Genomic DNA, 57671 nt, shown 5'->3' with positions numbered 1-57671 from the left:
GTGCCGCCCAGGGCGGCAGCACCAGCGCCGCCGATTTCCGCAATCAGCTTGGCACCGGCCGCAAAGTGGCCGTGCAGATTCTGGAATTTTTTGACCGCAGCGGCTTTACCCGCCGGCGCGGTAACGATCATCTGCTGCGCGACGAACGGCTTTTCACCGCGACCGCCCGCTGAAAGCGGCAATAAAAAAGGGGCGAATCATCGCCCCTTGTTGATGTCGCAGACCGCTTACTGCAGCAGGGAAATATCCGCCACCTGCAGGAACAGCTGACGCAGCTGCGCCAGCAGGGTCAGGCGGTTGATACGCACGGCTTCGTCATCCGCATTCACCATCACGTTGTCGAAGAAGTTGTCCACCGCTTCGCGCAGCTGAGCCAGTTCCACCAGCGCGTCCTGATAACGACCTTCCGCAAAATACGGCTGCAGTTTGTCACCGAGAGCCGTGACAAAGGTCGCCAGCTGGATTTCGGCATTCTCTTTCAGCAGCGAAGCCTGCACGCTGTCATTCAGCGGTTCACTGGCTTTCGCCAGGATGTTAGAGACGCGCTTGTTCGCTGCCGCCAGTGCCGCCGCTGCGTCCAGCGTCCGGAAGTGCGATACCGCTTTCATGCGGGCATCGAAATCCGCCGGACGGGTTGGACGACGCGCCAGCACGGCCTGAATGGTATCGACGCTGTGGCCCTCTTCCTGATACCAGGCGCGGAAACGCCCCAGCATAAAGTCGATGACATCGTCCACCACGCTGGCGTTGCTCAGTTTGCTGCCGTAGAGACGCACCGCTTCTTCGGTCAGCGTTTGCAGATCCAGCGGCAGGTTCTTCTCAACGATAATGCGCAGCACGCCCAGCGCCGCACGCCGCAGCGCGAACGGGTCTTTATCCCCTTTCGGATGCTGGCCAATGCCGAAGATGCCCGCGAGGGTATCCATTTTGTCCGCAATGGCTACCGCACAGGCCACCGGGCTGGAAGGCAGATCGTCACCGGCAAAACGCGGCTGATACTGCTCATTCAGCGCAACCGCGACGTCTTCTGCTTCGCCATCATGACGGGCATAGTGCATCCCCATCACGCCCTGCGTGTCGGTGAACTCGAACACCATGTTGGTCATCAGGTCACATTTGGACAGCAGACCGGCACGGGTGGCGTGATTCACGTCGGCGCCAATCTGCGCGGCGATCCAGCCTGCCAGCGCCTGAATGCGGTCGGTTTTGTCACGCAGCGTGCCCAGCTCTTTCTGGAACAGCACTGTCTCCAGCCGCGGCAGGTTATCTTCCAGGCGCTTTTTGCGGTCGGTGTTGAAGAAGAACTCGGCATCCGCCAGACGCGGACGCACCACCTTCTCGTTACCGGCGATGATCTGCTGCGGATCGCGGGATTCAATGTTGGTGACAAAAATGAAGTGCGGCAGCAGCTTGCCGTCAGCGCCATAGACCGGGAAGTACTTCTGATCACCTTTCATGGTGTAAACCAGCGCTTCAGCCGGCACGGCAAGGAACTTCTCTTCGAATCTGGCGGTGAGCACCACCGGCCACTCGACCAGCGAAGCCACTTCTTCCAGCAGGCTGTCACTCAGATCGGCGGTGCCGCCGAGCTGCCGGGCTGCCGCTTCCGCGTCAGCTTTGATTTTGGCTTTACGCGTGGCGAAATCCGCCACCACTTTGCCGCGCTCCTGCAGCAGCTGCGGATACTGATCGGCATTATCCAGCGACAGCGTCTGCTCGCCCATAAAGCGGTGACCGCGAATCACGCGATCGGACTGCACGCCCAGCAGGGTGGCAGGAATCAGCTCGTCGCCCAGCAGCAGCGTGACGGTGTGGACCGGACGCACGAACTGCACGTCGCTGGCTCCCCAGCGCATCAGTTTAGGGATCGGCAGCTTGCTCAGCGCCGTCGCGACCATGGCCGGCAGCAGCGCCTGCGCGCTTTCACCTTTGACCAGCGCACGATGCACCAGCCATTCGCCTTTGTCCGTGCTCAGGCGTTCAGCCTGATCCACGGTAATGCCGTTGCCGCGCGCCCAGCCTTCGGCAGCTTTGGTCGCATTACCGTCCGCGTCAAACGCTGCGGCAATCGCCGGGCCACGTTTTTCTACTTCGCGATCCGGCTGGGCGGCCGCCATTGCTGCCACTTTCAGCGCCAGACGACGCGGTGCAGCAAACCAGCTGACTTCGCCGTGCGCCAGGCCGGCGCTGTCCAGCTCAGCGGTGAAGTGCGCCGCAAAGGCTTCCGCCAGCGTGCGCAGGGCTTTCGGAGGCAACTCTTCGGTGCCAATTTCCACCAGGAAAGTTTTATCGGTCATGGCTGCCTCTTACTTATTACGGTTGCACATAGGGAAGCCGAGCGCCTCGCGGGAGGCGTAATAGGCTTCGGCCACGGCTTTCGTCAGGGTGCGGATACGCAGGATGTAACGCTGGCGCTCGGTCACGGAGATCGCCTTGCGGGCATCCAGCAGGTTAAAGCTGTGTGCCGCCTTCAGGATGCGCTCATACGCCGGCAGCGGCAGCGGTTTTTCCAGCGCCAGCAGCTGCTGGGCTTCTTTTTCATACTGCTCAAAGCAGCTGAACAGGAAATCCACGTCCGCGTATTCGAAGTTATAGGTCGACTGTTCCACTTCGTTCTGGTGGAACACATCGCCATAGGTGGTTTTGCCGAACGGACCGTCGCTCCAGGTCAGATCGTAAACGCTGTCGACGCCCTGGATGTACATCGCCAGACGCTCCAGACCGTAGGTGATTTCGCCGGTAACCGGCTTACACTCCAGGCCGCCCACCTGCTGGAAGTAGGTGAACTGCGTCACTTCCATGCCGTTCAGCCACACTTCCCAGCCAAGACCCCAGGCACCCAGCGTCGGGTTTTCCCAGTTGTCTTCTACGAAGCGGATGTCGTGCACGGTAGGATCGATACCCAGCTCTTTCAGCGAACCCAGGTACAGCTCCTGCAGGTTGTCCGGGTTTGGCTTGATCACTACCTGGAACTGGTAGTAATGCTGTAAACGGTTCGGGTTTTCGCCGTAGCGGCCATCGGTTGGACGGCGTGACGGCTGCACATACGCGCTCGCCATCGGCTCAGGCCCGATAGCACGCAGACAAGTCATAGGGTGTGAAGTGCCAGCGCCCACTTCCATGTCCAGCGGTTGGACAATGGTGCAGCCCTGACGCGCCCAGTAATCCTGCAAGGTCAGGATCAGGCCCTGAAAGGTCTTGGTATCAAACTTTTGCATGTTGAATTCGCACGCGATACGGGTGGATTTAAAAAGAGTCCGACAGTATACCCTTTGACCGCGCATTGTGCAGCCGGAAATCCTGCCGCGCCGCGCGCGGGTGAGGGTTGGTTTAACAGAGTGATCTGAATTACCGCCGCGCGGGTTGTTGACGTGCAGCGCAGTGGCTACTCTTGCTGCGCACGCCGGACCCATGAGGAAGAGATGTCACAAAAGATTAGCTGGATAGATAACTTACGTGCGGTCGCCTGCCTGATGGTGATCGTCATTCACACCACCACCTGGTATATCACTGGCCCGACCGCTGTCACCGGCCTTAGCTGGGATGTCGCTAATGTGCTCAATGCCGCATCGCGCGTCTGCGTGCCGCTGTTTTTTATGATTTCAGGCTACCTGTTCTTTGGTGAACGCAGCGCGCAGGGACGGCATTTGCTGCGCATCGTGCTGTGCCTGCTGTTCTACAGCGCCGTGGCGCTGGCCTATATCACCTGGCTGACGCCGATCAGCGAAGGCCGCTCGCTGCTGAAACTGCTGCAAAAACCGGTGTTCTACCACCTGTGGTTTTTCTTCGCCATTATCGGTATCTACCTGCTTTCCCCGCTGATTCAGGTAAAAAGCGTCCGGCCGCGCTATGTGGTGATGCTGGTGATGGTGCTGGCGGTGATTGCAAATCCCAATACTGTCAGCCAGTCACTGGGGCCGTTCCACTGGCTGCCGGTTAACCTCTATGTCAGCGGCGACAGCATCTACTACCTGCTGTATGCGCTGCTGGGCCGGGCGATCGGCTGTATGGAGACGCAAAAACGTGGCGTCAGCTGGCTGGCCGGGCTGGGTTTTATCGCCTGCGTGGCAGGCATTGCGCTGGGCACCCGGCAGCTGCTGAAGATCAATGGCGCGTTCAATGACACCTGGTATCTGTATAACGGGCCGCTGGTGTTTATCGCCGCCATCAGCCTGCTGGTGCTGTTTAAAAATGTGCTAAACAGCCGCCCGCTGCCGCTGCTGGCCACGGTGTCCCGCTATTCGCTGCCGGTTTACGGCTTCCACGCGCTGTTTATCCACTATCTGCGCACCCATCACTACGATGACATGTCGCGTCCGTGGCTGGATCTGCCGTGGATCTTCGGCGCGACGCTGGCCGGCAGCCTGCTGCTGGCCATGCTGTTACAGCGCCTGGATAAACGTCATCTGGTGAGCTGATCGTCCCAGCGCTGTCGCGCCCGCCGCAGCTGACGTGCCGAGGAGAATCCGGCCGCCAGCGCGGCTTTTTCCGCCGCCTCGCCCTGTTGCTGACGCTGCCGCGCAATCCCCAGACGCAGCTGTTCATGGTATTCGCGCACGCTAATCCCGAGATGCTGACGAAACAGCCGCGTCAGGTGCCGAGCGCTGACATGCGCCCGCTGCGCCAGCGCGTCCAGCGACCAGTCATGTTCAGGATGGGCAATCAGCGCGTCCTGCGCCCGGTGAAGCGCCGGATGCAAATGATGGCGATAGCGCAGCCACGGCGACAGCTGCGGATCGTCGCCGGCGCGGCGGAACCACACCACCATTTCCCGCGCCACCGCCAGCGCCTGCGGCGCGCCGCACAGACGATTAATCAAGTGCAGCGCCAGATCGATACCGGCGGTAATGCCGGCGCTGGTCCAGATGCCCTGATGCTCAACGAACACCCGATTCTCTTTTACCCGCGCCGCCGGTGCGGCGGCCCTTAGTCGTGACAGCACATCATGATGGGTGGTGCAGGCCACACCATCAAGCAATCCCGCCTGCGCTGCCAGCAGCGCCCCGGAACAGATGCAGACCAGCGTGATGCGCTGGCTGTGGATGGCGCTGTGCTGCTGACGCAGCCAGTGACGCGCGGCGGTTGCCGCTGGCGTATCCAGCCAGACGCGGGAATCGCACACGCCGGGCACCAGCAGCAGACTGTTGTCCGGCAACTGCGCGGGCAGCGGTGCAATGTCCGCCAGCGTCATGCCGGTGGAACAGCGTACAGCGGGCTGCGGGCCGATGTAGTGCAGGGAAAAATGTCCGCCGGCCAGCTGCAGGGTTTCCGCCGGGCCGGTGAGGTCAAGCGCCATCACGCCAGGCAAAACAAGGAAATAGACGGGCTGTGGCATAGCGGCTCCTGAGTGATAAGCGGTGTGCGGCTTTTCGCCGGCGGGCGGAGTATCGCTGCCCGATCCGGCCATAGGTTATGCCGCACTGCCCCTCATCATACTCAGGTAAGCTGCACTTTCACGCCCTTTCCCGGCCATCAGGCGGTCAAATCAGGACATCAGCGGCAGCAGCTGCTGATACAGGCGGGCAAACAGCGCACGACGCGGCTGGTATGCCTGACAGCGCGCGGCGTCGGGCTGATGCCGCTGCGCCAGTTGCGGCACCGGCAAAGGCGTGTCCGGATCGAGCGCCTGCTGTGCCAGCCGCGCCGCGCCCAGCGCCGGCCCCACTTCGCCACCGTGGCAGTAGTCCAGCGTCAGCCCGCTGATGTCCGCCAGCATCTGTCGCCAGTACGCGCTGCGCGCACCGCCGCCAATCAGCATCACCGTCTGCGGCCGGACACCACACTCATGCACCGCGTCCATGCCTTCCGCCAGCGCAAAGCCTACGCCCTCCAGTACCGCGCGAGCCAGCTCCGGCCGGCCGTGCTGATGCGTCAGGCCAAAGAAGGTCCCCTGCGCCTGCGGATTGTTATGGGGCGTTCGCTCACCGGAGAGGTACGGCAGAAAGAGAGGCAGCGGCGTAGCGTCACGGGCGCTTTCCGCTTCTGCCAGCAGATGCGGCACGTCGTCACAACCGGTCAGCGCGGCTGCCCAGTCAAGACAGGCGGCCGCGCTCAGCATGACGGACATCAGATGCCAGCGCTGCGGCAGTGCGTGACAGAAGCTGTGCACGGCACGCTGCGGGTTACTGAGGTAGCCCTCGCTGACGAGAAAATAGACACCGGAGGTGCCGAGCGACAGCATTCCCTGCCCCGGCGCCACCATGCCCACGCCCACGGCGCCGGCGGCATTGTCGCCACCGCCCGCCACCAGCGGCACCGGTGCCATTCCCCAGCGCGCAGCGATATCCGGCAGCAGGGTGCCGGTGATCTGATTGCCTTCGCAGAGCTGCGGCATATGGCGGCGATCCAGCCCGCAGGCATCCAGCATTACGTCGCTCCAGTCGCGCTGCGCCACATCCAGCCACAGCGTGCCCGCCGCATCCGACATGTCGGTGGCAAAGTCGCCGCTCATCCGCCAGCGCAGATAGTCTTTCGGCAGCAGCACTTTGGCCACCCGGGCAAAGATCTCCGGCTCGTGCTGCTGCACCCACAACACTTTGGGCGCGGTGAAGCCGGGCATCATCAGGTTACCGGTGATCTGACGCGCAGCGGCCACCCGCTGCTCCAGTTCATGGCACTGCGCGGCGCTGCGCCCGTCGTTCCATAGCATGGCCGGGCGCAGCACGCGATGGCTGGCGTCCAGCAGCGTGGCGCCGTGCATCTGGCCGCTGAAACCGATGGCCGCTACGGCGCTGAGATCGTGCTGCTGCGCCAGCGCCTGCATGGCCCGATCGGTGGCCTGCCACCAGCTCTCCGGGTCCTGCTCGCTCCACAGCGGATGCGGGCGCGACACCTGCAGCGGGGCACTGGCACTTGCCTGCACCTGCCCCGCGGCATCCAGCAGCACCACTTTGACGCCAGACGTCCCTAAATCAATGCCGATAACCATGCCATGCTCCTGAAGGGTCAGAAATCATAAAGATAGCGGTTTACCAGGTTTTCCAGCTGCTCCTGGCGTCCGCTGCGATGCTGCGGATTCAGCTGCTGTTGCTGAGCATGCGCGGCCAGCGCGGCAAGTGAAAACTCGCCTTTCAGAATTTGCTGGCCGAACTCGCCATTCCAGCCGCTGTAGCGCTGCGCAACGCGTTTATCCAGCTCACCGTCGCTGACAATACGCGCCGCCACTTTCAGTGCCAGGGCCATCGTGTCCATCGCGCCAATGTGACCATAAAACAGATCGTATTTATCCGTGCTCTGGCGGCGCACTTTGGCGTCAAAATTCAGGCCGCCGGTGGTAAAGCCCCCGGCCTTGAGGATCTCATACATCACCAGCGTATTCTCTTCCACGCTGTTGGGGAACTGGTCGGTATCCCAGCCGCACTGGCTGTCGCCGCGGTTCGCGTCAATCGAGCCAAAGATACCCAGCGCAATCGCCGTCGCGATTTCATGATGGAACGAATGGCCGGCCAGCGTGGCGTGGTTGGCTTCCACGTTCACCTTGATCTCTTTCTCCAGACCAAACTGTTTCAGGAAGCCGTACACCGTGGCCACGTCATAATCGTACTGATGTTTGGTGGGTTCCTGCGGTTTCGGTTCAATCAGCAGCATGCCCTGGAAGCCGATTTTGTGCTTGTGCTCCACCACCATCTGCATGAAGCGGCCAATCTGCTCACGCTCCTGGCGCAGATCGGTGTTCAGCAGGGTCTCGTAGCCTTCACGGCCGCCCCACAGCACGTAGTTTTCCCCGCCCAGCGTTTGCGTCGCCTGCATGGCGCTGCAGACCTGGCTGGCGGCCCAGGCAAAAATTTCCGGATCCGGGCTGGTTGCCGCCCCGGCCGCATAGCGCGGGTGGGTAAAGCAGTTGGCGGTGCCCCACAGCAATCTGACACCGGTTTCCTGCTGTTTTTCCAGCAATTTATCGGTCATCTGTGCCAGATTTTCGCGGTAGCTGTGCAGCGAATCACCTTCCGGTGCCACGTCCACATCGTGGAAGCAGTAGTAAGGCACGTTCAGCTTGTAGAAAAACTCAAACGCCACATCCGCTTTCTGCTTTGCCAGCTGCAGCGCATCGCCGTGCTTCTGCCACGGCCGGTCAAAGGCACCGACGCCAAACATATCGGCACCGTTCCAGCAGAAGGTGTGCCAGTAGCAGGCGGCAAAGCGCAGATGCTCCGCCATGGTTTTCCCCAGAATCACTTCCTGCGGGTTGTAGTGGCGAAACGCCAGCGCATTGGTGGTTTTCGCCCCTTCATAACGAACGCGCTCAAGCTGGTCGAAATAAGCGTGCATGGTGTGCTCCTTAGCATCAGACCCGAATGGTCAGCAGTGAAGCGTTATATTGCGGATGCGTGACGGCCCGGCTCAATTACGATATTTCACACTCAACTTAAGATAATTATTATTTGTGCGGCAGCTCGCAAATCCATGTATTTATTTCATTGCGGCGCGCGACACAGTGCGCGGACAAGCCTTACCCGCCGTTACGTCAAAATATCGATCGCGCTCAAAGAATAGGAAATAAACAAAAAAACGTAATAGCAGGATAAAAATCAGTAATTGATGTTGCCGTCGTGTCGGGTCAACAATTCATCCGCCTGGTTCATAGCCTTACAACGACAATAGCCTCAACCTACAGGATGACCATGATGAAAATGAAACACACGCTGTTAGCCCTCAGCGCTGCGCTGGCCCTGTTCAGCCACGCTGGCGTGGCGAAAGAAGTGAAAATCGGCATGGCGATCGATGATTTACGTCTGGAGCGCTGGCAGAAAGACCGCGATATCTTTGTAAAACAGGCAGAAACCGCCGGGGCAAAAGTATTTGTGCAGTCCGCGAATGGCAATGAAGAGACGCAGATTTCGCAGATTGAGAATATGATCAATCGCGGTGTCGATGTGCTGGTGATCATTCCTTATAACGGTCAGGTATTAAGTAATGTCGTTGCCGAAGCGAAACGTGAAGGGATTAAAGTATTAGCCTATGACCGCATGATAAATAACGCCGATATTGATTTTTATATCTCATTTGATAATGAAAAAGTGGGCGAGCTGCAGGCGGAAAGTATTGTGAAGCAGGTGCCGAAGGGCAACTACTTTTTAATGGGCGGATCGCCGGTGGACAATAATGCCCGCCTGTTCCGCGCCGGCCAGATGAAAGTGCTGAAGCCTTACATTGATAACGGCAGTATTAAAATCGTCGGCGATCAGTGGGTTGATGCCTGGCTGCCGGAGAATGCTTTGAAAATCATGGAAAACGCGCTGACCGCCAACAGCAACCATATTGATGCGGTCGTGGCCTCGAACGATGCCACCGCCGGCGGGGCCATCCAGGCGCTGAGCGCGCAGGGGCTGGCAGGCAAAGTGGCCATTTCCGGCCAGGATGCCGACCTCGCCGCCATCAAACGCATCATGAACGGCACGCAAACCATGACGGTTTACAAACCGATCACCGAACTTGCCACAGAAGCGGCGAAAATTGCGGTGGAACTTGGCGACGGCCAGACCCCGTCCAGCAACAGCAAACTCAATAACGGCCTGAAAGAGGTGCCTTCACGCCTGCTGAAGCCGATCCCGGTTAATAAAGACAATATTCAGAGCACCGTGGTGAAAGACGGCTTCCACAAACAGAGCGAACTCTAAGCGCGTCATCCGCGAAGGAGCACACCGATGCTGCTGGAAATGAACAACATCACCAAGCGTTTCGGCGCAGTAAAAGCGCTGGATGCGGTAAACCTGCGGCTGGAAGCCGGTGAAGTGATGTCACTGTGCGGTGAGAACGGTTCAGGTAAATCCACGCTGATGAAAATCCTGTGCGGGCTTTACCCGCACGGTGACTTCGACGGCGAGATTTATTTTGCCGGCGATCGCCTGCAGGCGCAGACCATTCGCGACATGGAGCGCAAAGGGATTGTGATCATTCATCAGGAGCTGGCGCTGGTGCGGCAGCTGACGGTGATGGAGAACATTTTCCTTGGCGCTGAGCTGGGGCGCTTTGGCCTGGTGGATGACGAAACCATGACGCTGCGCTGCCAGCAGCTGCTGGAGCGGGTCAGGCTGGACGTGCGGCCGGAGACCCGGGTGGGCGAACTGGGCCTGGGTCAGCAGCAGCTGGTAGAGATTGCCCGGGCGCTGAACAAGCAGGTGCGGCTGCTGATTCTGGACGAGCCAACCTCTTCGCTGACGGAGCAGGAAACCGAGGTGTTGCTCAGCATTATCCGCAACCTGCGTGAGCACGGCATCGCCTGCATCTACATCTCTCATAAGCTGAATGAAGTGAAAGCCATCTCCGACACCGTGTGCGTGATTCGCGATGGTCAGCATATCGCCACGCGACCGGCGGCCGGGCTGAGCGAGGATGACATCATCACCATGATGGTGGGCCGTGCGCTGACCGCGCTCTATCCGCATCAGCCGCATGCGATCGGCGAGACGGTGCTGAAAGTGGAAAACCTGACGGCGTGGCACCCGGTGAACCGCCACATCCGCCGCGTGAACAACGTCTCCTTTAGCCTGAAGCGTGGTGAAATCCTCGGTATCGCCGGATTAGTCGGCGCGGGCCGGACCGAAACCGTGCAGTGTCTGGCAGGCGTCTGGCCCGGTCGCTGGCAGGGCGATATCTGGATCAATGACCAGCCGGTCAGGATCACCGATTGCCGCGCGGCGATTGCGTTGGGTATCGCCATGGTGCCGGAAGATCGGAAAAAAGATGGCATTGTGCCGCTGATGAGCGTTGGCAAAAACATCACGCTGGCGGCGCTCGATCAGTATACGCAGCGCCTTTCCACGCTGGATGACGCCCATGAGCAGCAGGCGATTAACGAGGCGATACGCCGTCTGCGGGTAAAAACCTCGTCGCCGGATCTGGCCATTGGCCGTCTGAGCGGCGGCAACCAGCAGAAAGCGATTCTGGCGAAATGCCTGCTGCTTAATCCGCAAATCCTCATTCTGGATGAGCCCACGCGCGGGATTGATGTAGGCGCGCGCCAGGAGATTTATCTGCTGATTAACGCGCTGGTGCAGCAGGGCATCGCGGTGATTGTGATTTCCTCCGAGCTGCCGGAAGTGCTGGGCCTGAGCGACCGCGTGTTAGTGATGCATGAAGGGCAAATCAAAGCCGATTTGATCAACGATAACCTGACTCAGGAGCAGGTCATGGAAGCCGCCCTGCGGAGCGAACATTATGCTTAAAACCGAAAGTACCCGCAGCCTGTCCGGTACCCCGGGCAAGCCCTCGCCAGGCAAGTTTCCCCGCCTCAATCTGCAGGTGCTGGTGATGCTGGGGGCGATTGTGCTGCTCGCCCTGTTCTTTACCTGGACCACCGATGGCGCGTGGCTCAGTCCGCGTAACGTCTCCAACCTGCTGCGCCAGACGGCGATCACCGGCATTCTGGCGGTAGGCATGGTGTTTGTCATCATCTCAGCGGAGATCGATCTCTCTGTGGGGTCGATGATGGGCCTACTGGGCGGCGTAGCGGCCATCTTTGACGTATGGCTCGGCTGGCCGCTGCCGCTGACCATTGTGGTCACGCTGGTGCTCGGCCTGCTGCTGGGTATGTGGAACGGCTGGTGGGTTGCGTACCGCAAAGTGCCGTCGTTTATCGTCACCCTCGCCGGCATGCTGGCGTTTCGCGGCATTCTGGTTGGCATTACCGATGGCACCACCGTCGCGCCGACCACCCCTGCCATGTCGCAGATTGGCCAGAGCTACCTGCCAGGCGGCGTCGGGTTTGGCTTCGGCGTGGCCGGGCTGGCGCTGTTTATGTTCTGGCAGTGGCGGCTGATTTTACGCCGCCAGCAGCTGGGTCTGGCGCAGCCTGCCCTGACCGGCACCGTGGCGCGTCAGGCGATCACGGCGGTGGTGATCCTGGGTGCCATCTGGCTGCTGAATGATTACCGCGGTGTACCGACGCCGGTGCTGCTGCTGGCGCTGCTGCTGCTGGGCGGCATGTTTGTTGCCACGCGCACCGCTTTTGGCCGGCGTATTTATGCCATCGGCGGCAATCTGGACGCGGCGCGGCTCTCCGGCATTAACGTAGCCCGCACGAAGCTGGCCGTGTTTGCTATCAATGGCGTGATGGTGGCGATTGCCGGGCTGATTCTCAGCTCGCGCCTCGGTGCCGGTTCGCCGTCGGCCGGGAACATTGCAGAGCTGGATGCGATTGCCGCCTGCGTGATCGGCGGCACCAGCCTGGCGGGCGGTGTCGGCTCGGTGGCGGGGGCTGTCATGGGCGCGTTCATCATGGCGTCACTGGATAACGGTATGAGCATGATGGACGTGCCCACCTTCTGGCAGTACATCGTCAAAGGGGCCATTCTGCTGCTGGCGGTCTGGATGGACACCGCGACGCGCCGCCGGGTGTAATCGCGTGGGCGATCACACTGTGGCGCAAACAATTTCAGCTGCCTTTTCTGTCGTGCTATGCAATGCGCAAAAGGTCTGAGGAATCGCGCCACTATGCAAGAGAAACGCTATCGCATTACGCTGCTGTTTAACGCCAACAAGGTGTATGACCGTCAGGTGGTCGAAGGGGTGGGAGAATACCTGCAGGCTTCGCAGACAGACTGGGATATTTTTATCGAGGAGGATTTCCGCTGCCGCATTGAGAATATCCGTGAATGGCTGGGTGATGGCGTGATCGCCGATTACGACGACGATTCCATTGCCAGCCTGCTCAGCAATGTCACCGTGCCGATTGTCGGCGTCGGCGGCTCTTACCATCGCGAGCAGGACTATCCGCCGGTGCATTACATCGCCACCGACAACGCGGCGCTGGTGGAGAGCGCCTTTCTGCATCTGAAAGAGAAAGGCATCCACCGCTTTGCCTTTTACGGCCTGCCGGCCGCCAGCGGTAAGCGCTGGGCGCGCGAACGTGAACATGCGTTTCGTCAGCTGGTAATGCGCGAACGTTATCAGGGGGTGGTGTATCAGGGCATGGAAACGGCCCCGGAAAACTGGCAGCACGCCCAAAACCGGCTGGCCGACTGGCTGCAAACCCTGCCGCCGCAGACCGGCATCATCGCCGTGACCGATGCGCGCGCCCGCCATTTGCTGCAGGCGTGCGAGCATCTGAAAATCCCGGTGCCGGAAAAACTCAGCGTGATTGGCATTGATAACGAAGAGCTGACGCGCTACCTGTCACGCGTTGCCCTCTCCTCTGTGGCCCAGGGCACGCGCCAGATGGGGTATCAGGCTGCCAAGCTGCTGCATCGTCTGCTGGATCAGCAAACCCTGCCGCTGCAGCGCATTCTGGTGCCGCCAGTCAAAGTGATTGCCCGCCGCTCAACCGATTTTCGTTCACTGCGCGATCCGGCAGTGATTCAGGCGATGCACTACATCCGCTTTAACGCCTGCAAAGGCATTAAGGTGGAACAGGTGCTGGATGCCATCGGCATGTCGCGTTCGAATCTGGAGAAACGCTTTCGCGATGAAACCGGCGACACCATTCATGCGATGATCCACCGCGAAAAGCTGGAAAAAGCGCGTGAGCTGCTGGCTTCTTCTTCGCTGAATATCAATGAAATATCCCAGATGTGCGGCTACCCTTCGCTGCAGTACTTTTACTCGGTATTTCGCAAAAGCTACGACACCACGCCGAAGGAGTATCGCCAGCATCACGGCGAGAAAGTGCAGTAAGCGCATTGCAATGACGCGTTTGCCGCGATTTAGCGCTATACTGCGCGGCATCTTCTGAGGAAGATCGTCGTCTCCGGTGAGGCGGCCGGATTTCAAATCCGGTTGGGGCCGCCAGCGGTCCCGGGCAGGTTCGACTCCTGTGATCTTCCGCCAAAATTCCTCCGCAGTCATCCGAAAACGTCTAAAAACCCTTTGTTTTCAATATATATAGTAGACAACTCATCCGTAACCGTCCGACAAGTTCTCCCTGAATCCATGAAAAATATGTATAGTGATGTGTATAGATTTTTTATACACATTTTTGACTTATACTCATGGCACTTACAGACATACAAATCAAACGAGCAAAGCCTCAAGACAAACCCTACACAATTAACGATGGACAAGGCCTGTCATTACTCATCAATCCAGACGGCTCAAGGCTGGCGTTTCCGCTTTCGTTTTGCAGGTAAAGCGCGGCTAATGTCATTTGGCAGCTACGACCTTGTGAGCCTCGCAGAAGCACGTGAGAAACGCGATACAGCTCGCAAGCAGGTAGCAAACGGCATAGACCCAGTAGAAGAGCGTAAAGCCCAAAAACTGGCACAGCAACTCTCAACAGAGAATTCATTCGAAGCCATATGTCGAGAATGGCACACCAACAAAGCTGACCGCTGGACAGTGGCCTATCGCAAAGAAATCATTAAGACATTTGAACAAGACGTGTTTCCGTTCATTGGTAAACGTCCTATCAGTGAAATCAAACCGTTAGAACTGCTTGAAGTATTGAGACGTATAGAGAAGCGTGGAACACCAGAGAAGACCAGAAAAGTGCGCCAAAGATGCGGCGAGGTCTATCGCTATGCAATCATAACTGGGCGCGCAGAATACAATCCTGATCCTGATTTGGCTATTGCTTTAGCCGTTCCGAAGCAAAAGCATCATCCATTTTTATCCGCTGAAGAGTTACCTCATTTTATTCGGGATCTTGAAGCGTATACCGGCAGCATCATCACTAAGAATGCGACAAAAATCGTCATGCTGACCGGTGTACGAACCCAAGAGATGCGCTTTGCTACATGGGATGAGGTTGACCTTGAGAAAGGTATATGGGAAATCCCCGCTGAACGTATGAAAATGCGTAGGCCTCACATTGTTCCTTTATCTACTCAAGTAGTTGACCTCTTCAAACAGCTCAAACCTATTACCGGCCATTACCCTTACATCTTTATTGGCAGGAACAACCGCAGTAAACCGATCTCGAAAGAAAGCGTATCGCAAGTGATTGAGTTACTTGGTTACAAAGGACGTGCTACAGGTCACGGTTTTAGACATACAATTTCGACAATCCTACATGAACAGGGATTTGATAGTGCATGGATTGAGATGCAATTAGCTCATGTAGATAAAAACAGTATTCGTGGGACTTATAACCATGCGCAATATCTTGAAAATCGTAGAGATAGGCTGCAATGGTATGCTAATTACTTTTATATCAGTTGAAAGGATGGATGTATCGCATGGGTAAGCCGCTAGCGACGATCATGACTTGGGATGATGATACTTGGGAAGAGTTTATACATGATTGGTTAACAGAATGTCACACCGTGAAATATATTACCCATGAAAGACTTGGAGGGGCTGGGGATAAAGGTCGAGATATAGTTGGTTTTATAACTGATCCTCATATAAAGAATTACATTTGGCATAATTACCAATGTAAGTTCTATTCAAAAAGACTTAGTTTTTCTGATGTGGCTGATGAATTTGGAAAACTCATTTTTTTTACAAAAAATGGAGATTTCCCAACCCCCGAAAAATATTATTTTGTAGCTCCAAAAGATCTGTCTACTACTTTTTCTGAATTACTAAGAAATCCTAGTTTGCTAAAAAATAAGATCTTAAATGTTTGGGAGGAAGCAATAAGTAAGAAAATCACATCGACACAGACAATCCCATTAACACAAGATTTGATTGATTATATTAACAATTTTAATTTTGATATTTTTTACTCACTCCCATTATCCAAGGTTTTGAGTGAAATAACAAAGACACCTCTGTATTTTAAGTACTTTAACGAAATGTTCTACGCTAGAGATTTCCCAGAATTCACACCGACTTATGATCCTTCAATTGAGTCAGTATATGTTGGGCAGTTGTTAGATGTTTATTCCGAAGTTTCTCCTGCTGGAAAGATGAACTTAACAAATCTAATCCCCCCTTATAGCAACCATTTTAAAGGGTGCAGAGATGATTTTTATTTTGCTTCATCGCTCAGTCGGTATATAAGGGATTCCTTTGTTGAAGATAATTTCAAAATATTGAAACGTTACATTACATCATCTATTGAAAGCGAAATTTACAAAAAACATAGTAACTCGTTTGATAGATGTAATGAAATTTTAAGGCAAGCATCTCTGACTACTATATCACACCCTGTCTTATCAAAGATATGTGAAGTCCCTGATAAAAAAGGGATTTGTCACCACATGATTAACGATGGGGATTTGCAATGGAAGATATAAAAAAAATGAGTTTATATAACTCTCAAATTGAAATGTCCATTAGGATCGCCAAGATTCTTATGGGATTTAATCCTACGGGATTAAGTATTGAAAAAATTATATGTGTAGACTTTATTGTTCTCAACTTAAACGATTTCATCCCGACTCAGGATAGCCTTCACCCTGCAATTCCTAGACGAGATACTCAACTGGCTATTACACGAAAAACATTTACGGAGTCTCTCGATTTAATGAAGAAATATAAAATAGTGAAAGAGATATTTACCGAAGATGGAATTATATTTGCAGTGACAGACAAGACTTTTTCATTTACGAACGCTATTCAAAACGAGTATATTTTAAAGATGGAAAAAAATATACAAATTACGAAAGAGCATTATGGCTTTCTAAATTTCGGTGAAATGAAGGAGTTAGTAGCGTCAAAATTTGGGAGATTAGATATGGAGAGCCATTATGAACCATTACTTTAAAATTAAAAGAGTAGTAATAAAAGGAAGCATTGTCCCTCCTGTTTTAATTGAATTTGGCCAAAAACTTACAATTATAACTGGTGGTTCTGATTCAGGGAAAACATACTTTTATAACTTGATTCGCTATCTTTTTGGCAATGATGATTTTGAGAATGCTGGTATTAATGAGGCGAGGGATTATGATAGCGCTCATATAGAATTTTCTATTGGAGAAAAACCATATTCTATTGAAAGAGAATTACATAATAACAGTGAATACAAATTGTATTCTGGATGGGGGGACACGATAGACCCAACCACTTTCATTCAAAAAATAGTAAAAAGCAGCAACTCTAAAAATAGTTTCAACTCAATTTTTTATGACAAACTACAATTTAAAAAAGCCAAAGTTAGGGTAAATAATAGTGGTGGAGTCAACAGTTTTAATTTAGGAAGTGTTTTTAATTTCTTTTGTATAGATGAAATTAGAATATTGACTGGAAAATCATTGCTGCTTTCTGAGCAGTATACAGAACAAACCAAGAGCAAGTCAGAATTCAAGTTTTTACTAACGCAAAGAGATGATGCATTAATTGGCGAAGAAAAGCCTAATAAGAAAGCGAAAGGTTTTTTAAAAAAACAAGTAAAGGAATTAATTGAAGAAATAAGCAGAGGGTTGACTTACCCTCATATGACATTGATAGAAATACACGATGAATTGATAAATATTGAAGAACAGCTTGAGATCGTGGCTCATGAAATTAATGCTTTGCTTGAGAATTATAGTGAAAAAATAGAACTGATAAATGATATAAAGGATGAGATTTCTCATTTGCAAAAAAGAGAAAGTTACTTATCAATGCTAATAAATAGATTCTCAATGCTTAGGGAATGTTACCTTTCTGATTTGCAGAGAATTGATTCCATTTCACAGGCAGCATTCTTCTTAGATAACTTTGTTGAGGAATTATGTGATAACTGTGGTCACACAATAAACAAATCCTCAGAAATAAGTTATGAACAATATCTCTCATCATGCATTGCAGAATATAAAAAAATAGGATCGCAACTTAACGGATTAATCAATTCAATAAAGTCTAACGAAAAAGAATTAGAACATGTAAAAGAATCCATTGGTGATAGCTTAAAAATATTAGATATAGAAATGGAAAGCTATGAACAATTGCACAATATTGATTTAAAGCTTTCCAAGAAAAAAATGGATGATCTGTATGCTTTGAAAGAAGTATTCTCAGCCGATTATTCCAAGCATAAAATAATTAACTCATTAGAATCTAAGGGCGACGACATCGACAGCGATGTTTATGACGCAAGTACTTTTGATAATTTAGATCCCAATGAACTCAATGAATTGGTTGAGGAGTTCAAAGATTTACTTAACGCAATTAGATTTAATTCAAGCTCAGAAAACATTGTTGTGTTTGATGATGTTTCATATGATTTTTTCATCAATGGAAAAGCTAGGTCTCTATACGGAAAAGGTAGTCGCGCTGTAATATATGCTTGTTTTGTAATTTCTCTAGCGGAGTGTTTAGCCAAAAAAAATAACCCACAGATAGGCTTTGTCTTATTGGATAGCCCACTGGTAACTCACTTTGATAAAAAAAGAGAAATTAAAAAATCAGAAGTTAACCCCACATCATTGACGGATGCATTTTATCAAAATTTGATAGATACAGAGTTAAATGTCCAAGTTATTTTAATTGAGAATAAGGGTCCAAGTTTTGCAGTTGAAAACGATGATTATGTCAAATTAATTGACTTGAATTATGAAGGCTCTACAGGAATATTCCCTAAGCGTTTTTAAAATTGATAACGTAGCGTGGCGCGCAATGCTCTCCCTGACACGCCTGCCCGCTTAAGAGGTCGCTTTTAATGCAGGTGCATGAACCGGCTCAGGCCGCGCCGGTACTGGTGTTGCGTGGGATAAAAAATACGGGGATTTGCATGCAAAACCATGCACCTTATGGATGCATGGCTTTTTTTCGGCAAAATTGGCGAGATTTCCGGGGATTTTTTGACGGGCTACTGCGCGGCAAGTTCTGCGCGTTTACGGCTGTAATTCTGGTTTTGTGCAGGGGTGAATTTTTCACGATGATCATCCCGCGAAGCCGTATTAGGCCTGAATCCGATGGCCGTTAAAATGTCATTATCCAGTGCGGAATAATTAATTTTTTCACCGGTGGTAAGCCAGACCTGCAACGCTTCATGCAGATAATCGACCGAATGCTGTATCAGAAAGTTTTTTACAGCAGGATGCTGGTCGTTATATTCCATCAGTTCGGGGGCAAGCGCGGCGGCCAGCTCTGCACCATGCGCCTGCATAAACTCATGCAGCCGGTTACGGATACTGATGCGCTGTACGTCCTCATGCGAACGGATATAGCGACCGGCCGACTGATTAATTTCCCATTTTTTCACGTCGATAATATCGTGCAGCGTTTGCAGGCACCGGGGCTGTGAACATCGCCGGTAATAAGCCCTTCGCGGTATTCCTGCTCAGCCTCCACCAGTTCAGTTTTATGGTTCAGCCAGGTGGTTTTATTGTTCTGGCAGGCTTCATAAGCCTGCTCCAGCGTTAATGTTGTCATCAGGTGTCTCCGTGGTCGCTACAGGCTTTGTTTTCGGGCTTTCCCGGAATGCGCCGCGATAAATTCATCACCCGCTAAATCAGTGTTTGAAGGGCGCTGAATGACTGAGTCAACCGATTCCATCGTCCTGAACGTGGCGGAGCACATAACATTCGTGCACTGGTAATAGAGCTGTTTGACTGTTTCGGACAGATAGCGACTGGTACGGGTATGCGCCGGACCTTTGCAGAACGGACAGTACATCATGACAGCAGCCCCCGCGCTTTCAGGTCATCCTCACGCACACGCAGTTTGTCAAAGAAGGTTTTGCGCTGACCAGTGGTCACCGCGACACCGTAATTCATGTGCGGCAGGGTGTCAGCCGACAGCCCAGTTTTGTACAGCACCGGCTCATCTGCCAGACGAATATGGCGGTCGTTTACCGCACGCTCAAGCCACGCTGTTACCTCCTGCATGACCGCCTTATCCGGTTTAACATAACCCTGAATACCCACGGTATTCGCCAGCGGATTACCCAGCGCCAGCATTTTTAGTTTCATCGCCCGGACAAGTGCGCCGCAGGTATCACGCAGCGCGTTCTCCAACTCTTTCCCGGCGTACTGGCTGAGCACGTTGTGATGCGCCTGACGGTATGCTCTGGCCGTGCCGTCACATGCGCCTTTCAGACGCTCGCATTCATAACCGAGTACCTCAGCCAGCCTGTCGCACTCCTGCACCAGCTCACGGGAGGCCACGCGAGCCAGATGCTGTTGTTTCAGCTCATCCGTCAGCACTGCCCCACCGGCACGGAATGCAGTGCGCCATGCGCTGGCATCACTGCCGTTTTCCTGTTCAAGCTCAGCTTTCTGCTCAGCGGTTCGGGTAATGGCCGTGGTGGTGTCATCCATCTGACGGGCGTTTTCCAGATGGGCAGCTCTGGCCATTGTTTACGGGTGAGGTTGAATAGCCACCCGCTTAACCTGAACCCTTCGCTTTAACGCGCGGCCTGTTGTTTAAGGCGTCGCGGTGCCCGGCCGCCAGCCGGTACGCGTCAGTCAGTGCTTATTCTGCGTAACCAGACTGCTCTGCCAGTCACTGAACAGCGTCAGCCAGTTTTTAACCGGCAGGTTTTGCTTCATGCCGGTGCCAAAACCGTGTCCGCCCTGCTGAAACAGATGCAGCTCAGTCGGTACATGATTTTTCCGCAGCGCATCGAACAGACGCAGCGCATTCTGCGGCGAGGCGGTGCCGTCGTTCAGCGCCTGCACCAGGAAAGTGGGTGGCGTCCGGCCGGTTACGCGATCTTCCTGAGAATTCTGCTCAATCAACTGCGGGCTGAGCGACTTGCCATACAGCGCTGCGCGCGTACCCGGATGGGTTACGCCATCCTTCAGCGACACCACCGGATAAATCAGCGCACTGAAATCCGGACGCGCAGAGGTCTGGTCCTGCGCATCGGTCGCCGGGTAAGTGGTCTCATCCGGGTTATTGCTCAGGTTGGCGGCCAGAAATGCGCCGGCCGAAAAGCCCATGACGCCGATACGATCGGCTGCCACGTTGTAGTGCGCGGCGTTAGCGCGAATCAGGCGCATGGCACGCTGTGCGTCTGCGAAAGCGTGATTGCGATTATCGTCTGAGCCATCACGCGGGAGGCGATAAATTAAAATAAATGAAGCATATCCTTTCTGGCTAAGCACTTTCGCCACGTCCAGCCCTTCAAGGTCTTTCATAATATAAGAAAAACCCCCACCGGGAATGATTAGCACCGCCGAATGATTATTTTTTCCGGCAGCCGGAACATAAATCATTTGCGGATTATCAACCTGGGTAACCGCGCGGTTATTTACCGCCGGGTTTTTACTGAAGTTAATAAACTTATTATTTCCTGGCGCTTCGTGGGGCCAGATCGGAATTTCCTGACTGGCAAAAGCAGCGGGTAACCAAATCACAGTGAGTAACGCCATTAACCGCGGAAAAAACATCACACCTACTCCCGATGTTGAGTAAAAACAGCCACAAAGCCAAATTTCACCGCCGTTCTGGCGCGGCTCCGTCGCACTTCCCCATGAGATACAGAAAAAAGTTGTGCTAAAAATCAGGCAAACCCCGACCATAGCAAATAATAATAGTGATGCGCAGTGAATATAATACCGGCCCAGGAAAAATTAGAATTTTCTCATGTTTACGTTAACAAGGCCGTATGTTATAAGTAAATTTTAAACTATAAGAATCCGTGACCATGGGAATTTACTGGATCATAAGTCTTGGCCTGACTTTCGTCGCTATTGTCGAAATCATGTTAAGTAAAAAGGAAAACACAGCACAAATCAGGACATGGCTTTATTTTGTTGCCGCATTAGTACTTATTACTTTCGCCGGTATTCGTGGCCTGGGAACCGGTCTTGATGACTTCCAGTATCGCGATTTTTATGCGCAGTTTATCGATAAAATTATCATCGAGGGCTTCTGGCGTGCGGTAGTGGAGTTCCGCTATGAACCGATGATTTACGCCATCGCTGGCGTAACGCGCATTTTCACTGCCAACCCCGATATCTTTATCTTTGTTTTTGCCCTGCTTGCCGTGGGCGTCAACGCGCACTACTTCCGCAAGCTGACGCCGCTGCCGCTGGTCGCGCTGGCGGTCTACTCAGCGCACCTGTTCATTAACAAAGATATGAACCAGATTCGCTTCGGCTTGTGTTCGGCGTTTTTGCTCGGCTTTCTGTACCACATGTCGCGCCGCAGTAAATCCGGTATGTTCACCACCTTCATCCTCTCCTTTATCAGTCACGCAACGGCGATTGTGGCGCTGCTGATCCCGATGGCGATGGTGATTCGCAAAAACAAATACATCCCGATTATCATTGTGCTGGCCAGTCTGCCGCTGGCGTTTCTCGGCAGTTCGGCGCTGATCGCCGCGCTCTCCAGCCATCTGGGCTCGCTGGGCGACAGGGCCATGGGCTATGCCGATGCCGATTCCCGTCAGGAGCAGGGGATTTTTACCCTCTCTAACCTGAAGAATATCGGTTTCGTGTTTATTTTCAGCTACATGCTGCTGAGCGATAAGATCAAAAACTTCGATGCGGAAAAGTTTAATACCTATTACATCCTCGTCGTCACTTTCGCTATCGGCAGCGGCATGAGGATGGCACTGCAGGATTACGCCTCGGGTGGTCGTCTGGCGAACTACCTGCTGCAGGTGGAGCCGGTGCTGATTTCCCTGTGCATCTGGGAGACGCAGAAGCTGAAAAAGGTGCTGGCCACCGCGGTGACGATTCTGATGGTGCTTTACTATCTCTACTACAATACGGTGTCGAGTAAACAGTCGATTGTCGGTTACGAGGTATCGCGAACCTTCCAGCTGTTTAAATAAACCCCGATAAAACGCTAACCAAAAGGTTAGCGTTTTTTATTTATACAGCGCCGGACATATCCACCAGGGAAATTCTGAATATGGCGCACGCCCTGCCGATTGCTTGATTTTTGCTGCTTTTAAACCTCTAATAGTTCCTGTCTGCTCGCAGATATTCATTAGTAAGATTATTCTTAACTCCCCAGGCTAAGTCTTTCATGGCTTTTCATGGCGCAACGTCACTTGATGAAAGAATGCTGACATGAACGAAAAAAACAATTTTGACATCGTAAGGCTCTCGCTGGCTTTTATCGTTATGCTGGTGCATTCCGCTGAGGTTACGCGCAACGCGGATATCCGTTTCCTTGCACATTTTTTAAATAGTGACTTTGCCGTAAAAGGATTTTTCGCAATAAGTGGTTTTCTTATTGCAAAAAGTTACTTAAGAAGTAAATCGCTGACCTCTTATTTTGTTAAACGTGCGCAGCGTATTTTACCGGCTTATATTTTTGTCATCGTTATGTGCTTTGCCATTGGCATGTGCCTGACCACATTACCGCTGATGGATTTCCTGAAAAATAAAGAGACGCTGAAATATTTAGTTGCGAATTTCACCTTCCTGAACTTTATTCAGCCCTCCCTGCCGGGTGTGTTTACCGATAACCCGAATCAGCCGATGGATGGCTCGCTGTGGACCATTAAAGCCGAGCTGACGCTGTATGTCCTGCTGCCGTTTATTGTGCCGCTGCTGAAAAAGAGCCCGCTGAAAGTGTGGGGCGTGATTTTCGTGATCTCCTGCGCCTGGTTCTTCTATTTCACCGCGGTATATACCGGTGCCAAAGCTGACACGCTGGCGAAACAGTTTATCGCGCTGTCATCTTACTTCTTCTTTGGCAGCCTGCTGGCGGTGCACCAGCCGACGTTTGACCGGCTGAAGGAGATCACCATCGTGTCGCTGGTGCTGTTCCTGCTGTTCAAGAACACCAATTACGCCTTCATCATTGAGCCGGTGGCGTTCTCTTCGGTGGTAATTCTGTTCAGCACCAACCTGTGTAAAGAGATCAAAATCAGCCAGTATGGTGACCTCTCCTACGGCATGTATCTCTATCACTGGCCGATTATTCAGGTACTGCAGCATTTTGGCGTGTTTGATACCAACGCCTTCCTCGGCCTGCTGATGGTCATTGTACTGACGCTGGCACTGGCGTGGCTGTCATGGCATCTGCTGGAAAGCCGCTTCCTGAAGCGTGCCCATCACGCCCAGCCTTCCATTGTGCCGAGCGTGGCACGCGACTAACCCCCACGGCCGCCAGCGATGGCGGCCGTGCTGTCTGTCGGTTAAAGCAACGGATGTGGCGCCGGGCGCGTGTCCGGGGCTGCCGGCAGCAGTGCCCTCCACTCTCACGGCGCAATCAAAACCGCTTCATCACCCGGTGATTCAGAGGGTGCCGCCCGCGGATAAGCGGTAATGCAGATTTACCTGCTCAAGGGTGGGCTGCCGGTGAATCTTCTTCAGCACAATCTCCGTGGCCACTTTGCCCATCTCGAAGCGCGGGGTCACCACGCTGGCCAGCCTTGGCGTGGTGGCCTGCCCAATCTCCAGTCCGTGAAAACCAGCAATCGCCAGCGTGCCGGGGACGGCAATGCCAGCCGCCTGACACTCCTGCAGCACGCCGACCGCCAGATCGTCATTGGTGCACAGAATCGCATCCATCTGCGGATAGCGCTGGCGCGCCAGTGTCATCATATCGGTGCCAACCGAAACCGATGACACCTGGTTGGGCACGATGCGCCCGGCGGGCAGAGCGGCGGCCGCCAGCGCATCGCAGTAGCCGGCGTAACGCTGCTCGTCGCGATGATCGGACATCGCGCCAAAGTAAATCACGCGCCGCTTTCCGCTCGCCAGCAGCATCTGCGTCATGTCATACCCGGCCTGATAATTGTCGAAACCGACGTTAATGCGCCCGCGAGCCTGCGTCATGCCCATCACTTCAGCCACCGGAATCGTGGCCGCATTGAGGTATTTTTCCGCACGCAGGGTGTGCACCGATTCCGTCAGGATCAGCCCTTTGATATCCAGCGCCAGCACGGTGGCGATCTGCTCCTCCTCGCGCTGCGCATTGTAGTCGTAGTTCACCACCAGCGTCTGGTAGCCGTGTGCACGGGTGACCGATTCGATACCGGCCAGCACATCAGCAAAAATCTGGTTGTGAAAAGAGGGGATCAGCACGCCAATGCGCGGCGGATTGGTGCGGGATGCGGAGGCGCTGTTGTCTGCGACATAACCTATTTCCGCAATCACGCGGGCAATGTTCTCTGCCGTTTCGCGTTTAACTTTTTCCGGCGTGCGCAGGTAGCGGCTCACCGTCATCTTGGTGACGCCGGCCAGCGTGGCGATATCGTCCAGGGTGATGCGCTGCGTTTTCATTGCGCTTTCCGCAAAGGGGGCCTGTGAATCAACCTATTATGCCCGCTGGCCGGGAGAAAAAGAACCTGCGCGCCGCCTCTGCCGGGGTCGCTGTGGTACCGAACGGAAATTTCATTTTGCCATTCCGATCCGGCAGCATTTTTCAGGCTGCTGCCGACCATGCTGATAAAAAACCTCTCATTTCAGCCCGCTGTCCGGTTGATGGCGGTCACATTCTGCGCCATTTTCGCCACCGCATTCACAGTTATCGGAAAAAATAATCCAAAAAACATCATTTAGAAAATATATTCCATTAAGACGCCGGGCGGCACCGCCGCGCTTCGGTACACCGCGCTTTTCGGACATGCAGCGTCCGGGCTGTAAAGACAAGGGGCTTAACATGGATACCAGGCAAAAACGCTACAACATGAAGTATGTCATTCTCTGCTGTACCGTCGCGGCCTTTGGCGGCCTGCTGATGGGATATGATTCCTCGATTATTTCCGGCGCCATTGAACCGCTCAGCGAATATTTTCAACTGACACCCGCCGAAACCGGCTGGGCAGTTTCAAATATTCTGCTTGGCAGCCTGGCAGGCTGCTTTATTGCGCCACGCCTCAGCGACAGGCTGGGCCGTAAAAAATCACTCGCCATTACCGCACTGCTGTTTACCGTTTCGGTTGTCGGCACCGCCATTGCCCATAACTTTACGGTGTTTGTGCTGTTTCGTATCGTCGGCGGACTGGCCATTGGACTGGCTTCGGTAATCTCGCCGATTTATCTCGCGGAGCTTTCGCCGTCGCGCTTTCGCGGCCGCACCACGGCGCTGTATGCCGTCTGCTGCGTGGGCGGACAGTCGGTGGTGCTGCTGACCAACTACTACATTACAAAATTCACCCTGCCTGATGTGATGATCGCCCTCGGCTGGCGCTATATCCTTGCCACGGCTCTGGTGCCCTGCGCCCTGTTTATGCTGTTTATCGCGTTTATCCCGGAATCGCCGCGCTGGAATGTGCTGAAAGGGCGCGATAAGGAAGCGCTGGACACGCTGAGCAAAATCTCGAATCGTGCTCACGCAGAGAGCGTGTTTAAGGAGATCAAACAGTCGTTTGCGGCCCAGCACACCGGGCAGCACAAAGCGCGTCTGCGTCTGGACAAGACCACCGTGCCACTGCTGGTGATCGGCATCGGGCTGGCGGTTGGTAATCAGATCAGCGGTATCAACGTGATCCAGTATTTTGGCCCGACGCTGCTGAAAAACGTTGCCGGCAGCACGGATTCGGCGCTGCTGCAGACCTTCTGGCTGTCGGTGTGCCAGTTTATCGGCGTGCTGGCCGGTATGCTGCTGATCGACAAAGTAGGGCGCCGCAAACTGCTGCTGCTGGGTGCCATGACCTCCTGCATCTGCCTGAGCTACTCCTTTACCGCGTTCTATTACAATCTGTCAGGCATGCTGGCGGTGGTCGGTCTGTTTGCCTATATGATCTTCTTCGGCATGACCTGGGGCCAGATTGTCTGGACGGTGCTGGGAGAAATCTTCCCGACGCAGATCCGTTCCCTGTGCGTCGGCCTCTCCATCTGCGCCATGTCGCTGGCCAACTTTGTTATCAGTTCTGTGTTCCCGATCATGAACAGCAATCCTCAGCTGCTGGCGCTGTTCCACGGCGGTTTTCCGCTGCTGCTGTTCGCCATTTTCTCGCTTGGCATGTACTTCTTTACCTTCCGCTATCTGCCGGAAACGGCGGGTGTCTCGCTGGAAAAAATTCACGGACTGGTGCTGGAGAAGTTCAACGTCGAGGCAGAGGTGCCGTCGGGTCTGTCAGCGGCCCAGGATCGAACCTCTTTTGATCTGCCGCGTCACTGAGGCAGCCTCAGCGCGCAAGGTCATTAACTGACGGCGCGCTCATACTGCTCAATCACCGCCAGCGCCAGCCCGTTGGCGGGATCGATACGCTGCGGCAGAAAATGCAGCGTGGTATGGGCAAAGGTGAAAGCCAGCGTGCTGGCCTGCGCCGTCTGCTGCACCGCCTGTACAAAGGCAGGGTGCGCGTTGAACGGGCCATCAATAATGATGCTGGCCGGATTCACCAGCTGCATCACCTGGCTGAGCGCATGGCCAAGATGCGCGCCGGCGTCACGCAGGATGGCGTTCACAATCTCCGGCTCGCTTTCACGGTTCTGCCAGCGCAGGCCCGTTTTGCGGCGCGCCAGCTGCTGCTGGATGGCAGGCAGGCTGACCAGCGTTTCCAGACAACCCTGCCGGCCGCAGCTGCAGCGCACGCCGTTGGCCTGCACCGCCAGATGCCCGATTTCGCCGGCCGTCCAGCTGCTGCCGGTAAACACTTCGCCCTGCTCTACCAGCGCGCCGCCCAGGCCTTCGGCAATACGCAGATAGAAGTGACTTTGCGTTTTATTCAGCTCCAGCTGCTGCACCGCCAGCAGAGACGCCGCCTTCACATTGTTCATGATGCGTAAGGGCAGCGTGCAGCTGTCCTGCAGCGGCCTCAGCACGTCCACATCGCGCCAGCCGAGGTGGGCCGCAAAATGCACCCGTCCGCGCTGCGGATCAATAATGCCGGGAAAGCCAAACGCCACGCCCAGCAGTTCCGGGTGCGCCGCGCGCAGCGTCTGGCACACTTCGCCCAGTTCGTTTAGCAGCGCCCCGGCATCGGCGGTTTCGGTACGCCACGTCTGCTCGGCGACCACCTGAGAAAAATAATCGCAGACGCGCCAGTGAATGGCCTGACGCTCTACCATGATGCCCGCGCTTTTCAGCTTTTCCGGGCGCAGTGAAATTTCGATTTTCGGCCGGCCGGCGGCAGCCACGCTTACCGGGCCAAGCTCGCGGATCAGCCCCTGCGCCAGCAGGTCATCGATGATCAGGGAAACGGTGTTTTTGCTGAGATCCAGCGCCAGCGCCAGCTCCTGGCGTGAGGTGACGCGGGTCTTGCGCAGCTGCGTCATGACCCGCTTGAGATTATTGCGTCGAAGTAATGCTGGACCTTTCCCGGCTGCTTTCATCGCACCCTCACCAGACAAACAGTTAAGGGATAAGTTTAGCAGTCCGGCGCGCCGGCTAACCGGCGGATGAACCGACGTTTTTACGGCGTCAGTCGCAGATTACAACTTAATATTCATCGCCGCGGACGCGGCTGCGATAGCTTTCCCAGTCGAAACGCACCCACAGGCTGTTACCAAGGCGCATGCGGTCCATGACCCGCTCGCCCAGCAGTGCATTCATGCCGGCCGGATCGAGGTTGGAAAGCATACCGGTGGGCCGCTTGGACGATGAGCGGCGATCGACAATCTGGTTGATGATCACTTTTTCGTAGCGTGACTCACTCTGCATGCCAATCTCATCGATCACCAGCAGATCAACATGACTGAGATCCTGCAGCAGCCGCTCTTCCGTGATGTCACTGCCGCCGCTGAAGGTGCCTTTCATGCTCGACATCAAATCGGCTACCGTGACGATCAGCACGCTTTTACCGCGGATAATCAGGTCGTTACCGATTGCTGCCGCCAGATGATTTTTGCCGGTGCCCGGGCGGCCGGAAAACACAAAGCTGGCGATGCTGTTATCAAAAGCGGCGGCATACTCGCGCGCCAGACTGAGCGCCTTGCGCTGGCCGTCGTTTTCCACGCGATAGTTATCAAAGGAGCAGTTCATGTGCAGCTCACGGATGCCGGAGCGCCCCATAATGCGCTGCATTTTCATCGCCCGGTTTTCGCGCATAATGGCTTCCGAGCGCAGACGGCCCTGCTCCTGATTCCACGCCAGCAGCTCAGCACCACTTTTGAATTTGGGCTGAATATCCGCTGGCATAAACTTTTTCAGGCGACTGAAAAGATCGTTTGGCGTTTTCATTACTCACCTCGAAACCCATCGGGAATATCGTAATCGGTATTGCTGACCTGGGTGACATCACGCTTTGGCTGGCCGCCGTTTGCGGCGCGATTCATCTGCACGCTGCGCGCCAGCTTCTGCTGCCACTGCACATGGTGAAACAGCCGCCCCTCAGCCTGCCAGTAAGCCACGAACGCGGCCAGCTCTGCCGGCGTCACCGGCTCACTCAGCGCCACGCCCCAGATGGCCGCCTGACGCTGAAAATCGCCGTCCGGCTGCCAGCCCGGATACATGGCAAATTTACCCGCCGGCACCGGCACCGGGGCGGCTTCGCTGTGAAACAGGCTGTCATCCAGCGCGACGTCGCTGGGCTGCTGCGCCGCCGCTTCCAGCGCCAGCAGGTGTGCCAGACGCTGCGGTGTCAGCGCATAAAACGCCGGCGCGTTATTGTGCAACACAGCCAGCGTGCCGTTATCGGCCTGCTGTAACGTGGTGAGCGGATCCTGGCAGAAGCCATCCAGCCCGACCAGCGTAGAAGATAAGATTTTAACTGACATGAGGAAACCTGACGTTGAGCAACCTGACACGCCGATGACCCCGGCGCTAAGCGCTCAGTGTACCTGTTTTAGCACCGGGGATCGCGATAAATGGCAGGGAATTAGCGTGACGCGGAGTGGCTCAGGTTACGGAGATTCTCCCTAACCCGGCGCGGGGCGCGCACCGCCACCGGCTGCGGACGGGTTTGCCAGACATAGCGCAGCGACGCCACCAGGCACAGGCTGTAACCGAACAGCTCGCTGCCCTCTTCAGCCATATTTTTGACTACCCGGTTATAGCCCTCCAGCATCAGCTGCTGCCACAGCGCATGCATACCAAACAGGCGCGAGAACACCAGCACTGCCAGCAGGCCGGCTGCCATCATCTGCCAGCTGCGATGCTGCAGCAGCGCCGCCAGGCCGGGCAGAATCTGCCGCGGTTCGCGCAGGGCCAGCGCAAAGCAGGCCGCCGTGGTCGCCAGCGCAAACCAGACCCAGGCACCGTGCTGCACCAGATCAAACAGGAAATCCAGCTCGCGAATCAGCATGCAGCTGTAAAAGCCGCCCACCAGAATCAGCGCGCTGCGCTGCTGCGGGCGTTGCGCCGCCGCAAGGAAAAACAGAGCCGCGATCAGCGCCAGCATGCCTTCCTGCGTGCCCTCGGTAAAGGAGGTTTCATGCACCGCATCGTGCATCCAGTTGACGTCGATCCAGACCATCGCCATACAGAAAGCCAAAACGATTCCACTGATGAGAAAGACCGCCAGTTCGCGGCTAATAAGAGTAATATTTTCACGCATAACGTTACCAAAATAAGAAAAATAATTAGCGCGCTTATTATATTTTCCTCAGTTCTGGCCACTTCGCTTTTCATGCCGCTTCAGAAGCTGGCGCTGACGCCCAGGCTGTAAATCTGCTGCTCACCCGTGCTGTCTGCGCCCGTCTGGGCAAAAGAGGTGAAGGCCGCCAGATTGCGGCCAAGCGGCAGGCTGGCGCCCACGCTGACATCCATCCAGTTGCTTTCGCGGCCCGCTTCCCCGGCATCGATGCGCGCCGCAGTCGGACGATCGTCGTTAAGCTGATAGCTGTAACTCACCTGCGCCCAGGGCGAAATCCAGCCCAGCGCACGCTCCACGCGCCAGCCGAAGGAGGCAATGTGACCGGCGTTATTGCTGTCCACCCGTTCACATTTCGGACAGCTTAAGCGGGAATCATCCACCGCAAACTGTGCCACGGGTCCGGTGCTGATACCGGCATTCACGGGCATAGACCAGCCAGCGGAGTAGCGACTGGCCAGCGGCGCGCTGCCGGCACTGCCGGTGTCCGTATGCAGTACGAAGCCGCTGTCACCGGGTGCGCGCAGAGCCGCCTCAAGCAGGCCGCTGTCGCTGCTCTCCTCCCACACCAGGTGATTACTGAATACTTTTTCGGCCAGAATGGCATTGTAATCCGGCGCACCGCGCGGGTCTGCCTGATCCCAGGCAGAGGCCGGTGCAGCCATAAAAAGCAGCCATACGCTGCTGAAAGCCAGCGCGAGAATGTGCTGGCCTGTCCGCTGACTTTTCTGCAACATGAATGACTCCTGACGAGCCGGATAAGAAATGAGCCTGATTTTTGATCCGGGCCAGCCGCGCAGGCCAGGCGTGCCCCTGTCAGTAACAGCGTGGCAGCAATGCCTGAATAAAACCTTAACGGGCGGCAGGCGGCACCGCATTGATTAACTATTAATCGATTCCGCAATACGTCAAGCAATGAATGGTTTTTTCTTATGTAAAGGGAGTGAGGCAATGCAGCGATGTGGCTGGGTAACCGCTGATCCGCTCTATATCGCGTACCATGATAGCGAATGGGGTATCCCGCAAACTGATAAGCGAGCCTTATTTGAGATGCTGTGCCTGGAAGGGCAGCAGGCCGGGCTCGCCTGGATCACCGTGCTGAAAAAACGCGAAAACTACCGGCGAGCGTTTCACGGCTTTGACCCGCACGCTATCGCGCTGATGGATGAAGCCGATGTCATGCGCCTGCTGCAGGACAGCAGTCTGATCCGCCATCGCGGTAAGCTGGAAGCCATCATCAGTAATGCCCGGGCGATGCTGGCGCTGGAAGCCACGGGCAGAGACTTTTCGCGCTTTATCTGGTCTTTTGTCGATAATCAGCCGGTTTTACACCATTATGCCGATTACCGCGCGGCCCCCACCACCTCGGCCCCTTCTGTTGCGCTGTCGAAGGCGCTAAAGAAGCACGGTTTTAAATTCGTCGGTCCGACAATCTGCCACGCATTTATGCAGGCCTGTGGCCTGATTAACGATCATCAAACCACCTGTTTCTGCCATCCCGATAATCTTTAACGCAAAAATTTACATTTTCAGACAGCACCTCACCTGTTTCCCCATTATTGAACGGCATAATATTGCCGTTTTGGGGTCTGTTTCCCCGTTAAATCTGTGAGGGATTTTCCATGAAAAAGCGTGTATTGACGCTGGCCTTGTTATTAAGCGGCAGCGTAGCGCTGTCGGGCTGTACCACTAACCCTTATACCGGCGAATCTCAGGCCGGAAAATCCGGCATCGGCGCCGGGCTCGGCGCTGTGCTGGGCGCAGGCGTAGGCGTACTCTCTTCGTCGAAAAAAGATCGCGGCAAAGGTGCGCTGATTGGTGCCGCTTCCGGTGCAGCGCTTGGCGGCGGCGTCGGTTATTACATGGACGTACAGGAAGCGAAACTGCGCGACAAAATGCGCGGTACCGGCGTCAGCGTGACGCGTCAGGGCGATAACATCGTGCTGAACATGCCGAATAACGTCACCTTTGATTCCAGCAGCGCCAACCTGAAACCGGCCGGTGCCAACACGCTGACCGGCGTGGCGATGGTGCTGAAAGAGTATCCGAAAACCGCGGTAAACGTGGTGGGCTATACCGACAGCACCGGTTCACGCGCGCTGAATATGCGCCTGTCGCAGCAGCGTGCAGACAGCGTGGCCAGCGCGCTGGTTCTGCAGGGCGTGGCGCAGAATCGCCTGCGTACCCAGGGCATGGGCCCGGATAACCCGGTTGCCACCAATAGCACTGAAGCAGGGAAAGCGCAGAACCGCCGCGTGGAAATCACCCTCAGCCCGCTGGGCTAAACGGCTGGCCGGTCTGCGCCCGCAGATCGGCTTTTTTTCGCGCCTTTTGGCAATTATTGACCTGCTATAATTCAGAAAGCGCTCAAAAAACACCAGAAGATAGAGCCGCCGAAAACTTTATGCTAGCGTGATCGCAAATCGATCAGCGGAACCTTCTCATGTCTCTCAAAGCGATTGCCGCCACGCTCGGCTTATCCGTGACCACCGTAAGCCGCGCGCTTAATGGCTTTGATGATGTGGCGGAAGCCACGCGTAAACGCATCATTGAGGAAGCAGACCGGCGCGGCTATCGCCCGAATGCTGCCGCGCGCCGGCTGAAAACCGGCCGGGCGAACGCCGTCGGGCTGGTGTTTCCTGTCAGTAACGCCACTCTCAATGACAGCTACTACAGCGAAATGCTGCTGACACTCGACCAGCGGCTTGCCCGGCATGAGATCGACCTGCTGTTGCTGCCCGATAAGCCGCAGGATCAGCAGCGTACGCTGCTGCGGATGTTGCGCAGCGGGGCGCTGGATGCGCTGATTGTCACCCATACCACTCCGCACGATCTGCGTCTGCTGCGCCTGCAGCAGAAGGGGTTCCGCTTTCTCACGCTGGGCCGCAGTACGCTGCCGCAGCCCTACGCCTGGTTTGATTACGATAACCATGCCGGTACGCTGCTGGCTGCTCAGCATGCGCTGCAGCAGGGGCATCAGCGGCTGGCCTATCTTGGCGGCAATGAGCCGGGCACCTATATCCTGGAACGCCGCCGGGGGTTTATGGATGCGCTGAAACCGCATCGTCCACCGCCGCAGGTGGTGGCACTGCCGCCCACCCGCCGCGCCGGTTATCAGCAAACCTGCGCCTGGCTGGCGCAGGGCGCGCTGCCGGATGCCATCATCACCGACTGCAGCCCGCTGGGTGAAGGCACCGCGATCGCGCTGCAGCAGGCCGGCCGCCTCAGCGGGCCGCAGGCCGTGGCGCTCTACGTCTATGATGGCCTGCCGCATGACTCCATTGTTGATCAGCCGGTCAACGCCATTCTGCAGTCTTCGCAGCAGCGTATTGGTGAATGCGTCGCCGGCATGGTGCTGGATCTGCTGGAAGACCGGCCGGTGGCGCAGCTGCAAACGCTGTGGCAGCCAATATTACGCCTGACTTCTGACGCACAATGATTGCGTGCCACCGGCGCTGTGATAGTCTTCGCCTGATGCAATTATTCAGGTGTACGTAATGAAAACCAGGCCGCCACGAGCCACAATCAGTGACGTTGCCCGCACGGCACAAACCGGTAAAACCAGCGTTTCCCGCTATCTCAACGGTGAAGTGCATCTGCTTTCGCCCGATCTCAAAGCCCGTATTGAACAGGCCATCGCCGCGCTGAATTATCGTCCCAGCCAGATGGCGCGGGGACTAAAGCGCGGGCGCACGCGCCTGATCGGCCTGATTATTGCTGACATCACCAACCCCTACTCTGTTGATGTGCTGAGCGGCATTGAAGCCGCCTGCCGCGCTCGCGGCTTCACGCTGCTGATGTGTAATACCAACAACGAAGTGGATCTGGAGCAGCACTATCTGCAGCTGCTCAGCAGTTACCAGGTTGAGGGTATTGTCGTCAACGCGGTCGGAATGCACGAAGCGGTGCTCAACCGCCTGCAGCAGTCAATGCTGCCGATGGTGCTGATCGACCGTAAAATTCCCGATTTTGCCTGCGACGTGGTCGGCCTGAACAATCCGGAAGCGGGACAGATTGCCACCCAGCATCTGCTGGATAACGGCTATGACGCGCTGCTGTTTCTCAGCGAGCCACTTGGCAGCGTGAACACCCGTCGCGAGCGTCTCGCCGCCTTTTTCGACACGGTAAAGCGGGCGCCGCAGGTGATTGCAGAAAACGCTGAAGTCCCGCTGCATCAGCCTCAGCCGCTGGAACAGGCCCTGCGCGCATTTCAGCAGCGCCATCCTGACAGGCGCTGCGCAGTAATGGCGGCGAACGGTGCGCTGACGCTGCAGGTGGCGCGTGCTCTGCAGCGCCTGACGCTGCGCTGGGGCGAACACATTGGCCTGCTGGGTTTTGACGAACTGGAGTGGGCGGCACTGGCTGGCGTAGGTATAACCACACTGAAACAGCCGACCTGGCAGATCGGCTATGCCGCGCTGGAACAGGTGATTGCCCGCATTGAAGGCAGCGAGCAGCCGGTCAGCGAACGGGTTTTCTCTGGCGAGCTGATCGTGCGCGGCTCCAGTCAGCCACTGCGTTAACTTTCCCTGGTTCTGGCTCACTTCGTGAGCATGATCATAATTCCGCACTCTGCTGCTTCCCTTTGGAACCGGTTCCATTAAGCTTTTTATATCAAATTACCGCGCAATGACCGGTTGCCATGCAGGGCGACCCGGTGAAAGACGAAACCCGCGATCGCGATGGAAGGCGATGACCACGGAAGGTGAACCGGCGCAGGCACGCGCCGGTGTCGCAGGATAGCAGGCCAGTGGATGCTCAGCCTGATGGCGTCAGGGAGGATGCATCTACCGGACAGCCGGCATGGATCGCCGGCCACGCTGCCGCAGCAGTCGATCTCAGGGTGCGCAGTGATGCGCACCGGTATGCAGTGATGAACGCCCCTGCGCCTGCCGCAGGGTGCGTTTTCATCCACAGCGGTAATCAGCACAGCACATCGGGCGGACGCGTCACCGCACGCCTTCGCCGCGGAGGAAGAATGAAGAAACCGGAAATTATTGTGGTCACCGCTGCCTATGGTGCGCAGCAGGTGGCAGAGATGGGTGGTCAGGCGGCGCTGCTGCCGCTGATTAAAGCCGCCGGCGCCGATGGCGTGGAAATCCGCCGGGAGTTGTTCAGCGGCAATGCGCTGAGCTTTCTGCCCGCACTCGGGCATTCCCTGCGTCAGCATCAGCTGACCGCCAGCTATTCGGTGCCGGAATCGCTGTGGCTGGACGACGGCGCGCTCAACCCGCGCCTGGCGCAGTATCTGCAGGAAGCAGAGCAGCTGGGCGCACAGCGCCTGAAACTGGCGCTGGGACACTATGTGGATCTGCACGCGCGCCAGCTGGCTGATGTGCTCGCCACCTCTTCCGTCACGCTGGTCATTGAAAATGACCAGACGCCTGACTGCAGGCTGGCACCGATGCTGCGCTTCTTCCATCACGCCTGCGATGCCGCCCTGCCGCTGGATATGACGTTTGATATGGGCAACTGGCTGTGGACCGGCGAAGACGCGTTACAGGCGGCGGCACAACTCAGCCGCTATGTCAGCTACATTCATGTTAAGGCGGCGGTGCCGCACGGTGACAGCTTCCGTGCCATCGCGCTGGACGAAGCCGGAGACAGCTGGCGTACCCTGCTGCATGCGCTGCCAGCCGATGCGCCGCGCGGCATTGAATTCCCGCTGCAGGGTGACGATTTAGTGGCGGTCACACGCCATTATGTCGACCTGCTGCGTGCGGTGTAAGGAGCTTATCATGACACACTCTTCTCAGCTGGACGTGGTCACCATCGGCGAAGCGATGGCGATGTTTATCGCCCGGCAAACCGGCGATCTGGCCGCCGCGGACCAGTTTGTTAAACGCATTGCCGGTGCTGAACTGAACGTGGCGATTGGTCTGGCCCGTCTGGGTTTGCAGGTTGGCTGGGTCAGCCGCGTCGGCGATGACAGCTTCGGCCGCTTTACGCTGCAGCAGCTGGCGAAAGAAGGCGTGGATCACCGCTGCGTGACGGTGGATAACCGCTACCGCACCGGTTTCCAGCTGAAAGCGCGCGTTGAAGATGGTTCCGATCCGGAAGTGGAGTATTTCCGCAAAGGTTCGGCAGCCAGCCATCTCTCACCGGAAGATTTCAACGCCGACTATTTTGGCAGTGCGCGCCACCTGCACCTGAGCGGCGTGGCCGCTGCGCTCTCTGACAGTTCACTGGCGCTGGCCAGCCACGCCGCGAAAGAGATGCGCGCGCGTGGCAAAACCATTTCCTTCGATCCTAATCTGCGCCCGGTGTTATGGCGCAGTGAAGAAGAGATGCGTAAGCAGCTGAACAGGCTGGCAGAATATGCCGACTGGGTGCTGCCGGGCGAAAAAGAGGGGCTGATTCTTACCGGCTACCGTCAGCCGGAAGCCATTGCCGATTTCTACCTCGACAAAGGCGTCCGCGCGGTCGTGATCAAAACCGGCTGCGACGGTGCCTGGTATAAAACGGCTGACGGCGAAAAAGGCGTAGTTGAGCCGATTCGCGTGGAGAACGTCGTGGATACCGTGGGCGCAGGCGATGGCTTTGCCGTCGGCGTCATCAGCGCGCTGCTGGAAGGGAAATCGCTGCCGCAGGCCATTCTGCGCGGCAACAAAATTGGTTCACTGGCGATTCAGGTTGCCGGTGACAGTGAAGGCCTGCCGACGCGCGCTGCGCTCGGCGATTATTAATTTAACGCACCAAAACGGATCGATGTAGATACCCTTAATCTGTCCCTACAACACTATTATTTTGAGGCGCATCAACAGAATGCGCCCGCCTCAACCAGAGGAGTCACCCATGAAATCGCAGACAATCGCGCCAAAACGCTGGTGGTTTATCATGCCCATCGTGTTTATCACCTACAGTCTGGCGTATCTGGACCGGGCGAACTTTAGCTTCGCCTCTGCCGCAGGGATAAACGACGATCTCGGCATTACCAAAGGCATGTCATCGCTGCTGGGTGCCCTGTTCTTCCTTGGCTACTTCTTCTTTCAGATTCCCGGCGCGGTCTATGCCGAGCGCCGCAGCGTAAAAAAACTGATTTTCTGGTGTCTGATTCTGTGGGGCGGCTGCGCCTCGCTGACCGGTATCGTCAGCAATATTCCGATGCTGGCCGCCATCCGTTTTGTGCTGGGCGTGGTGGAAGCAGCCGTGATGCCGGCGATGCTGATTTACATCAGCAACTGGTTCACTAAATCTGAACGTTCGCGTGCCAACACCTTCCTGATTCTCGGCAACCCGGTCACCGTACTGTGGATGTCGGTGGTATCGGGTTATCTGATCAACTCGTTCGGCTGGCGGGAAATGTTCATCATCGAAGGCTTCCCGGCGGTGATCTGGGCGATTGCCTGGTGGTTCCTGGTGCAGGATAAGCCGGCTCAGGCCAAATGGATGAGCGATGAAGAGAAAGCCGCGCTGCAGGCGCAGCTGCAGAAAGAGCAGGAAAACATCAAGGCCGTACGCAACTATGGTGAGGCGTTCCGTAACCGCAACGTGATCATCCTGTGCATGCAGTACTTTGCCTGGAGCATCGGCGTGTACGGCTTCGTTCTGTGGCTGCCGTCTATTCTGCGTAACGGTACGCAGATGGGCATGGTGGAAGCGGGCTGGCTGTCGGCGGTGCCTTATCTGGTCGCGACCATTGCCATGGTCGTGGTGTCGTGGGCCTCCGATAAAACCCAGAACCGTAAACTGTTTGTCTGGCCGCTGCTGCTGATTGGGGCGCTGGCGTTCCTCGGCTCGTACCTGGCAGGCTCCAGCAATTTCTGGCTCTCCTATGCGCTGCTGGTGATTGCCGGCGGAGCGATGTATGCGCCGTACGGCCCGTTCTTTGCCATCATTCCGGAAATGCTGCCGCGTAACGTTGCCGGCGGGGCAATGGCGCTGATCAACAGCATGGGTGCGCTGGGTTCTTTCGTCGGCTCGTGGATCGTAGGCTATCTTAATGGTGCTACCGGCAGTCCGGCCGCCTCATACATCTTTATGGGTGCCGCGCTGCTGGCGTCCGTCTGGCTGACGCTGATTGTCAAACCGGCCACCAGCAAAACGCCGCCCTTTCACGGTGTAAAGCCCGCTTAATTCGTCAGGAGGCCAGCAGGCCTCCTCAGCATTTTACAGGGAGCAACGAATGAAACCTGCTGTAATCCTCTACAAAAGCCTGCCCGCTGACCTGCGGGCAAAGCTGGATGAACATTTCAGCGTAACCGAAGTGAAAGATGTGACGCCGGAAACGGTGCGTCAGCATGCGGAGCAGTTTGCTGCTGCGCAGGGCCTGCTGGGTTCCGGCGGCAAAGTGAATAGCGACCTGCTGGCCGCCATGCCGGCACTGCGCGCCTGCTCTACTGTGTCCGTAGGGTATGACAATTTTGATGTGGATGCGCTGAATCAGCGTCACGTGCTGCTGATGCACACGCCAACCGTGCTGACCGAAACCGTGGCCGATACCATGATGGCGCTGGTGCTCAGCACCGCCCGCCGCGTGCCGGAGCTGGATAAATGGGTGCGCGACGGCAAGTGGCAGAAGAGCATCGGCCCGGCGGAGTTCGGCGTAGATGTGCACCATAAAACGCTGGGTATCCTCGGCATGGGCCGTATTGGTCTGGCGCTGGCACAGCGCGCGCATTTCGGCTTCGGCATGAATATTCTGTATAACGCCCGCCGTCAGCATGAAGAAGCCGAGACCCGCTTTGGCGCGCGCGCCTGCGATCTGGAAACGCTGCTGAAAGAGAGCGATTTTGTCTGCATCAGCCTGCCGCTGACAGAGCAGACGCATCACATGATCGGCGCGGCGCAGCTGAAGCTGATGAAGCCGAGCGCCATCCTGATCAACGCCGGACGCGGTCCGGTGGTGGATGAGCAGGCGCTGACCGCCGCACTGAAAGACGGCACGATCCACGCCGCCGGTCTGGATGTGTTTGAAGTGGAGCCGGTTCCGGCAGACGCAGAGATCCTGACGCTGCCGAATGTGGTCGCGCTGCCGCACATCGGCTCAGCCACGCACGAAACCCGTTATGGCATGGCGCGCGACGCCGTGGAGAACCTGATTGCCGCGCTCAGTGGCCGGGTGGAAAAAAACTGCGTTAACCCGCAAATCCTCGGCTGAATCCCGTACGGAAGCCATTGCGCCTGCCCGCAGCGGGCGCTATGGTGGTTTCCCCATTCGCACTCACATTATTTTTACTTCCTATGTCTTTTTCTCAGTTCGGCGACAAATTTACCCAGCACACCGGCATCTCACGTCTGATGGAAGACATGGGAGAAGGCCTGCGCACGCCCGGCACGATCATGCTGGGCGGCGGCAATCCGGCGCAGATTCCGGCCATCAACGATTACTTCAGCCAGCTGCTGCTGCAGATGCATCAGGAGGGCAAGCTCAGCGAAGCGCTGTGTAACTATGACGGCCCGCGCGGCAAAACGTTGCTGCTGGAATCCCTTGCCGCCCTGCTGCGCGATGAGCTGGGCTGGCAGGTTACGCCGCAGAACATTGCGCTGACCAACGGCAGCCAGAGCGCGTTCTTCTATCTGTTTAACCTGTTTGCCGGCCGCCGCGCCGATGGCAGCCGCAGGCGCGTGCTGTTTCCGCTGGCGCCTGAGTATCTTGGCTATGCGGATGCCGGGCTGGAGGAGGATCTGTTTGTCTCTGCCAGACCCACCATTGAGCTGCTGCCGGAAGGCCAGTTCAAATACCACGTGGATTTTGACCACCTGCCGCTGAATGACGATGTGGGGTTAATCTGCGTCTCGCGGCCGACCAATCCGACCGGCAACGTGATCACCGATGAAGAGCTGCTGCAGCTTGACGCGCTGGCACAGCAGCACGACATACCGCTGCTGATTGATAACGCCTACGGCGTGCCGTTCCCCGGCATCATCTTCAGTGAAGCGCGCCCGCTGTGGAACCCGAACACCATTCTGTGCATGAGCCTGTCAAAACTCGGTCTGCCGGGTGCCCGCTGCGGCATCATCGTTGCCGATGAGAAAACCATCAGCGCGATCGGCAACATGAACGGCATCATCAGTCTGGCACCGGGCAGCATGGGGCCGGCGCTGGCGAATGAGATGATTGTACGCGGCGATCTGCTGCGCCTGTCGCAGGAGGTTATCCGCCCGTTCTATCAGGATAAATTGCGCGAGACGCTGGCGATTCTGCGCCGTTATCTGCCGGAGGATCGCTGTCTGATTCACAAGCCGGAAGGGGCAATTTTTCTCTGGCTGTGGTTCCGTGATTTACCGATCACCACCGAGGCGCTCTATCAGCGGCTGAAAGCGCGCGGCGTGCTGATGGTGCCAGGCCACTTCTTCTTCCCGGGCCTGGAACAGGCGTGGCCGCACACCCATCAGTGCATGCGCATGAACTACGTGCCGGAAGCCAGCAAGATTGAGCGAGCGGTTCAGATCCTGGCCGAAGAGCTGGAAAGCGCGTTTGCCGGTTAATCCGTACCTGCGTGCCGCAATTCTGCAGCGCGCAGGCTTTCGCGGTGCGGCGGGCTTATTGTGACGCGGGTAATGACAGCTGGCACCACTGTGCCAGCTGCTGAATTGCCTGCTCCACCTCTGCATTCCAGCCAAACCCGGCGTTCAGCCGGAAACAGTGATCGTAGCGGTGATCGGTGGCGAATATATGCCCCGGCGCAATACCAATCCCGGCATTGCGCGCCTTAAGAAACAGCGCACGCACATTCAGCGCCTGATGCGGCATCGTCACCCATAATACATAGCCGCCTTCCGGATCAGAAACGCGCGTCCCCGGCGGGAAATAACGCAGCACGGCCTGACGCATCTGCTGTATCTGCTTTTTCAGTTCGCGCCGCAGTTTGCGCAGATGGGCATCGTAGCCGCCGCTGCGCAGCAGTTCCGCGATGGCGGCCTGCGAGAGCACCGACGTGCCCATGCTGGTGGTGTATTTCAGGGAGGCGATTTTGCGCATGTAGTTCGCACTGTGCACCCAGCCGATACGAATACCGGGCGCCACGGTTTTGGAGAAGCCGCTGCACAGAATGGCGTTCGGACTAAAGGCGCGCATCGGAAACGGACGACGATCGCCAAACGCGGTGTCGCCAAAGATATCATCTTCGATAATCACCACGTCATTCTCGTCCGCCTGGCGCGCAATGTAGGCTTTCTGCTCATTGGGAATGCTTTTACCCAGGGGATTATTGATGTTGCTGATGGTGAGATACGCCTGCACCGCTTTGCGCTGAAATAACGCGGTGAGTTTCTCCACGTTGACGTACCCTTCCGGCCCGGCCTCCACTTCTATGACGCGCAGATTCAGATTGTGCAGCATCTGCAGCAGCACGAAATAACAGGGTGACTCTACCGCCACAATATCGCCGGGCCGGGTGGTGGCGCGCAGCGCCAGCGAGATGGCCTCAATGCAGCCGTTGGTAATTAAGATGTCGTCCGCGCTGATATTGCAGCCATACTCCACCGCGCGGCGGGCGATCTCATTTTTCAGCGGCGCATAGCCGGTGCCTTTCACCGTATTGCCCAGCAGCGCCGGTTTGCTGTAGCCCATCTGGCGCATCAGCAGACCCAGCTTTTTTACCGGATAAAGCGCGATATCACCGTTAGCGAGATCGAGCCGGACGCGACAGTCCGAGCCCAGCATCGCCAGATGCAGCTCCGTTTGCTCATCCAGCGGTGCCACCTCGCGCGGCTGCTCGCTGAACAGCGCCGGGACTTTTTTCTCTGCCACTCGCGGCGCCACAAAAAAGCCCGACTTCGGGCGCGCCACCGCATAGCGCTCATCCTCAAGCGTGCGTAATGTTTTCAGCGCCGTGGTCATGCTGACGTTGTACTGCGTGGCCAGCGTGCGCACCGAAGGCAAACGGCTGTCCGGTGCCAGCGAACCGCTGTGGATCGCCTGTTTTATCTGCTCAGCAATCTGGCGGTAGCGACTGCCCTGACTCTCCTGTTCACCGCTTACATCCGTCATCTGTTCCACCCCATATCGTACTGATCTGTGCGTTTCCAGCAGATTACATTCAAAGTACTTTAGGCTGCATCAGTTAATTCCGCCGCAGACACGCATGCTGTTGCATCTTCGTGGCCCCTTTTCTGCCCATTGCCCGCGGTCCGGCAGTGGCCATTTTATTAGCCAAAGGATGAAGTAAAAAATGCATAATCTGTCCGCCATGATGAGAGACATTGAAGGCTATCTGACGCCGGCAATTATCGAGTCTGCCCGGCACTGTTCCCGCCGTCTCCTGGCCGCCCTGCCGCGCCCTGCCCAACCGGCAGAAAACCGCGTCCTGCTTGCCTACGGCGGCGGTAAAGACAGCAGCTACATGGTGGCGTATGTGCGCTACATTCAGGGCCTGATCTGGCAGGCGCACGGCACCACCTTCCAGCTGCGCATCAGCACCAACCGACATGCCGCCATGAGCGACAGCGTGATGGAGAATATCGATCGCGTCTATCGCGCCCTGCACATCCATGATGATGCGTTCACCGAGTGTCTGGTCACCGATGGTCTGCAGATCCGCCCTTTTGCGCGCCACCTGCCGATGCCGGAGAGCGTGCGTCAGCAGAACCGCAATGATGTGCTGATGAATGGCCATCGCTTCCGCGCCGACGCGCGCTCCACGTTCTGTAACGCCTGTAATCTCAGCATGGTGAACTCGTTTGGTCTGGCGGCCCATTACGACGGCGGCGTTGATGTCATCATCACCGGTGATTCACCGCAGGAACAGACAGCCTACCTTGCCTGGGCGCGCCACCTTTCCCGGCTGTTTGCTGCGCCAGTGGCCGATAAATCGCGCGGCTTCAGCGGCTTTCTGCAGACGCTGGACGGCGTGGCGGAACGCTACTTTACCGACATATACGGGGCCGACCAGGTGACGCCTGCGCACCGCATTACCTGGCAGCTGCCGCGCGATCCGCTGTTCTTCAACATCTATCAGGACACCGCTTACGAGGCCGGTGCGCACTGGGCGCTGCTGACCGAATTCATGCACTTCCGCTTTGATGAGCTGATGTTCAGCTTTTCCGAATCGGACTGCGGCAACCCCACGTTAATGGCACATATTCGCGGTCTGCGTGCGGAGACGCTGTTACAGCGCAGCTACGCCGAAGGCATTCGCGAATATGTGCGCTTTGCGCTGGGCCTGATGCAGCAGAAAGACTTTCCGCCCCCGCTGATCGCGGAGATGGCGGCACGCTATCAGGATGAGGCGGCGATCGCCGCCGCGCGTCAGCGTGCCGCGCAGTTTGCGCAGGACGCGTTTGGTCTCAGTGAAACGCAGCTGGTGTGCATGATCTACTCACCGTTTATCGCCGAAGGCCAGCAGCTCAGCGCCTGGCTGCAGCAGCTGCCGCTGGCACCGGACGAGCAGGCGGTGCGCGCGCTGCTGCGTGGTGACAGCAGCGATGTGGCACTGGCGCACCAGCTGACACAGCTCTCCGGCCTGACACTGGCACAGATGCGTCACTGCTGGCGCAGCGCGCAGGTCAGCTCGCTGCTGGAAGGGGCGCGCGGCGATGCGCTCTCGCGCGTGCTGCGTTTTGACCCGCACAAAGCGGTGATTCAGGTTAACAACGGCGTACTCCAGGACAGAGTCACCGAAGTGATTTCCGGGCGGTAACCCGGTAAGGCGACGCAATGAGAAAGATTTTTCTGCAGATTGGTGCCACCCGTGACGGGCAAAACCCTTACTGCGCGGTGGCAAAGCGCGACGGCTATTTTACCGTGCTGGCAGAAATGGGCGATTTTGTGGATTACCAGTCGCTGAGTATCCCGCTGCCGTTCGATCTGATTGTGCGTCTCGATCGCCCGGAGAATCCGTGGGAAGTCTTACAGGCTTACCTGCATGCCGGCCTGCTGGAACACCCGCAGGTGGTCCTGGCCGGATTCGAAGCCTATAACGCCAGCGCGGCACGCGTGCGTGAACTGCTGGCCGGGCCGGATGCCGGTCCGGGGTTTATTCCGCCGGATAAATATGCGCAGCGTATGGCGTTGCGCAAAGCCTGGCCGCACTTTCCGCAGCCGGAGTTTCGCTTTTTCGCCTCCCCGCTCAGCATTCGCGATGCGCGTGAGGCGCTGCTGTATCCCTGCGTGATTAAACCGGTGGATGGCGGTGGCGGGCTGGGGATCTGGCTGGTTCGCGAAGCCAGCCAGCTGGATGCCGCTATCGACAAACTGCTGGATACCGTCAACTACGGCGGACGCGGCTTTAGTGGTTTTATCGTTGAGAGCTGGCTGGCGGGCGACGAATACTCACTGCAGGGCGTGGTGGCAAACGGTCACCCGGTGGCGCTGACCTGCTGCCAGAAGGTGATAGAACAGGCCATTGATGCCGACGGCTGCATCAGCTTTTATGAATCCGGCCATGTCGCCACCGCCGCACAGCAGCTGCCCGCCGCCTTTACCCGTCTGATGCGCTTCTGCTGCGCCACCTTTGGCTATCAGCGGGGTGCGTTTCATATTGATTTTATTGTGGTTAACGGTGAACCGCACTTTGTGGAAATGGGATTCCGCCTGTCCGGCATGGGCGTGGTGAATCTGGTGGAGGAGGTCACCGGCATCAACTGGGCCGATGTGGCGTTTCAGGTAGAAGCCGGGCGCGACCTGCCTGCGCTGCACTTTCCGGTACAACCTCAGGCCGTTGGCCGCCTGCGGCTGCGTCAGCGCGCGCAGTGTGAAGCAGCGGAGGCCTGGATTGCACAACACCAGCGCGGTCAGCTGCTGCCGGCGCTCAAGCTGCCGGCGCTGGCGGTGACACCGCGCTCCTCGCTCTACGCCGATCTGACGCGCCATGCCGGTATTCTTGCCACCCTGCGCCTCAGCGCCGCCCGGACCGATGACGTGCTGGCAGTTTTTCACCGGTTCCCTGCGAGCCCGGCTTTTGTTTCACGGAGAGATTTACAATGTGCAGAATGATTCTGGCACACGGCCAGTTTGACGCCGCTGCGGTACTGGATGCGGCGCGCGCCATGAGCTGCGGCGAAACTGCCTGTCACGAAGGCCCCATCAAACAACACCCCAACGGCTGGGGCTGCCTGTGGCTGGAGCAGGGGCACATCCGCACCCTGCATGGCACCGGCAGGTTCGCCGATGCGCTGCCGGATATCGATGTTGATCGCCTGCAGCACAGCCGTTTTCTGGCAGTGCATGTCCGCCACGCCACGCTGAGCAAAAATCAGGGCATCGCTTTTTCGCATCCGCTTTCCCGCACCAGCGGTGAGACACAGTGGTACATGATGCATAACGGTTTTCTGCCCACCGTATATGCGCAGCTGGGCATGGCGGCCTCGCAGTTTGATTCCGCAGAGTATCTGGAATACATCGTCGACCGCATTACGCCTGCAGACTTCACGCGTGATTACCTGCGCGCAAAGATGGCGCAGGTTGCCCCCGGCGGCAGCGCGGCCAATGCCATTTTTGTTACCCGGCACAAGGCCTGGGCATGGCAGTGGCACCCGCACGACACGCCCTATCCCGACTATTTCACCCTGCATCGTTGCCAGCAGAGCAACCGCATTTACATCGCTTCTGAACCTGTTTCAGCACTGGGCACGGCGTCTGAATGGCACCGTATGAGCAACCATGAACTTCATGAAATTCCTTTTGGAGAGTGAACAGCATGGCCATTTTTAATCAGATTCGCATTATCAACCCGCAGATGTACGTGGAGAGCACCTGGCTGGATGACATCGTGACCGCACGCGTGCCGCTGCTGGTGCTGCGCAACTTCCTGACTCCGGAAGCCCGGTGCGCGGTGGTGGCGGATTTACAGCAGTGTCGCGAACAGGTGCGGGTATCGCACTACCCGAATGGCGCGCTGACCACGCTCGGCCCTTATCTGGCAAAACACACTGCCGCCCCGGAAAACTATTTTACCGAGCTGCGCGATATCCAGCCCGCGCTGCCGGCATCACTGCATCATCTGCGCGCCGACGTCTATGAGTGGGTGCGCCATGCGCTGCGTCTGGAAAGCCTGCAAACCGCCAGCGAACCCGCGCTGGGTGAGTATGCCGGTTCCATTGTGCGCTTCCACGCGCACGGCGTCGCCAATCCGCTGCATAACGACAACATTGTGCGCGATGCTGCCGGCAGCGACCTGGCAGTGACGCACATTCTGCATCAGCTGAGCTGCGTGGTGTGCCTGCAGGAGTGCAACGCAGGCGGTGCGCTGCGCATCTTCAATAAAAAATGGCAACCCGCTGACGAGCATTTCAAAACGCCGGGCGAGCTGGGCTACCAGCGTGGCGTGCTGGCGGAGAGCGAAACCTGCGAATTCGCGCCGCGCAGCGGGGATATCTATCTGTTTAATCCGGCGTTTTATCACGAGATTGATCGCGTGGAAGGCGATACGCGTATCACCATGGGCTTTTTCTTTGGCCTGACCGACAAAAAAATGAAGCACGCCATTGCCTGGAGCTAATTCCGGCCTTCGACGAGGAGAACATCATGACAACCTACGACAAAGTTATCGCGTTACTGGATACGCATCAGGCCCGCTATCGCGTGGTGGAGCACGAGGCGCTGGGGCAGACGGAAGCCATCAGTGCCCTGCGCGGCAATGCGCTGCATCAGGCGGCGAAAGCGATGGTGCTGGAAGTGGCGATGCCGGAGGGGGCCGCCCCGCGCTTCCTGCTGGCGATTGTCCCCGGCGACTGCAAAATCAATTTCAAGAGCGCGGCGCGTGCCATCGGCGGCCGGAAATCAGGTTTTGCCGCGCCGGAACAGGCGCAGGCGCTGACGCAGTGCGTAATGGGTGCGGTGCCGCCGTTTAGTTTTGATGACCGGCTGGCGCTGTGCGTCGACGCCCGGCTGAGCGAAGTCGGTACGCTGTGGTTTAACGCCGGCGCGCTGGATCGTTCGGTGGCGCTGGATGTAAATGATTACTTCCGGATAGTGGGTGACGCCTGTCAGGCTGATATTGCGACACCGGTAACCGCGGCGGCCTGATTGCTGCAGGAAGGGGATGTATGTCTGTTAAAGATATGATGCTGGCGCTGTGCGTGGTCGTGGCATGGGGCGTGAACTTTGTTGTGATCAAACTCGGCCTGCAGGGTATGCCACCTTTTTTACTGGCAGGCCTGCGTTTTAGCCTGGTGGCGTTTCCGGCCATCTTTTTTGTGAAGCGGCCGCAGATACCGCTGCGCTGGCTGGTGGTGTACGGCATGACCATCAGCTTCGGGCAGTTTGCTTTTCTGTTCCTCGCCATCAAGCTGGGCATGCCTGCCGGGCTGGCTTCGCTGGTGCTGCAGGCGCAGGCTTTCTTTACGCTGCTGCTGGGTGCGCTGCTGCTGGCGGAAAAACTGCGCTGGAACCATATCGTCGGTATCCTCGTGGCCACGCTTGGCATGTTCATGCTGGCCACCGCCGGTATGGAGGGCCAGACAACGGCTGGTATTACGCTGACCACCATGATGCTGACGCTGGCGGCGGCGCTGTCCTGGGGGCTGGGAAATATCACCAACAAGATCATTCTGCGCAACCGCAAGGTGCCGGTGATGTCGCTGGTGGTGTGGAGCGCGCTGGTGCCGGTGGGGCCGTTTTTTGCCTGCTCGTGGTGGTTTGACGGCGAAGCGGCCATGGTCAGCAGCCTGATGGGTATTTCGCTGCAGACCGTGCTGGCTCTGATTTATCTGGCGTTTGTTGCCACTATCGTGGGATACGCCATCTGGGGCAATCTACTCAGCCGCTATGAAACCTGGCGCGTGGCACCGTTATCCCTGCTGGTACCGGTGGTTGGCATCCTCAGCGCCGCCCTGGTGCTGGATGAAACCTTGTCCGCTCAGGAGGTGCTGGGCGCCTCTGTCATCATTCTCGGCCTGCTGGTGAACGTGTTCGGCGGCATGGTGAGTCAGCGCTTTCTGGTAAGAACCTGAGCGGCCGTTGCCGTCCGGCCCATAAAAAAACGCCGCATTGCTGCGGCGTTCATTTTTACTTCATTATCCTTATTTCAGGATTTCAATCCGGCGCGGTTTCGCCTCTTCAGGGACGATGCGTTCCAGATCAATGCTTAACAGACCCAGTTCGAGACGCGCATCGCGCACCACGATGTGATCGGCCAGCTGGAATTTGCGCTCAAAGTTGCGCTCGGCGATGCCCTGGTACAGGTACTTACGTTCCTGTTGTTCCTCAGGATGCGCGCCGCGCACCACCAGCATGTTGTCGTGGGCAGTGATGTCTAACTCGCTCTGGGCAAATCCTGCTACGGCGATGGTGATGCGATAGTGGTTCTCATCGACCAGTTCGACGTTGTAAGGAGGATAGCCTCCGTTTGCCTGGTTCTGACCGGACTCAAGCAGGTTGAACAGGCGGTCGAAACCGATAGCAGAACGATAAAGCGGAGAGAGATCAAAATTACGCATAATAAGACTCCTGATAATCAGCAAGTTTTGGCAACCTTCCACCATGGACAGGTTGTCCGATGCGCTGTGTCCCTGACGGCAACAGCAGCGCGACCGTAGCTTAAAGATGGGTGCATCAGCGTCGCTTTCAAGAGGCAATGCGTATTTTTTTACAGCAATACTGACGAGATGACGTACACTCAGGGGACACTTCATCTGATAATACAGACCGTGCCACAGAGCATGCTGCAGTCAGATGACACACTTCAGCCAGGGCGATGCCATGACTGTAGGGATGATAATGATGAAGATGATGAAACGCTTTCCGCTTACGGGCCTGCTGATTTGCTGCGCCTGCGCTGCCTCGGGTTGTTCCAGCGTGATGTCTCATACCGGCGCCAGTCAGGGCTACTATCCCGGTACGCGCGCCAGCGCGGCGTTGCTGACCGACGATCAATCCAGCTGGGCGATAAAACCGCTGGCGCTGATCGATCTGCCGTTTTCAGCCGTGATGGATACGCTGCTGCTGCCGTGGGATTATTTCCGCGCCGATGACGACAAAACCCTCGATTCGCCGCGCGAGCGGGTGCTGCAAAGTGAAAAGCTGGCTGGCACCGAAGCCAGCCTCGCCACCGCAGCCGCTATGCCCGGGCACTGACGCAGAACAGCTGACGCCAGCCGTCGATCTCCCGCATATAGGCGATCTGCTCACCGTCCGGTGACCACACCACCGCATCGCCGCACGGCGGCAGTGCGCTGCGCGGTGTCAGACGCGTGCAGTGACCCGTGGCGACTTCACAGCGCATCACGCTGTTGTCACAAACAAACGCCACCGCGTCTCCGGCTGGCTGCCAGCTGAACGCAGACTGAATACTGCTGTGCAACCGGGTGATCTGACGTGGCGCACCGCCGTCGGGTGCCACGGTCCAGAGCTGAATCACACCCTGTTCATCTGCCAGTAAAAAGGCAATCGCGCTGCCGTCCGGCGACGCGCGCAGCCAGTGGCGCGGCTGCAGCGCCAGGCCGTGCGTGTGCGTAATGCGCCGTTGCCGGACACCGGCGGGCGGAGCCGGCAGCTGCTCCGGCGTCCCCTCGAGCGGCGCAGTGCCGGCGCGGGCGTAATCCGCCAGCGCGTCGGGTAAATCCACCACAAACACTTCCGGTACCTTCTCTCCCTGGGCGTTACGCGTATCGCCAATAAACGCAATCGCCCAGCGCTGCCAGCTGCCGTCTGCTTTCTGATAGCCGCGGTCGCCGATCCAGCACTCCTCATAAGCACGGTCAATCTCATCGCTGCCCGGGCGCGGGTCGCGCTGTGTCTGGCTCACCAGCACACAGTAATGGCTGCCCGCGTACTCACGCGGATGCTGTTTTGGCGGGGACACCGGATGCAGCGGAACCGCCACGCCCACATTGCGCAGATCCTCACGCGGGTCGCGCTCGTGCATAACGTGATCGTTATAGGTGAAACTCAGGCGTGATCCGTCCGGACTGAATACGTGCACATGGGACCCCCCGCGCAGCGCACCGGGCGTATAGGGCGCGGTAATATCGCAGGCATCAAGGTTTTCCGCGATACCCTGCTGCACAATCACCCCGCGCCGGTGGTGAAAATCGTAGTGCCAGTGAGCATCCGGATGTTCAGGGCCGTGAATACAGACATAGCGCGGCGGCAGATCGGGACTCACCGTCACCACCCCCACATGCGCACCGTCGCGCGCCTGATACAGCACCTCCACCGCGCCGGTGGTCACCTGAACGCGCTCAATCGTCAGGCCAGTAAATGAGGCGCCGGAAGGCCGGACGTCAAACGCCAGCCACTGGCTGTCGGCGGTCCAGACATTGATATTGGTCAGTTGATGATGGCGCTGTGCAAAAGTGAGTTGTTTTTCTGACATGGACCGGCTTCATTCCCGCAAAGGACAGACAAATTTCGCAATTCCGCCACGGACTGCCGCCCTGTTACTGCTGCAGATGGCCGGACGCGATGGCGCGTAGCGCAGGCCTGGCAGATGAGCCGGCCTGCAGACGTTTCTGCCGGGCTTACAGCACAAGCTCTTCAATGGCGTGCGCCACACCCTCTTCCATATTGGTTTTGGTAACGAACTGCGCAATGTTCTTCACTGATTCAATCGCATTTCCCATGGCCACACCGGTTCCGGCGTATTCAATCATCGCCAGATCGTTCTCCTGATCGCCAATCGCCATCACTTCTGACGGCTGCAGACCGAGCTTTTCCGCCAGCATTTTCACGCCATAACCCTTGTTCACCACCGGGTTAAGGATTTCAAGATAGTAAGGGGCGCTTTTCAGAATGGTATAGCTGTCGCGCGCGCGGGCAGGCAGGGCCGCAATCGCTTTGTCCAGCAGCGCTGGCTTATCGATCATCATAATCTTGGGAAAGCGCGTGGCGGGGTCCATCTCTTCCACGGCACGATAGCGCACCGGAATGCCGGTCAGACTGGCTTCATGGATGGTGTATTCGCTGATGTCTTTGTTCGGAGTATAGAGATACGCTTTGTCGAAAGCCTGAAAATGCACGCCGAGTTCACGCGCCAGCTGCTCCAGATAGCGGTAATCCTCAAATCCGAGCGTCTTCTCCGCCACCACGTCACCCCGCGCGGCACTGTGCACCAGCGCGCCATTGTTACTGATGCAGTATTGACCTTCCTGCTGCAGATCGAGCTCCATCAGATATCGCTGAACACCCACAAAAGGACGTCCGGTTGCCAGCACAATCGACACCCCTTTATCCCGCGCCCGGCCAATGGCGGCTTTTACCGCAGGGGTAATCTCGTGCTGCGGGTTGAGCAGCGTACCGTCCATATCGATCGCAATCAGTTTTATCGCCATAACGTCCTCGGTTCATTCAGGGTCTGGCTTTAATGCTAGCGCGATTCAGCTCACATTGACCAGTTTATCGGCGCGGCAGGGGCTGGGATTGGCTTCAGACCGAACCGGACTGAGACAGGCGGGAAAAAAACGAAGGGCGTAATAGACGAATAAAAGAAAAAACCCTTCCCGCCGGGGAAGGGTTTAACGCTATCAGATATCGATATTGGCGGCTTTCAGCGCGTTCTCTTCGATGAAGGCGCGGCGCGGTTCAACCGCATCGCCCATCAGCGTGGTGAACAGCTGGTCAGCGGCAATGGCGTCTTTAATGGTGACACGCAGCATGCGGCGGCTGTCCGGGTCCATAGTGGTTTCCCACAGCTGATCCGGGTTCATCTCACCCAGGCCTTTATAGCGCTGTACGGAAAGACCACGCGTGGACTCTTTCACCAGCCACTCAATGGCCTGTTCGAAACTGTTCACTGGCTGACGGCGCTCGCCGCGTTCAATGTAGGCGTCTTCTTCGATCAGGCCGCGTAACTGCTCGCCCAGCGCGCAGATTTTACGGTATTCCGGCCCACCAATGAATTCGCTGTCCAGCGGATAATCGGTATCCACACCGTGCGTACGCACGCGCAGCACCGGCTCAAACAGCTGCTGTTCGCGGTTCTCACGCACCTGCGCCACATAGCTGCTGCCGTGCGCTTCGCGCTCGTTGAGCTCCGCGACCAGCGCGTCGAGCCAGGCTGTTACTGCCGCTTCGTCACTGAGATCGCTCAGCGTCGGGCGATAAATCAGCGCGCGCAGCAGCGCAACCGGGAAGCGACGCTCCATGCGTTTGATCATTTTCTGCGTGCTGTTGTACTCGGCAACCAGGTTTTCCAGTGGCTCACCTCCCAGCGCAGGCGCGCTGGCGTTGGTGTGCAGCGTGGCACCGTCCATCGCGATGGCGATTTTGTACTGATCCATCGCGTCATCATCTTTGATGTACTGCTCCTGCTTGCCTTTCTTCACTTTGTAGAGCGGCGGCTGCGCGATATAGACGTGGCCGCGCTCAATGATTTCCGGCATCTGACGATAGAAGAAGGTCAGCAGCAGCGTGCGGATGTGGGAACCATCGACGTCCGCATCGGTCATGATGATGATGCTGTGATAGCGCAGTTTATCCGGGTTGTACTCATCGCGACCAATGCCGCAGCCCAGCGCGGTAATCAGCGTAGCCACTTCCTGCGAAGAGAGCATTTTGTCGAAACGCGCCTTCTCAACGTTCAGGATTTTACCTTTCAGCGGCAGAATCGCCTGGTTTTTACGGTTACGTCCCTGCTTGGCCGAACCGCCTGCAGAGTCACCCTCCACCAGGTAGATTTCAGACAGCGCCGGGTCGCGCTCCTGACAGTCCGCCAGCTTGCCCGGCAGGCCAGCCAGATCCAGCGCCCCTTTACGGCGGGTCATCTCACGGGCACGGCGCGCGGCTTCACGCGCACGGGCAGCGTCAATGATTTTGCCCACCACGATTTTCGCGTCTGACGGATTTTCCAGCAGGTATTCGCTCAGCAGTTCATTCATCTGCTGCTCAACGGCCGATTTCACCTCAGAGGAGACCAGTTTGTCTTTGGTCTGTGAAGAGAACTTCGGATCCGGTACTTTCACCGACACCACGGCAACCAGCCCTTCACGCGCGTCATCACCGGTCGCGCTGACTTTGGCTTTTTTGCTGTAGCCTTCTTTATCCATATAGGCATTCAGCGTACGCGTCATCGCGGCGCGGAAACCGGCCAGGTGTGTACCGCCGTCGCGCTGCGGAATGTTGTTGGTGAAGCAGTAGATGTTTTCCTGGAACCCATCGTTCCACTGCAGCGCCACTTCCACGCCGATACCGTCTTTCTCCGTTGAGAAGTAGAACACATTCGGGTGAATCGGGTTCTTGTTGCGGTTCAGGTGCTCAACGAAGGCTTTAATGCCGCCTTCGTAATGGTAGTGATCGCTCTTATCGTCACGTTTGTCTTCCAGACGAATCGACACGCCGGAGTTGAGGAATGACAGCTCGCGCAGGCGCTTCGCCAGAATTTCATACTCGAAATCCGTGACGTTGGTAAAGGTTTCGTGGCTGGGCCAGAAGCGCACGCGCGTTCCGGTAGCATCCGTGTCACCGGTAACGGCCAGCGGTGCCTGCGGAACACCGTGCACGTAAGTCTGCTGGTGCACTTTGCCATCGCGACGGATGGTCAGCTCCAGCTTCTGCGACAGGGCATTTACAACGGACACGCCAACGCCATGCAGACCACCGGAAACTTTGTAGGAGTTGTCATCAAACTTCCCGCCGGCGTGCAGCACAGTCATGATCACTTCTGCGGCAGATACGCCCTCTTCCGGGTGAATGCCGGTGGGAATACCACGGCCATCATCCTGAACGGAAACAGAATTATCGGCGTGGATGGTCACCACGATATCACTACAGTGGCCCGCGAGCGCTTCGTCGATGGCGTTGTCCACGACCTCGAATACCATGTGATGCAGACCGGTGCCGTCATCCGTATCGCCGATGTACATACCCGGGCGTTTGCGTACCGCATCAAGCCCTTTCAGGACTTTGATACTTGAGGAGTCATAAGAATTCGACATCAACGTTTCTCGCTCATTTAATCTTCAGGTTGAACCGCTATTTTACCCTGTTCCACGCGGAACATCTTGCCCTTTTCGTCGCTCATATCGATTACATGCTCGACACCAATGGCGCTGACAAATACCTGAGCCTGCGTGGCTTTCAGGCGTCCGGCCAGCAGGCGGCGACGGGTGTCATCCAGCTCGGAAGCGAAGTCATCAATCAGGTACAGACAGCGCTGTCCGCTGCTGCGCGTCAGGAATTCTCCCTGCGCAAGTCGCAGCGCACACATCAGCAGCTTTAACTGACCGCGTGAGAGTAAATCTTCCACCGGCGTGCCCTCTGCGCGAATCCGGAAATCCGCTTTGTGTGGGCCGCTGGCGGTGTAGGTCAGCGCGCGATCGCGCTCGAAATTGCGTTCCAGCAGTTCGCCATAGTCGCTCTCTTTATCCCAGCCGCGCTGGAAAGAGAACGTCAGGTCAAACTCCGGTAAAAACTGGCTGCAGGTGTCCCTGATATCGCTGGCAATCGCCGCGCTGTATTCCGCACGCCACTGGCTGATCTGCATCGCCAGCGGGACCAGTTCCTGATCCCACGGCCGGATATGGCTGTAGCGTACCGCCTGGCGCAGCGCCGCATTGCGCTGTTTCAGCAGGCGGCGCAGATTGCTCCACGCAAGGAAGAAGCCGGGATAGGCATGGAAGCAGCCCCAGTCAATATAGGCCCTGCGGTATTTGGGGCCGCCGTTAAGCAAAGTAAACCCCTCCGGCGTAATCAGCTGCATGGGCAGCAGCTGCGCCAGCTCGGCCACTTTATGGCCGTCACTGCCGTCAATGCGCACTTTGCTGTCGCCGGCGCGATTTTTTGTCAGGCCCACCGCCAGTTCGCGCTCACGCCCCTGAATGCGGCCATGCAGCACAAAGGCATCCTGATCGTGCCGGATGACGCGTCCGGCCTGCAAACTGCGGAATGCGCGGCCGTGGCCCAGGGTATAGATCGCTTCCAGCACGCTGGTTTTACCGCTGCCGTTGGCGCCCACAAGAAAATTAAAGCCGGGTACGAGGTCTAAATCAGCCTGCTCAATGTTGCGAAAATCTTTAATCAGGAGGCGGGTTAAAGCCATGAATCAATCCAGCCAGAGGGGGTTGCCTAACATTAACAATCCAGGCCGTTGGCGGCGCAGGCAGTCTGGCCACGGCCAGCGCGCAGGCCCTGGGAGCATACTGAAGTATGTGACCAGGGGCGAGCACTGCCCGGGACCAGAATGGCAAGTAAGCCAGGCCGATATTTTCTATTACAAACGCATGGGCATAACGACGTAGGCCGCAGCCGGACTGGCAACGTCTTCAATCTGTACGCTGGAGACTGAATCGGTTAACAGCAGACGCACGTTTTCGCACTTCAGCGCATTCAGCACATCCAGCACGTAGCTGACGTTAAAGCCAATCTCCAGCTCGGTGCCGCTATAGGAGACGTCCAGCATCTCTTCTGCTTCTTCCTGTTCCGGGTTATTGGCGGTAATACGCAGCTGATTTTCCGTGATATAGATGCGTACGCCGCGGAACTTCTCATTCGACAGAATTGCCGCACGGGCAAACGCCTGCTTCAGCAGATCGCAGCCGGCTTCCAGCGCTTTGTCCGGATTTTTCGGCAATACGCGGCGATAATCCGGGAAACGTCCATCAACCAGCTTAGAGGTAAAGATAAAGTCGCCCACGTGCGCACGGATGTTGCTGCTGCCAATCTGCACCTGCAGCGGCGTTTCGCCACCATCGAGCAGACGCACCAGTTCAATCACCCCTTTACGCGGTACGATCACCGAATGGCTGGGCAGGGCCTGGCCTACCGGCATGGCGCAGACGGCCAGACGGTGGCCGTCGGTTGCGACAGTACGTAACTCTTCGCCTTCGGTTTCAAACAGCATGCCGTTCAGGTAGTAACGCACATCCTGATGCGCCATGGAGAACTGCGTGGCTTCAATCAGGCGCTTCAGCGTCGCCTGCGGCAGGGTAAATTCTACCTCGCTCTGCCAGTCGTCCAGATTCGGGAAGTCGCTGGCAGGCAGCGTCGACAGAGAGAAGCGGCTGCGGCCGGAGCGAACCAGCATCCGGTCGCCTTCCAGTGTCAGGCTGATCTCCGCGCCTTCGGGCAGGCCGCGGCAGATATCGAGGAATTTACGCGCCGGTACGGTCGTCGCACCTGGCTCGTGCGGCTGCGTCAGAGCGACGCGCGCCACCATTTCCATTTCCAGATCGGTCCCGGTCAGCAACAGGGTGCCTTCATTGACCTGCAGCAGTAAATTTCCGAGGATCGGCAGCGTCGGGCGTCCGCCAAGCGGGCCACTCACCTGTTGCAGGGGTTTCAGCAACTGCTCACGTTCAACAATAAATTTCATATGCGTCAGGAAGATAAAGTTCGGATAAGGTTAGAGAAATCTTCTTTGATGTCGTGGCTCTCTTCACGCAGCTGCTCAATTTTTCGGCAGGCGTGGAGCACGGTGGTATGGTCGCGGCCACCAAACGCATCGCCAATTTCCGGCAGGCTGTGGTTAGTGAGCTCTTTTGCCATTGCCATTGCCATCTGACGCGGACGTGCTACCGAGCGCGAACGGCGCTTCGACAGCAAATCCGCCACTTTGATTTTGTAGTACTCGGCTACCGTCTTCTGAATATTATCGATGGTGACCAGCTTTTCCTGCAGCGCCAGCAGATCGCGCAGCGCTTCACGCACAAAATCAATGGTGATGGCCCGGCCGGTGAAATTGGCATTGGCGATCACGCGATTCAGTGCGCCTTCAAGCTCACGCACGTTGGAGCGCAGCCGTTTCGCAATAAAGAACGCCACTTCGCCCGGCAGGCGAATGTCGTTTTCATCGGCTTTTTTCATCAGGATCGCGACGCGCGTTTCCAGCTCCGGCGGCTCAATCGCCACCGTCAGGCCCCAGCCAAAGCGCGATTTCAGGCGATCTTCTACCCCGTTAATCTCTTTGGGATAGCGATCTGAAGTCAGGATAATCTGCTGGTTGCCCTCAAGCAGCGCATTGAAGGTGTGGAAAAACTCTTCCTGCGAGCGCTCTTTATTAGCAAAAAACTGGATGTCATCGATCAGCAGCGCATCAACAGAGCGGTAGTAGCGTTTGAATTCTTCAATGGCGTTGTTTTGCAGCGCTTTCACCATGTCCTGTACAAAACGCTCCGAGTGCATATACACCACTTTGGCATTGGGCTTACGCGCAATAATGCCGTTACCCACCGCGTGTAACAGGTGCGTTTTGCCCAGACCGGTACCGCCATACAGAAACAGCGGGTTGTAGGCACCGCCCGGATTATCCGCCACCTGGCGTGCCGCCGCGCGCGCCAGCTGGTTCGATTTACCTTCCACGAAGTTATCGAAGTTATGGCGGTTATTCACATTGGAGCGGTAAGTGACATCAGCCGGTGCCGGCACAGAATCCCAGCTTGGACGCAGCGGCTGTGCCGGCGCCGGACGGTTTTCCACCGGTGCCGGCGCGCTGACGCTGCTGGCCATTACCGGTTGCGTAGCTGCCACCGGTGCAGCCGGACGCGTGCCCACTTCAAACCGCAGCAACGGCACATTCGCGCCGCAGAATTCATTCAGCAGCCCGTTAATACTGTTGAGATATTTATCCCGAACCCAGTCGAGTACAAACCGATTTGGTGCATACAAGGCCAGCGTGTTGTCGTTCAATTCAGCCTGCAGTGGACGAATCCACATGCTGAATTCGGTGGCAGGAAGCTCATCCTGCAAACGGGCAAGACACTGTTGCCAAAGCGTAAGTGACAC

General features: G+C 56.7%; 51 protein-coding genes, 1 tRNA gene and 2 pseudogenes (1 of these 54 running past the window's edge). 31 read left to right on the top strand and 23 right to left on the bottom strand.

What is annotated here, in order from left to right:
- Positions 1-173 carry the end of a selenocysteine-specific translation elongation factor gene (gene selB / locus D8B20_RS00275; protein ID WP_145886066.1) on the top strand. Its footprint begins 1681 nt before the window's first position, so the window shows 173 of its 1854 coding nt (coding positions 1682-1854); the start codon falls outside the window, past its left edge; its stop codon occupies positions 171-173.
- 54 nt (positions 174-227) lie between these two features.
- On the opposite strand, the gene glyS is transcribed toward selB, so the two are convergent.
- Together glyS and glyQ are read right to left on the bottom strand one after the other, a co-directional pair.
- Positions 228-2297 (bottom strand): glycine--tRNA ligase subunit beta, encoded by a 2070-nt coding sequence (gene glyS, locus D8B20_RS00270; protein WP_145886064.1) that lies wholly within the window; start codon positions 2295-2297, stop codon positions 228-230.
- Between the two features lie 9 nt (positions 2298-2306).
- A complete protein-coding gene (gene glyQ / locus D8B20_RS00265) occupies positions 2307-3218 on the bottom strand; it encodes a glycine--tRNA ligase subunit alpha (protein WP_145886062.1) in 912 nt (303 codons plus the stop codon).
- Between the two features lie 204 nt (positions 3219-3422).
- On the opposite strand from glyQ, the gene D8B20_RS00260 reads away from it, so the two are divergent.
- Positions 3423-4418, top strand: a complete 996-nt coding sequence (locus tag D8B20_RS00260) for an acyltransferase (protein ID WP_145886060.1) — start codon at positions 3423-3425, stop codon at positions 4416-4418.
- Here the strand turns inward: D8B20_RS00260 and D8B20_RS00255 are convergent.
- The 3 genes from D8B20_RS00255 to xylA all read right to left on the bottom strand — a co-directional run bounded on the left by D8B20_RS00255 (position 4403) and on the right by xylA (position 8268).
- Positions 4403-5335, bottom strand: coding sequence for a GlxA family transcriptional regulator (locus D8B20_RS00255; protein WP_145886058.1), 933 nt, complete (start codon positions 5333-5335; stop codon positions 4403-4405). The two genes, D8B20_RS00260 and D8B20_RS00255, sit on opposite strands and share 16 nt — an antisense overlap.
- Positions 5336-5485: 150 nt before the next feature.
- Positions 5486-6928, bottom strand: coding sequence for a xylulokinase (gene xylB, locus D8B20_RS00250; RefSeq protein WP_145886056.1), 1443 nt, complete (start codon positions 6926-6928; stop codon positions 5486-5488).
- A 17-nt stretch (positions 6929-6945) separates the two neighbouring features.
- On the bottom strand, positions 6946-8268 hold the full coding sequence (gene xylA, locus D8B20_RS00245) for a xylose isomerase (RefSeq protein WP_145886054.1): 1323 nt from the start codon (positions 8266-8268) through the stop codon (positions 6946-6948).
- A 356-nt stretch (positions 8269-8624) separates the two neighbouring features.
- On the opposite strand from xylA, the gene xylF reads away from it, so the two are divergent.
- From xylF to D8B20_RS21510, 9 genes and pseudogenes are all read left to right on the top strand, one after another.
- Positions 8625-9617, top strand: a complete 993-nt coding sequence (gene xylF, locus D8B20_RS00240) for a D-xylose ABC transporter substrate-binding protein (protein ID WP_145890318.1) — start codon at positions 8625-8627, stop codon at positions 9615-9617.
- 27 nt (positions 9618-9644) lie between these two features.
- Positions 9645-11165, top strand: a complete 1521-nt coding sequence (locus D8B20_RS00235) for a xylose ABC transporter ATP-binding protein (protein WP_145886052.1) — start codon at positions 9645-9647, stop codon at positions 11163-11165.
- A complete protein-coding gene (gene xylH / locus D8B20_RS00230; protein ID WP_145886050.1) occupies positions 11158-12339 on the top strand; it encodes a xylose ABC transporter permease XylH in 1182 nt (393 codons plus the stop codon). Before D8B20_RS00235 ends, xylH begins: the two co-directional genes overlap by 8 nt.
- 93 nt (positions 12340-12432) lie before the next feature.
- The gene (gene xylR / locus D8B20_RS00225; protein WP_145886048.1) at positions 12433-13611 is read left to right on the top strand and encodes a D-xylose utilization transcriptional activator XylR; all 1179 of its coding nucleotides are present in this window, start codon (positions 12433-12435) and stop codon (positions 13609-13611) included.
- A 58-nt stretch (positions 13612-13669) separates the two neighbouring features.
- Positions 13670-13764, top strand: a tRNA-Sec gene (locus D8B20_RS00220).
- Between the two features lie 161 nt (positions 13765-13925).
- A pseudogene (locus D8B20_RS00215) lies at positions 13926-15093 on the top strand (tyrosine-type recombinase/integrase).
- A gap of 17 nt (positions 15094-15110) precedes the next feature.
- Positions 15111-16115 carry an ABC-three component system protein gene (locus tag D8B20_RS00210; RefSeq protein WP_186454391.1) on the top strand — a complete coding sequence of 335 codons (1005 nt, stop codon included), beginning with the start codon at positions 15111-15113 and terminating at the stop codon, positions 16113-16115.
- Positions 16103-16585, top strand: coding sequence for an ABC-three component system middle component 2 (locus tag D8B20_RS00205; RefSeq protein WP_145886044.1), 483 nt, complete (start codon positions 16103-16105; stop codon positions 16583-16585). Before D8B20_RS00210 ends, D8B20_RS00205 begins: the two co-directional genes overlap by 13 nt.
- Positions 16569-18392: a coiled-coil domain-containing protein gene (locus D8B20_RS21510; RefSeq protein ID WP_186454390.1), complete on the top strand. Its 1824-nt coding sequence runs from the start codon at positions 16569-16571 to the stop codon at positions 18390-18392. Before D8B20_RS00205 ends, D8B20_RS21510 begins: the two co-directional genes overlap by 17 nt.
- Before the next feature lie 218 nt (positions 18393-18610).
- On the opposite strand, the pseudogene D8B20_RS00190 reads toward D8B20_RS21510, so the two are convergent.
- The 4 genes and pseudogenes from D8B20_RS00190 to D8B20_RS00175 all read right to left on the bottom strand — a co-directional run bounded on the left by D8B20_RS00190 (position 18611) and on the right by D8B20_RS00175 (position 20963).
- Positions 18611-19176, bottom strand: a pseudogene (locus D8B20_RS00190) (phage polarity suppression protein).
- 18 nt (positions 19177-19194) lie between these two features.
- Positions 19195-19422 (bottom strand): ogr/Delta-like zinc finger family protein, encoded by a 228-nt coding sequence (locus D8B20_RS00185; protein ID WP_145886041.1) that lies wholly within the window; start codon positions 19420-19422, stop codon positions 19195-19197.
- Entirely contained in the window at positions 19419-20099 is a 681-nt protein-coding gene (gene sid, locus D8B20_RS00180) for a capsid size-determining scaffold Sid (RefSeq protein ID WP_145886039.1), read from the bottom strand. The genes D8B20_RS00185 and sid overlap by 4 nt, the downstream gene beginning before the upstream one ends.
- 111 nt (positions 20100-20210) lie before the next feature.
- Entirely contained in the window at positions 20211-20963 is a 753-nt protein-coding gene (locus D8B20_RS00175; protein WP_315901157.1) for an alpha/beta hydrolase, read from the bottom strand.
- 488 nt (positions 20964-21451) lie between these two features.
- On the opposite strand from D8B20_RS00175, the gene D8B20_RS00170 reads away from it, so the two are divergent.
- Together D8B20_RS00170 and D8B20_RS00165 are read left to right on the top strand one after the other, a co-directional pair.
- On the top strand, positions 21452-22528 hold the full coding sequence (locus D8B20_RS00170) for an EpsG family protein (protein ID WP_261388042.1): 1077 nt from the start codon (positions 21452-21454) through the stop codon (positions 22526-22528).
- A 241-nt stretch (positions 22529-22769) separates the two neighbouring features.
- On the top strand, positions 22770-23804 hold the full coding sequence (locus D8B20_RS00165; protein ID WP_145886035.1) for an acyltransferase family protein: 1035 nt from the start codon (positions 22770-22772) through the stop codon (positions 23802-23804).
- A 141-nt stretch (positions 23805-23945) separates the two neighbouring features.
- Here D8B20_RS00165 and D8B20_RS00160 read toward each other — a convergent pair whose 3' ends face one another.
- Positions 23946-24935: a LacI family DNA-binding transcriptional regulator gene (locus tag D8B20_RS00160; protein ID WP_145886032.1), complete on the bottom strand. Its 990-nt coding sequence runs from the start codon at positions 24933-24935 to the stop codon at positions 23946-23948.
- Positions 24936-24958: 23 nt separating this feature from the next.
- Here D8B20_RS00160 and D8B20_RS00155 point away from each other — a divergent pair, with 23 nt between their 5' ends.
- Together D8B20_RS00155 and D8B20_RS00150 are read left to right on the top strand one after the other, a co-directional pair.
- On the top strand, positions 24959-25195 hold the full coding sequence (locus tag D8B20_RS00155; protein WP_145886030.1) for a hypothetical protein: 237 nt from the start codon (positions 24959-24961) through the stop codon (positions 25193-25195).
- A gap of 119 nt (positions 25196-25314) precedes the next feature.
- Positions 25315-26778 (top strand): sugar porter family MFS transporter, encoded by a 1464-nt coding sequence (locus D8B20_RS00150; protein ID WP_145886028.1) that lies wholly within the window; start codon positions 25315-25317, stop codon positions 26776-26778.
- A gap of 23 nt (positions 26779-26801) precedes the next feature.
- Here the strand turns inward: D8B20_RS00150 and D8B20_RS00145 are convergent, their stop codons facing one another.
- From D8B20_RS00145 to D8B20_RS00125, 5 genes are all read right to left on the bottom strand, one after another.
- Positions 26802-27935, bottom strand: coding sequence for an ROK family transcriptional regulator (locus D8B20_RS00145; RefSeq protein ID WP_145886026.1), 1134 nt, complete (start codon positions 27933-27935; stop codon positions 26802-26804).
- Between the two features lie 106 nt (positions 27936-28041).
- The gene (dnaC, locus tag D8B20_RS00140; RefSeq protein WP_145886024.1) at positions 28042-28782 is read right to left on the bottom strand and encodes a replicative helicase loader DnaC; all 741 of its coding nucleotides are present in this window, start codon (positions 28780-28782) and stop codon (positions 28042-28044) included.
- On the bottom strand, positions 28782-29318 hold the full coding sequence (dnaT, locus tag D8B20_RS00135) for a primosomal protein DnaT (protein WP_145886022.1): 537 nt from the start codon (positions 29316-29318) through the stop codon (positions 28782-28784). Before dnaT ends, dnaC begins: the two co-directional genes overlap by 1 nt.
- Before the next feature lie 101 nt (positions 29319-29419).
- Positions 29420-30097: a hypothetical protein gene (locus D8B20_RS00130; RefSeq protein WP_145886020.1), complete on the bottom strand. Its 678-nt coding sequence runs from the start codon at positions 30095-30097 to the stop codon at positions 29420-29422.
- Between the two features lie 80 nt (positions 30098-30177).
- Positions 30178-30870, bottom strand: coding sequence for an autotransporter domain-containing protein (locus D8B20_RS00125; protein ID WP_145886018.1), 693 nt, complete (start codon positions 30868-30870; stop codon positions 30178-30180).
- A gap of 214 nt (positions 30871-31084) precedes the next feature.
- On the opposite strand from D8B20_RS00125, the gene D8B20_RS00120 reads away from it, so the two are divergent.
- From D8B20_RS00120 to D8B20_RS00080, 9 genes are all read left to right on the top strand, one after another.
- A complete protein-coding gene (locus D8B20_RS00120; RefSeq protein WP_145886016.1) occupies positions 31085-31645 on the top strand; it encodes a DNA-3-methyladenine glycosylase I in 561 nt (186 codons plus the stop codon).
- A 110-nt stretch (positions 31646-31755) separates the two neighbouring features.
- Positions 31756-32418 carry an OmpA family lipoprotein gene (locus tag D8B20_RS00115; RefSeq protein ID WP_145886014.1) on the top strand — a complete coding sequence of 221 codons (663 nt, stop codon included), beginning with the start codon at positions 31756-31758 and terminating at the stop codon, positions 32416-32418.
- 158 nt (positions 32419-32576) lie between these two features.
- The gene (locus tag D8B20_RS00110) at positions 32577-33572 is read left to right on the top strand and encodes a LacI family DNA-binding transcriptional regulator (RefSeq protein ID WP_145886012.1); all 996 of its coding nucleotides are present in this window, start codon (positions 32577-32579) and stop codon (positions 33570-33572) included.
- A gap of 58 nt (positions 33573-33630) precedes the next feature.
- The gene (locus D8B20_RS00105; RefSeq protein WP_145886011.1) at positions 33631-34656 is read left to right on the top strand and encodes a LacI family DNA-binding transcriptional regulator; all 1026 of its coding nucleotides are present in this window, start codon (positions 33631-33633) and stop codon (positions 34654-34656) included.
- 455 nt (positions 34657-35111) lie between these two features.
- Positions 35112-35861: a sugar phosphate isomerase/epimerase family protein gene (locus tag D8B20_RS00100; RefSeq protein WP_145886009.1), complete on the top strand. Its 750-nt coding sequence runs from the start codon at positions 35112-35114 to the stop codon at positions 35859-35861.
- A 10-nt stretch (positions 35862-35871) separates the two neighbouring features.
- A complete protein-coding gene (locus D8B20_RS00095) occupies positions 35872-36819 on the top strand; it encodes a sugar kinase (protein WP_145886008.1) in 948 nt (315 codons plus the stop codon).
- A gap of 109 nt (positions 36820-36928) precedes the next feature.
- A complete protein-coding gene (locus tag D8B20_RS00090; protein ID WP_145886006.1) occupies positions 36929-38209 on the top strand; it encodes an MFS transporter in 1281 nt (426 codons plus the stop codon).
- 49 nt (positions 38210-38258) lie between these two features.
- Entirely contained in the window at positions 38259-39233 is a 975-nt protein-coding gene (gene ghrB / locus D8B20_RS00085) for a glyoxylate/hydroxypyruvate reductase GhrB (protein WP_145886004.1), read from the top strand.
- 83 nt (positions 39234-39316) lie between these two features.
- Positions 39317-40564, top strand: a complete 1248-nt coding sequence (locus D8B20_RS00080) for a valine--pyruvate transaminase (RefSeq protein ID WP_145886002.1) — start codon at positions 39317-39319, stop codon at positions 40562-40564.
- Positions 40565-40619: 55 nt separating this feature from the next.
- Here D8B20_RS00080 and D8B20_RS00075 read toward each other — a convergent pair whose 3' ends face one another.
- Complete coding sequence (locus D8B20_RS00075) at positions 40620-42068, bottom strand: aminotransferase-like domain-containing protein (protein WP_145886000.1); 1449 nt, start codon at positions 42066-42068, stop codon at positions 40620-40622.
- A 181-nt stretch (positions 42069-42249) separates the two neighbouring features.
- Here D8B20_RS00075 and D8B20_RS00070 point away from each other — a divergent pair, with 181 nt between their 5' ends.
- The 6 genes from D8B20_RS00070 to D8B20_RS00045 are packed head-to-tail and all read left to right on the top strand — an operon-like array spanning position 42250 to position 47968.
- Entirely contained in the window at positions 42250-43716 is a 1467-nt protein-coding gene (locus D8B20_RS00070; protein ID WP_145885998.1) for a hypothetical protein, read from the top strand.
- Between the two features lie 17 nt (positions 43717-43733).
- Positions 43734-45011, top strand: coding sequence for an ATP-grasp domain-containing protein (locus D8B20_RS00065; RefSeq protein ID WP_145885996.1), 1278 nt, complete (start codon positions 43734-43736; stop codon positions 45009-45011).
- Positions 44999-45709 carry a class II glutamine amidotransferase gene (locus D8B20_RS00060; RefSeq protein ID WP_145885994.1) on the top strand — a complete coding sequence of 237 codons (711 nt, stop codon included), beginning with the start codon at positions 44999-45001 and terminating at the stop codon, positions 45707-45709. Before D8B20_RS00065 ends, D8B20_RS00060 begins: the two co-directional genes overlap by 13 nt.
- A gap of 5 nt (positions 45710-45714) precedes the next feature.
- A complete protein-coding gene (locus D8B20_RS00055) occupies positions 45715-46515 on the top strand; it encodes a 2OG-Fe(II)-dependent halogenase WelO5 family protein (RefSeq protein ID WP_145885992.1) in 801 nt (266 codons plus the stop codon).
- Between the two features lie 26 nt (positions 46516-46541).
- Positions 46542-47042 (top strand): YbaK/EbsC family protein, encoded by a 501-nt coding sequence (locus tag D8B20_RS00050; RefSeq protein ID WP_145885990.1) that lies wholly within the window; start codon positions 46542-46544, stop codon positions 47040-47042.
- Between the two features lie 20 nt (positions 47043-47062).
- Complete coding sequence (locus tag D8B20_RS00045) at positions 47063-47968, top strand: EamA family transporter (protein WP_145885988.1); 906 nt, start codon at positions 47063-47065, stop codon at positions 47966-47968.
- Positions 47969-48037: 69 nt separating this feature from the next.
- On the opposite strand, the gene ibpA is transcribed toward D8B20_RS00045, so the two are convergent.
- Positions 48038-48454, bottom strand: a complete 417-nt coding sequence (gene ibpA / locus D8B20_RS00040) for a small heat shock chaperone IbpA (protein ID WP_145885986.1) — start codon at positions 48452-48454, stop codon at positions 48038-48040.
- 283 nt (positions 48455-48737) lie between these two features.
- Between ibpA and D8B20_RS00035 the strand changes: the two genes are divergently transcribed.
- Positions 48738-49091, top strand: coding sequence for a YceK/YidQ family lipoprotein (locus D8B20_RS00035; protein ID WP_145890314.1), 354 nt, complete (start codon positions 48738-48740; stop codon positions 49089-49091).
- On the opposite strand, the gene D8B20_RS00030 is transcribed toward D8B20_RS00035, so the two are convergent.
- The 6 genes from D8B20_RS00030 to dnaA form a co-directional block, all read right to left on the bottom strand.
- Positions 49075-50331, bottom strand: a complete 1257-nt coding sequence (locus D8B20_RS00030) for a YidR family protein (protein ID WP_145885984.1) — start codon at positions 50329-50331, stop codon at positions 49075-49077. The genes D8B20_RS00035 and D8B20_RS00030 overlap by 17 nt on opposite strands.
- A gap of 145 nt (positions 50332-50476) precedes the next feature.
- Positions 50477-51286, bottom strand: a complete 810-nt coding sequence (gene yidA, locus D8B20_RS00025) for a sugar-phosphatase (RefSeq protein ID WP_145885982.1) — start codon at positions 51284-51286, stop codon at positions 50477-50479.
- Between the two features lie 192 nt (positions 51287-51478).
- Positions 51479-53887, bottom strand: a complete 2409-nt coding sequence (gene gyrB / locus D8B20_RS00020) for a DNA topoisomerase (ATP-hydrolyzing) subunit B (RefSeq protein ID WP_145885980.1) — start codon at positions 53885-53887, stop codon at positions 51479-51481.
- A gap of 17 nt (positions 53888-53904) precedes the next feature.
- Entirely contained in the window at positions 53905-54990 is a 1086-nt protein-coding gene (gene recF / locus D8B20_RS00015; protein WP_145885977.1) for a DNA replication/repair protein RecF, read from the bottom strand.
- 171 nt (positions 54991-55161) lie between these two features.
- On the bottom strand, positions 55162-56262 hold the full coding sequence (gene dnaN / locus D8B20_RS00010) for a DNA polymerase III subunit beta (RefSeq protein WP_145885976.1): 1101 nt from the start codon (positions 56260-56262) through the stop codon (positions 55162-55164).
- Between the two features lie 5 nt (positions 56263-56267).
- Entirely contained in the window at positions 56268-57671 is a 1404-nt protein-coding gene (gene dnaA / locus D8B20_RS00005; protein WP_145885974.1) for a chromosomal replication initiator protein DnaA, read from the bottom strand.

This window comes from Candidatus Pantoea soli (assembly GCF_007833795.1).
GTDB lineage: Bacteria > Pseudomonadota > Gammaproteobacteria > Enterobacterales > Enterobacteriaceae > Pantoea > Pantoea soli.
Note: the sequence above shows the minus strand (reverse complement) of the source record. Positions and strands in the feature narration are given on the sequence as shown.

Coding starts and splice junctions, on each gene's coding strand:
- glyS (WP_145886064.1), bottom strand. CDS start 2,297: ATGACCGATAAAACTTTCCTGGTGGAAATTGGCACCGAAGAGTTGCCT.
- glyQ (WP_145886062.1), bottom strand. CDS start 3,218: ATGCAAAAGTTTGATACCAAGACCTTTCAGGGCCTGATCCTGACCTTG.
- D8B20_RS00260 (WP_145886060.1), top strand. CDS start 3,423: ATGTCACAAAAGATTAGCTGGATAGATAACTTACGTGCGGTCGCCTGC.
- D8B20_RS00255 (WP_145886058.1), bottom strand. CDS start 5,335: ATGCCACAGCCCGTCTATTTCCTTGTTTTGCCTGGCGTGATGGCGCTT.
- xylB (WP_145886056.1), bottom strand. CDS start 6,928: ATGGTTATCGGCATTGATTTAGGGACGTCTGGCGTCAAAGTGGTGCTG.
- xylA (WP_145886054.1), bottom strand. CDS start 8,268: ATGCACGCTTATTTCGACCAGCTTGAGCGCGTTCGTTATGAAGGGGCG.
- xylF (WP_145890318.1), top strand. CDS start 8,625: ATGAAAATGAAACACACGCTGTTAGCCCTCAGCGCTGCGCTGGCCCTG.
- D8B20_RS00235 (WP_145886052.1), top strand. CDS start 9,645: ATGCTGCTGGAAATGAACAACATCACCAAGCGTTTCGGCGCAGTAAAA.
- xylH (WP_145886050.1), top strand. CDS start 11,158: ATGCTTAAAACCGAAAGTACCCGCAGCCTGTCCGGTACCCCGGGCAAG.
- xylR (WP_145886048.1), top strand. CDS start 12,433: ATGCAAGAGAAACGCTATCGCATTACGCTGCTGTTTAACGCCAACAAG.
- D8B20_RS00210 (WP_186454391.1), top strand. CDS start 15,111: ATGGGTAAGCCGCTAGCGACGATCATGACTTGGGATGATGATACTTGG.
- D8B20_RS00205 (WP_145886044.1), top strand. CDS start 16,103: ATGGAAGATATAAAAAAAATGAGTTTATATAACTCTCAAATTGAAATG.
- D8B20_RS21510 (WP_186454390.1), top strand. CDS start 16,569: ATGAACCATTACTTTAAAATTAAAAGAGTAGTAATAAAAGGAAGCATT.
- D8B20_RS00185 (WP_145886041.1), bottom strand. CDS start 19,422: ATGATGTACTGTCCGTTCTGCAAAGGTCCGGCGCATACCCGTACCAGT.
- sid (WP_145886039.1), bottom strand. CDS start 20,099: ATGGCCAGAGCTGCCCATCTGGAAAACGCCCGTCAGATGGATGACACC.
- D8B20_RS00175 (WP_315901157.1), bottom strand. CDS start 20,963: ATGATTTATGTTCCGGCTGCCGGAAAAAATAATCATTCGGCGGTGCTA.
- D8B20_RS00170 (WP_261388042.1), top strand. CDS start 21,452: ATGTTAAGTAAAAAGGAAAACACAGCACAAATCAGGACATGGCTTTAT.
- D8B20_RS00165 (WP_145886035.1), top strand. CDS start 22,770: ATGAACGAAAAAAACAATTTTGACATCGTAAGGCTCTCGCTGGCTTTT.
- D8B20_RS00160 (WP_145886032.1), bottom strand. CDS start 24,935: ATGAAAACGCAGCGCATCACCCTGGACGATATCGCCACGCTGGCCGGC.
- D8B20_RS00150 (WP_145886028.1), top strand. CDS start 25,315: ATGGATACCAGGCAAAAACGCTACAACATGAAGTATGTCATTCTCTGC.
- D8B20_RS00145 (WP_145886026.1), bottom strand. CDS start 27,935: ATGAAAGCAGCCGGGAAAGGTCCAGCATTACTTCGACGCAATAATCTC.
- dnaC (WP_145886024.1), bottom strand. CDS start 28,782: ATGAAAACGCCAAACGATCTTTTCAGTCGCCTGAAAAAGTTTATGCCA.
- dnaT (WP_145886022.1), bottom strand. CDS start 29,318: ATGTCAGTTAAAATCTTATCTTCTACGCTGGTCGGGCTGGATGGCTTC.
- D8B20_RS00130 (WP_145886020.1), bottom strand. CDS start 30,097: ATGCGTGAAAATATTACTCTTATTAGCCGCGAACTGGCGGTCTTTCTC.
- D8B20_RS00125 (WP_145886018.1), bottom strand. CDS start 30,870: ATGTTGCAGAAAAGTCAGCGGACAGGCCAGCACATTCTCGCGCTGGCT.
- D8B20_RS00120 (WP_145886016.1), top strand. CDS start 31,085: ATGCAGCGATGTGGCTGGGTAACCGCTGATCCGCTCTATATCGCGTAC.
- D8B20_RS00115 (WP_145886014.1), top strand. CDS start 31,756: ATGAAAAAGCGTGTATTGACGCTGGCCTTGTTATTAAGCGGCAGCGTA.
- D8B20_RS00110 (WP_145886012.1), top strand. CDS start 32,577: ATGTCTCTCAAAGCGATTGCCGCCACGCTCGGCTTATCCGTGACCACC.
- D8B20_RS00105 (WP_145886011.1), top strand. CDS start 33,631: ATGAAAACCAGGCCGCCACGAGCCACAATCAGTGACGTTGCCCGCACG.
- D8B20_RS00100 (WP_145886009.1), top strand. CDS start 35,112: ATGAAGAAACCGGAAATTATTGTGGTCACCGCTGCCTATGGTGCGCAG.
- D8B20_RS00095 (WP_145886008.1), top strand. CDS start 35,872: ATGACACACTCTTCTCAGCTGGACGTGGTCACCATCGGCGAAGCGATG.
- D8B20_RS00090 (WP_145886006.1), top strand. CDS start 36,929: ATGAAATCGCAGACAATCGCGCCAAAACGCTGGTGGTTTATCATGCCC.
- ghrB (WP_145886004.1), top strand. CDS start 38,259: ATGAAACCTGCTGTAATCCTCTACAAAAGCCTGCCCGCTGACCTGCGG.
- D8B20_RS00080 (WP_145886002.1), top strand. CDS start 39,317: ATGTCTTTTTCTCAGTTCGGCGACAAATTTACCCAGCACACCGGCATC.
- D8B20_RS00075 (WP_145886000.1), bottom strand. CDS start 42,068: ATGACGGATGTAAGCGGTGAACAGGAGAGTCAGGGCAGTCGCTACCGC.
- D8B20_RS00070 (WP_145885998.1), top strand. CDS start 42,250: ATGCATAATCTGTCCGCCATGATGAGAGACATTGAAGGCTATCTGACG.
- D8B20_RS00065 (WP_145885996.1), top strand. CDS start 43,734: ATGAGAAAGATTTTTCTGCAGATTGGTGCCACCCGTGACGGGCAAAAC.
- D8B20_RS00060 (WP_145885994.1), top strand. CDS start 44,999: ATGTGCAGAATGATTCTGGCACACGGCCAGTTTGACGCCGCTGCGGTA.
- D8B20_RS00055 (WP_145885992.1), top strand. CDS start 45,715: ATGGCCATTTTTAATCAGATTCGCATTATCAACCCGCAGATGTACGTG.
- D8B20_RS00050 (WP_145885990.1), top strand. CDS start 46,542: ATGACAACCTACGACAAAGTTATCGCGTTACTGGATACGCATCAGGCC.
- D8B20_RS00045 (WP_145885988.1), top strand. CDS start 47,063: ATGTCTGTTAAAGATATGATGCTGGCGCTGTGCGTGGTCGTGGCATGG.
- ibpA (WP_145885986.1), bottom strand. CDS start 48,454: ATGCGTAATTTTGATCTCTCTCCGCTTTATCGTTCTGCTATCGGTTTC.
- D8B20_RS00035 (WP_145890314.1), top strand. CDS start 48,738: ATGAAGATGATGAAACGCTTTCCGCTTACGGGCCTGCTGATTTGCTGC.
- D8B20_RS00030 (WP_145885984.1), bottom strand. CDS start 50,331: ATGTCAGAAAAACAACTCACTTTTGCACAGCGCCATCATCAACTGACC.
- yidA (WP_145885982.1), bottom strand. CDS start 51,286: ATGGCGATAAAACTGATTGCGATCGATATGGACGGTACGCTGCTCAAC.
- gyrB (WP_145885980.1), bottom strand. CDS start 53,887: ATGTCGAATTCTTATGACTCCTCAAGTATCAAAGTCCTGAAAGGGCTT.
- recF (WP_145885977.1), bottom strand. CDS start 54,990: ATGGCTTTAACCCGCCTCCTGATTAAAGATTTTCGCAACATTGAGCAG.
- dnaN (WP_145885976.1), bottom strand. CDS start 56,262: ATGAAATTTATTGTTGAACGTGAGCAGTTGCTGAAACCCCTGCAACAG.